General features: G+C 35.4%; 63 protein-coding genes, 1 tRNA gene and 1 other annotated feature (1 of these 65 running past the window's edge). Of the genes, 22 read left to right on the top strand and 42 right to left on the bottom strand.

The genetic code is table 11. The features are described from left to right. Nucleotides 1-107 (bottom strand) — a binding site (T-box leader) (it extends 127 nt beyond the left edge of the window). Between the two features lie 174 nt (nucleotides 108-281). Further along, nucleotides 282-1,040 (top strand): epoxyqueuosine reductase QueH, encoded by a 759-nt coding sequence (locus ACTQZM_RS04650; RefSeq protein WP_441653043.1) that lies wholly within the window; start codon nucleotides 282-284, stop codon nucleotides 1,038-1,040. 145 nt (nucleotides 1,041-1,185) lie between these two features. Next, nucleotides 1,186-1,362: a hypothetical protein gene (locus tag ACTQZM_RS04645; RefSeq protein WP_248625075.1), complete on the top strand. Its 177-nt coding sequence runs from the start codon at nucleotides 1,186-1,188 to the stop codon at nucleotides 1,360-1,362. Nucleotides 1,363-1,391: 29 nt separating this feature from the next. On the opposite strand, the gene ACTQZM_RS04640 is transcribed toward ACTQZM_RS04645, so the two are convergent. The 12 genes from ACTQZM_RS04640 to ACTQZM_RS04585 form a co-directional block, all read right to left on the bottom strand. Next, on the bottom strand, nucleotides 1,392-1,577 hold the full coding sequence (locus tag ACTQZM_RS04640) for a hypothetical protein (protein WP_087663142.1): 186 nt from the start codon (nucleotides 1,575-1,577) through the stop codon (nucleotides 1,392-1,394). Between the two features lie 13 nt (nucleotides 1,578-1,590). Continuing rightward, nucleotides 1,591-2,469 carry a DMT family transporter gene (locus tag ACTQZM_RS04635; RefSeq protein WP_441653042.1) on the bottom strand — a complete coding sequence of 293 codons (879 nt, stop codon included), beginning with the start codon at nucleotides 2,467-2,469 and terminating at the stop codon, nucleotides 1,591-1,593. Between the two features lie 156 nt (nucleotides 2,470-2,625). After that, entirely contained in the window at nucleotides 2,626-2,937 is a 312-nt protein-coding gene (locus ACTQZM_RS04630) for a DUF1292 domain-containing protein (protein ID WP_047241803.1), read from the bottom strand. 26 nt (nucleotides 2,938-2,963) lie between these two features. After that, nucleotides 2,964-3,392 (bottom strand): Holliday junction resolvase RuvX, encoded by a 429-nt coding sequence (gene ruvX / locus ACTQZM_RS04625; RefSeq protein ID WP_441653041.1) that lies wholly within the window; start codon nucleotides 3,390-3,392, stop codon nucleotides 2,964-2,966. After that, a complete protein-coding gene (locus ACTQZM_RS04620) occupies nucleotides 3,389-3,658 on the bottom strand; it encodes an IreB family regulatory phosphoprotein (RefSeq protein ID WP_016251779.1) in 270 nt (89 codons plus the stop codon). The genes ruvX and ACTQZM_RS04620 overlap by 4 nt, the downstream gene beginning before the upstream one ends. A 103-nt stretch (nucleotides 3,659-3,761) precedes the next feature. Next, complete coding sequence (locus tag ACTQZM_RS04615) at nucleotides 3,762-4,595, bottom strand: TIGR03943 family putative permease subunit (protein ID WP_441653040.1); 834 nt, start codon at nucleotides 4,593-4,595, stop codon at nucleotides 3,762-3,764. Nucleotides 4,596-4,597: 2 nt separating this feature from the next. After that, a complete protein-coding gene (locus ACTQZM_RS04610; protein ID WP_441653039.1) occupies nucleotides 4,598-5,506 on the bottom strand; it encodes a permease in 909 nt (302 codons plus the stop codon). 97 nt (nucleotides 5,507-5,603) lie between these two features. Further along, complete coding sequence (locus ACTQZM_RS04605; protein WP_016251776.1) at nucleotides 5,604-6,005, bottom strand: NusG domain II-containing protein; 402 nt, start codon at nucleotides 6,003-6,005, stop codon at nucleotides 5,604-5,606. A 126-nt stretch (nucleotides 6,006-6,131) separates the two neighbouring features. Further along, entirely contained in the window at nucleotides 6,132-6,254 is a 123-nt protein-coding gene (locus ACTQZM_RS04600; RefSeq protein ID WP_087214932.1) for a putative metal homeostasis protein, read from the bottom strand. 50 nt (nucleotides 6,255-6,304) lie between these two features. Further along, nucleotides 6,305-6,454 carry a 50S ribosomal protein L33 gene (rpmG, locus tag ACTQZM_RS04595; protein ID WP_016251775.1) on the bottom strand — a complete coding sequence of 50 codons (150 nt, stop codon included), beginning with the start codon at nucleotides 6,452-6,454 and terminating at the stop codon, nucleotides 6,305-6,307. A 115-nt stretch (nucleotides 6,455-6,569) separates the two neighbouring features. Continuing rightward, a complete protein-coding gene (gene rpsN, locus ACTQZM_RS04590) occupies nucleotides 6,570-6,839 on the bottom strand; it encodes a 30S ribosomal protein S14 (RefSeq protein ID WP_441653038.1) in 270 nt (89 codons plus the stop codon). A gap of 141 nt (nucleotides 6,840-6,980) precedes the next feature. Then, on the bottom strand, nucleotides 6,981-7,637 hold the full coding sequence (locus ACTQZM_RS04585) for a redox-sensing transcriptional repressor Rex (RefSeq protein WP_113827633.1): 657 nt from the start codon (nucleotides 7,635-7,637) through the stop codon (nucleotides 6,981-6,983). A 255-nt stretch (nucleotides 7,638-7,892) separates the two neighbouring features. Here ACTQZM_RS04585 and ACTQZM_RS04580 point away from each other — a divergent pair, with 255 nt between their 5' ends. The 3 genes from ACTQZM_RS04580 to ACTQZM_RS04570 all read left to right on the top strand — a co-directional run bounded on the left by ACTQZM_RS04580 (nucleotide 7,893) and on the right by ACTQZM_RS04570 (nucleotide 11,211). Further along, on the top strand, nucleotides 7,893-9,830 hold the full coding sequence (locus ACTQZM_RS04580) for an ABC-F family ATP-binding cassette domain-containing protein (RefSeq protein ID WP_441653037.1): 1,938 nt from the start codon (nucleotides 7,893-7,895) through the stop codon (nucleotides 9,828-9,830). Further along, entirely contained in the window at nucleotides 9,831-10,334 is a 504-nt protein-coding gene (locus tag ACTQZM_RS04575; RefSeq protein WP_441653036.1) for a methylated-DNA--[protein]-cysteine S-methyltransferase, read from the top strand. A 76-nt stretch (nucleotides 10,335-10,410) separates the two neighbouring features. After that, on the top strand, nucleotides 10,411-11,211 hold the full coding sequence (locus ACTQZM_RS04570; protein WP_441653035.1) for an alpha/beta hydrolase: 801 nt from the start codon (nucleotides 10,411-10,413) through the stop codon (nucleotides 11,209-11,211). An 806-nt stretch (nucleotides 11,212-12,017) separates the two neighbouring features. Here ACTQZM_RS04570 and ACTQZM_RS04565 read toward each other — a convergent pair. The 4 genes from ACTQZM_RS04565 to ACTQZM_RS04550 are packed head-to-tail and all read right to left on the bottom strand — an operon-like array spanning nucleotide 12,018 to nucleotide 15,849. Then, nucleotides 12,018-13,091, bottom strand: coding sequence for an ABC transporter substrate-binding protein (locus tag ACTQZM_RS04565; RefSeq protein ID WP_441653034.1), 1,074 nt, complete (start codon nucleotides 13,089-13,091; stop codon nucleotides 12,018-12,020). Beyond that, complete coding sequence (locus ACTQZM_RS04560) at nucleotides 13,088-13,927, bottom strand: ABC transporter permease (RefSeq protein WP_243198349.1); 840 nt, start codon at nucleotides 13,925-13,927, stop codon at nucleotides 13,088-13,090. The genes ACTQZM_RS04565 and ACTQZM_RS04560 overlap by 4 nt, the downstream gene beginning before the upstream one ends. Further along, entirely contained in the window at nucleotides 13,924-14,733 is an 810-nt protein-coding gene (locus ACTQZM_RS04555; RefSeq protein ID WP_441589814.1) for an ABC transporter permease, read from the bottom strand. The genes ACTQZM_RS04560 and ACTQZM_RS04555 overlap by 4 nt, the downstream gene beginning before the upstream one ends. 12 nt (nucleotides 14,734-14,745) lie before the next feature. Continuing rightward, the gene (locus tag ACTQZM_RS04550; RefSeq protein WP_420896868.1) at nucleotides 14,746-15,849 is read right to left on the bottom strand and encodes an ABC transporter ATP-binding protein; all 1,104 of its coding nucleotides are present in this window, start codon (nucleotides 15,847-15,849) and stop codon (nucleotides 14,746-14,748) included. Nucleotides 15,850-16,090: 241 nt separating this feature from the next. On the opposite strand from ACTQZM_RS04550, the gene ACTQZM_RS04545 reads away from it, so the two are divergent. From ACTQZM_RS04545 to ACTQZM_RS04525, 5 genes are all read left to right on the top strand, one after another. Beyond that, the gene (locus ACTQZM_RS04545; RefSeq protein ID WP_441653033.1) at nucleotides 16,091-17,080 is read left to right on the top strand and encodes an acrylyl-CoA reductase family protein; all 990 of its coding nucleotides are present in this window, start codon (nucleotides 16,091-16,093) and stop codon (nucleotides 17,078-17,080) included. Further along, nucleotides 17,081-17,839, top strand: a complete 759-nt coding sequence (gene coaB / locus ACTQZM_RS04540) for a phosphopantothenate--cysteine ligase (protein WP_441653032.1) — start codon at nucleotides 17,081-17,083, stop codon at nucleotides 17,837-17,839. A 3-nt stretch (nucleotides 17,840-17,842) separates the two neighbouring features. Continuing rightward, nucleotides 17,843-18,388: a phosphopantothenoylcysteine decarboxylase gene (gene coaC, locus ACTQZM_RS04535; protein WP_441653031.1), complete on the top strand. Its 546-nt coding sequence runs from the start codon at nucleotides 17,843-17,845 to the stop codon at nucleotides 18,386-18,388. 23 nt (nucleotides 18,389-18,411) lie between these two features. Continuing rightward, on the top strand, nucleotides 18,412-19,044 hold the full coding sequence (locus tag ACTQZM_RS04530) for an ECF transporter S component (protein WP_248625099.1): 633 nt from the start codon (nucleotides 18,412-18,414) through the stop codon (nucleotides 19,042-19,044). A gap of 206 nt (nucleotides 19,045-19,250) precedes the next feature. After that, on the top strand, nucleotides 19,251-19,895 hold the full coding sequence (locus ACTQZM_RS04525) for a FusB/FusC family EF-G-binding protein (RefSeq protein ID WP_243191006.1): 645 nt from the start codon (nucleotides 19,251-19,253) through the stop codon (nucleotides 19,893-19,895). 53 nt (nucleotides 19,896-19,948) lie between these two features. On the opposite strand, the gene murB is transcribed toward ACTQZM_RS04525, so the two are convergent. Together murB and ACTQZM_RS04515 are read right to left on the bottom strand one after the other, a co-directional pair. Further along, nucleotides 19,949-20,848 (bottom strand): UDP-N-acetylmuramate dehydrogenase, encoded by a 900-nt coding sequence (gene murB, locus ACTQZM_RS04520; RefSeq protein WP_179205578.1) that lies wholly within the window; start codon nucleotides 20,846-20,848, stop codon nucleotides 19,949-19,951. 74 nt (nucleotides 20,849-20,922) lie between these two features. Further along, nucleotides 20,923-21,831, bottom strand: coding sequence for a Gfo/Idh/MocA family protein (locus ACTQZM_RS04515; protein ID WP_441653051.1), 909 nt, complete (start codon nucleotides 21,829-21,831; stop codon nucleotides 20,923-20,925). Nucleotides 21,832-21,915: 84 nt separating this feature from the next. Between ACTQZM_RS04515 and ACTQZM_RS04510 the strand changes: the two genes are divergently transcribed. Further along, nucleotides 21,916-22,668, top strand: a complete 753-nt coding sequence (locus ACTQZM_RS04510; protein WP_047241813.1) for an exodeoxyribonuclease III — start codon at nucleotides 21,916-21,918, stop codon at nucleotides 22,666-22,668. A 46-nt stretch (nucleotides 22,669-22,714) separates the two neighbouring features. On the opposite strand, the gene ACTQZM_RS04505 is transcribed toward ACTQZM_RS04510, so the two are convergent. From ACTQZM_RS04505 to ACTQZM_RS04465, 9 genes are all read right to left on the bottom strand, one after another. Then, a complete protein-coding gene (locus ACTQZM_RS04505; protein WP_441653030.1) occupies nucleotides 22,715-24,745 on the bottom strand; it encodes an FtsX-like permease family protein in 2,031 nt (676 codons plus the stop codon). Beyond that, a complete protein-coding gene (locus ACTQZM_RS04500) occupies nucleotides 24,735-25,502 on the bottom strand; it encodes an ABC transporter ATP-binding protein (RefSeq protein WP_047341382.1) in 768 nt (255 codons plus the stop codon). The genes ACTQZM_RS04505 and ACTQZM_RS04500 overlap by 11 nt, the downstream gene beginning before the upstream one ends. Before the next feature lie 137 nt (nucleotides 25,503-25,639). After that, complete coding sequence (locus ACTQZM_RS04495) at nucleotides 25,640-26,677, bottom strand: sensor histidine kinase (protein ID WP_441653029.1); 1,038 nt, start codon at nucleotides 26,675-26,677, stop codon at nucleotides 25,640-25,642. Nucleotides 26,678-26,680: 3 nt separating this feature from the next. Next, entirely contained in the window at nucleotides 26,681-27,349 is a 669-nt protein-coding gene (locus ACTQZM_RS04490) for a response regulator transcription factor (RefSeq protein WP_441653028.1), read from the bottom strand. Further along, on the bottom strand, nucleotides 27,350-27,883 hold the full coding sequence (locus tag ACTQZM_RS04485) for a GNAT family N-acetyltransferase (RefSeq protein ID WP_441653027.1): 534 nt from the start codon (nucleotides 27,881-27,883) through the stop codon (nucleotides 27,350-27,352). Then, entirely contained in the window at nucleotides 27,876-28,343 is a 468-nt protein-coding gene (gene tsaE / locus ACTQZM_RS04480) for a tRNA (adenosine(37)-N6)-threonylcarbamoyltransferase complex ATPase subunit type 1 TsaE (protein ID WP_441653026.1), read from the bottom strand. Before tsaE ends, ACTQZM_RS04485 begins: the two co-directional genes overlap by 8 nt. Before the next feature lie 162 nt (nucleotides 28,344-28,505). Beyond that, nucleotides 28,506-29,369, bottom strand: coding sequence for a DMT family transporter (locus tag ACTQZM_RS04475; protein WP_441653025.1), 864 nt, complete (start codon nucleotides 29,367-29,369; stop codon nucleotides 28,506-28,508). A gap of 7 nt (nucleotides 29,370-29,376) precedes the next feature. Continuing rightward, on the bottom strand, nucleotides 29,377-30,357 hold the full coding sequence (gene pta / locus ACTQZM_RS04470; RefSeq protein ID WP_248625113.1) for a phosphate acetyltransferase: 981 nt from the start codon (nucleotides 30,355-30,357) through the stop codon (nucleotides 29,377-29,379). Between the two features lie 146 nt (nucleotides 30,358-30,503). Then, nucleotides 30,504-31,199 carry a uracil-DNA glycosylase gene (locus ACTQZM_RS04465; protein WP_441653024.1) on the bottom strand — a complete coding sequence of 232 codons (696 nt, stop codon included), beginning with the start codon at nucleotides 31,197-31,199 and terminating at the stop codon, nucleotides 30,504-30,506. A gap of 154 nt (nucleotides 31,200-31,353) precedes the next feature. On the opposite strand from ACTQZM_RS04465, the gene ACTQZM_RS04460 reads away from it, so the two are divergent. The 4 genes from ACTQZM_RS04460 (at nucleotide 31,354) to ACTQZM_RS04445 (ending at nucleotide 34,162) form a co-directional block, all read left to right on the top strand. Continuing rightward, a complete protein-coding gene (locus tag ACTQZM_RS04460; RefSeq protein ID WP_113783821.1) occupies nucleotides 31,354-32,226 on the top strand; it encodes a Cof-type HAD-IIB family hydrolase in 873 nt (290 codons plus the stop codon). A 12-nt stretch (nucleotides 32,227-32,238) separates the two neighbouring features. Next, nucleotides 32,239-32,766 (top strand): LURP-one-related/scramblase family protein, encoded by a 528-nt coding sequence (locus tag ACTQZM_RS04455; protein WP_441653023.1) that lies wholly within the window; start codon nucleotides 32,239-32,241, stop codon nucleotides 32,764-32,766. Nucleotides 32,767-32,860: 94 nt separating this feature from the next. Further along, nucleotides 32,861-33,313, top strand: coding sequence for a class Ib ribonucleoside-diphosphate reductase assembly flavoprotein NrdI (nrdI, locus tag ACTQZM_RS04450; protein WP_248625117.1), 453 nt, complete (start codon nucleotides 32,861-32,863; stop codon nucleotides 33,311-33,313). Nucleotides 33,314-33,340: 27 nt separating this feature from the next. Further along, nucleotides 33,341-34,162 carry a LysR family transcriptional regulator gene (locus ACTQZM_RS04445; protein ID WP_208922519.1) on the top strand — a complete coding sequence of 274 codons (822 nt, stop codon included), beginning with the start codon at nucleotides 33,341-33,343 and terminating at the stop codon, nucleotides 34,160-34,162. A 59-nt stretch (nucleotides 34,163-34,221) separates the two neighbouring features. Here the strand turns inward: ACTQZM_RS04445 and nadE are convergent, their stop codons facing one another. From nadE to ACTQZM_RS04430, 3 genes are all read right to left on the bottom strand, one after another. Beyond that, nucleotides 34,222-35,046, bottom strand: coding sequence for an ammonia-dependent NAD(+) synthetase (nadE, locus tag ACTQZM_RS04440; RefSeq protein ID WP_243198378.1), 825 nt, complete (start codon nucleotides 35,044-35,046; stop codon nucleotides 34,222-34,224). A gap of 13 nt (nucleotides 35,047-35,059) precedes the next feature. Further along, on the bottom strand, nucleotides 35,060-36,535 hold the full coding sequence (locus ACTQZM_RS04435; RefSeq protein ID WP_441653022.1) for a nicotinate phosphoribosyltransferase: 1,476 nt from the start codon (nucleotides 36,533-36,535) through the stop codon (nucleotides 35,060-35,062). Between the two features lie 132 nt (nucleotides 36,536-36,667). Then, nucleotides 36,668-37,540: a CPBP family intramembrane glutamic endopeptidase gene (locus ACTQZM_RS04430; protein ID WP_441653021.1), complete on the bottom strand. Its 873-nt coding sequence runs from the start codon at nucleotides 37,538-37,540 to the stop codon at nucleotides 36,668-36,670. Nucleotides 37,541-37,739: 199 nt separating this feature from the next. On the opposite strand from ACTQZM_RS04430, the gene ACTQZM_RS04425 reads away from it, so the two are divergent. Beyond that, a complete protein-coding gene (locus ACTQZM_RS04425; RefSeq protein WP_441653050.1) occupies nucleotides 37,740-38,504 on the top strand; it encodes a MerR family transcriptional regulator in 765 nt (254 codons plus the stop codon). Nucleotides 38,505-38,646: 142 nt separating this feature from the next. On the opposite strand, the gene mgtE is transcribed toward ACTQZM_RS04425, so the two are convergent. The 9 genes from mgtE to ACTQZM_RS04380 form a co-directional block, all read right to left on the bottom strand. Then, nucleotides 38,647-39,966, bottom strand: coding sequence for a magnesium transporter (mgtE, locus tag ACTQZM_RS04420; RefSeq protein ID WP_171309883.1), 1,320 nt, complete (start codon nucleotides 39,964-39,966; stop codon nucleotides 38,647-38,649). A gap of 446 nt (nucleotides 39,967-40,412) precedes the next feature. Further along, the gene (gene groL / locus ACTQZM_RS04415; RefSeq protein ID WP_016251740.1) at nucleotides 40,413-42,044 is read right to left on the bottom strand and encodes a chaperonin GroEL; all 1,632 of its coding nucleotides are present in this window, start codon (nucleotides 42,042-42,044) and stop codon (nucleotides 40,413-40,415) included. A gap of 17 nt (nucleotides 42,045-42,061) precedes the next feature. Next, nucleotides 42,062-42,346 (bottom strand): co-chaperone GroES, encoded by a 285-nt coding sequence (groES, locus tag ACTQZM_RS04410; protein ID WP_016251739.1) that lies wholly within the window; start codon nucleotides 42,344-42,346, stop codon nucleotides 42,062-42,064. A gap of 177 nt (nucleotides 42,347-42,523) precedes the next feature. Further along, nucleotides 42,524-43,330: an MBL fold metallo-hydrolase gene (locus ACTQZM_RS04405; RefSeq protein WP_441653020.1), complete on the bottom strand. Its 807-nt coding sequence runs from the start codon at nucleotides 43,328-43,330 to the stop codon at nucleotides 42,524-42,526. Between the two features lie 42 nt (nucleotides 43,331-43,372). Next, nucleotides 43,373-44,233 (bottom strand): two-component system regulatory protein YycI, encoded by an 861-nt coding sequence (locus ACTQZM_RS04400; RefSeq protein WP_113783804.1) that lies wholly within the window; start codon nucleotides 44,231-44,233, stop codon nucleotides 43,373-43,375. Between the two features lie 3 nt (nucleotides 44,234-44,236). After that, on the bottom strand, nucleotides 44,237-45,544 hold the full coding sequence (locus tag ACTQZM_RS04395) for a YycH family regulatory protein (RefSeq protein ID WP_441653019.1): 1,308 nt from the start codon (nucleotides 45,542-45,544) through the stop codon (nucleotides 44,237-44,239). After that, the gene (gene walK, locus ACTQZM_RS04390) at nucleotides 45,535-47,367 is read right to left on the bottom strand and encodes a cell wall metabolism sensor histidine kinase WalK (RefSeq protein WP_441653018.1); all 1,833 of its coding nucleotides are present in this window, start codon (nucleotides 47,365-47,367) and stop codon (nucleotides 45,535-45,537) included. The genes ACTQZM_RS04395 and walK overlap by 10 nt, the downstream gene beginning before the upstream one ends. Before the next feature lie 3 nt (nucleotides 47,368-47,370). Then, entirely contained in the window at nucleotides 47,371-48,075 is a 705-nt protein-coding gene (yycF, locus tag ACTQZM_RS04385) for a response regulator YycF (RefSeq protein WP_016251734.1), read from the bottom strand. Between the two features lie 208 nt (nucleotides 48,076-48,283). Further along, a tRNA-Lys gene (locus ACTQZM_RS04380) sits at nucleotides 48,284-48,356 on the bottom strand. A gap of 194 nt (nucleotides 48,357-48,550) precedes the next feature. On the opposite strand from ACTQZM_RS04380, the gene ACTQZM_RS04375 reads away from it, so the two are divergent. Continuing rightward, nucleotides 48,551-49,114 carry a DUF1836 domain-containing protein gene (locus ACTQZM_RS04375; RefSeq protein WP_171301734.1) on the top strand — a complete coding sequence of 188 codons (564 nt, stop codon included), beginning with the start codon at nucleotides 48,551-48,553 and terminating at the stop codon, nucleotides 49,112-49,114. Then, on the top strand, nucleotides 49,104-49,964 hold the full coding sequence (locus tag ACTQZM_RS04370; protein WP_441653017.1) for a DegV family protein: 861 nt from the start codon (nucleotides 49,104-49,106) through the stop codon (nucleotides 49,962-49,964). The genes ACTQZM_RS04375 and ACTQZM_RS04370 overlap by 11 nt, the downstream gene beginning before the upstream one ends. Nucleotides 49,965-50,033: 69 nt before the next feature. Here ACTQZM_RS04370 and ACTQZM_RS04365 read toward each other — a convergent pair whose 3' ends face one another. Genes ACTQZM_RS04365 through ACTQZM_RS04355 form a run of 3 tightly spaced genes read right to left on the bottom strand, consistent with a single transcriptional unit; the run spans nucleotide 50,034 to nucleotide 52,799 of the window. After that, complete coding sequence (locus ACTQZM_RS04365) at nucleotides 50,034-50,189, bottom strand: FeoB-associated Cys-rich membrane protein (RefSeq protein ID WP_441653016.1); 156 nt, start codon at nucleotides 50,187-50,189, stop codon at nucleotides 50,034-50,036. Then, nucleotides 50,186-52,333 carry a ferrous iron transport protein B gene (feoB, locus tag ACTQZM_RS04360; protein WP_441653015.1) on the bottom strand — a complete coding sequence of 716 codons (2,148 nt, stop codon included), beginning with the start codon at nucleotides 52,331-52,333 and terminating at the stop codon, nucleotides 50,186-50,188. The genes ACTQZM_RS04365 and feoB overlap by 4 nt, the downstream gene beginning before the upstream one ends. Then, nucleotides 52,326-52,799 (bottom strand): FeoA family protein, encoded by a 474-nt coding sequence (locus tag ACTQZM_RS04355; protein ID WP_441653014.1) that lies wholly within the window; start codon nucleotides 52,797-52,799, stop codon nucleotides 52,326-52,328. Before ACTQZM_RS04355 ends, feoB begins: the two co-directional genes overlap by 8 nt. Before the next feature lie 217 nt (nucleotides 52,800-53,016). Here ACTQZM_RS04355 and ACTQZM_RS04350 point away from each other — a divergent pair, with 217 nt between their 5' ends. The 4 genes from ACTQZM_RS04350 (at nucleotide 53,017) to nrdF (ending at nucleotide 57,543) form a co-directional block, all read left to right on the top strand. Further along, nucleotides 53,017-53,589, top strand: coding sequence for a TMEM175 family protein (locus ACTQZM_RS04350; RefSeq protein ID WP_441653013.1), 573 nt, complete (start codon nucleotides 53,017-53,019; stop codon nucleotides 53,587-53,589). A 479-nt stretch (nucleotides 53,590-54,068) separates the two neighbouring features. Further along, nucleotides 54,069-54,290, top strand: a complete 222-nt coding sequence (nrdH, locus tag ACTQZM_RS04345) for a glutaredoxin-like protein NrdH (RefSeq protein WP_016251727.1) — start codon at nucleotides 54,069-54,071, stop codon at nucleotides 54,288-54,290. A gap of 115 nt (nucleotides 54,291-54,405) precedes the next feature. Next, a complete protein-coding gene (nrdE, locus tag ACTQZM_RS04340; RefSeq protein WP_441653012.1) occupies nucleotides 54,406-56,565 on the top strand; it encodes a class 1b ribonucleoside-diphosphate reductase subunit alpha in 2,160 nt (719 codons plus the stop codon). Nucleotides 56,566-56,580: 15 nt separating this feature from the next. Continuing rightward, entirely contained in the window at nucleotides 56,581-57,543 is a 963-nt protein-coding gene (gene nrdF / locus ACTQZM_RS04335) for a class 1b ribonucleoside-diphosphate reductase subunit beta (protein ID WP_441653011.1), read from the top strand. Nucleotides 57,544-57,671 lie beyond the last annotated feature (128 nt).

Below are 57,671 nucleotides of genomic sequence, written 5' to 3'. Positions count from 1 at the left end.
TAGAAACTCCGAGCTCATCTTCACTTACTCAATTAGCATCCTTTCTCACCAACCGGATTCTCTTTAACTAATTTCACATAAGCTACTCTTCTCTTCAATGTCAAAACTATGAATATGAGGTAAGTATACAAGTAGTCTTTCAATGTGTCAACTACAAATATTTATTTTTATGAATATTTTTTAACTGACTCTCATCACGATTTAAGATAAAGAAATTGAATACGGTTCTTTTTTCTATCTATCTTTTTTAGTATAATAAGAGTTCAAGGAGGAATTTTTTGATGTTAAATGCAGATATGATTGTTGAAAAAATGAAAAATCAAAAAATCAATTATGATCGTGTGTTACGAAAAATGATTATTGAATGGGAGAAAAATGAAGAACGTCCACGAATTTTGCTACATTCTTGTTGTGCCCCTTGTTCGACTTATACGTTAGAATTTTTATGCCAATATGCTGATGTGACAATCTTCTTCTCTAATTCTAACATTCATCCTGAAAGTGAATACTTACGTCGGATGATTGTGCAAAAGAAATTTATTGAAGATTTCAATGCAAATACAGGGAACAATGTGCAACTGATTGTCGATGAATATAACCCCAATGATTTTATTCAAATGATGGTGAAACAAAACTTACATAATGAAAAAGAAGGCGGTAAACGTTGTGATGCGTGCTTTAATCTACGCCTTGACTTAGTTGCCCAAAAAGCCCAAGAGTTAGGATATGATTATTTTGGAAGTGCCTTAACCATCTCTCCTAAGAAAAATAGCCAATTGATTAACCAGATTGGCATGGATATTCAAAAAATTTACAATACCAATTATCTACCAAGTGATTTCAAGAAAAACCAAGGCTACCAACGCTCAATCGAAATGTGTAAAGAATATGATGTGTTTCGTCAATGTTATTGTGGCTGTGTCTTTGCTGCTAAACAACAAGGGATAGATTTTAAAGCAATCAAAAAAGAAGCCCAAGAATATGTAGATAATTATGAAAAAGAAAATGGTAAGTTGGTGTTTACTTTCAATGCTGATTAGTATACTTAACCTGGCTTTCACTTTTTTAGTTAGTATTTATCTATGTATCTTTTTAAGTACTGGACTATTGGTCTTAACCCTAATGTTGCGTGCCAAAAAATTGGTTCAAAAGATGCCAACTCCCCAAAAGGAGGTTCAAAGAAAAATGTTTATGACGCAAATGCTATATTTCTTTATCCTTTTAATTGTTGTTGCTTGTATCAACACGCTATTTATTTGGCAAGGCAATTTCTACTTTGGTATTGGACTCATCGCATTTGGCATCTTTCATATTCTCTTTAAATTCATAACCAAAAAAGAGCAATTGAAAAAAATTCTTTAAAAAAACTAGGCAGTTAAATTTTGAACTGCCTAGCTTTTTTTATTTTTTAAAATTGTAAGTATGGTCAAAGGAATGGTTAAAATCATATAGCCTAAAATGGCAAAAACAGCAATTCTCCCACTTGTAGAAAGATGTAATCCATTACTTACACCCTCACAAATCAGAATTGCAACTAAATAAATAATAAATAATTGAAAAAAACGTTTAAAGCTCATACCAAAATCCTTTCTATAATTGCTTTTGGATGAGTAGAATCGAACAAAAGACCATTAAAAATCCTACCCACTCAATCCAACCAAATGCCATTTGGAAGATGATAATTGAAAATACTAAAGATAAGAGTGGCTCTACCGCAGTTAATATTCCTGCAAGCGACGGTGAAATATAGCGTAAACTTTGAGAATAACAAAAAAAGGATAGAGCCGTCCCCACTAAAGCGACAATTAAAAACTGACTCACTGAAAATAGCGTAAAAGTTCCTGTTGGATGCCAAAATGGATGAATAAGATTAGCAAAAGTCCCACCGATTAACATCCCCCAACCAACAACACTTAAACTGCCATAATCACTAATCAGTTGTCTTGGCAAGATGCTATAAATGGCAATGGCAAGTGCTGCAATCAATCCCATTATAATGGCCATCTTCGGAACAATTAATTGATGTAAATTTCCATGAGTTGCTAGTAATAATATACCAATAAATGTCAATAATAACAAAAATATTGTTTGAATACTCGGCCAACGTTTTTGCCTAAATGCTTCATAAAAGATGATGAATACTGGACCTGTAAATTGGATAATCGTCGCAAAAGAAGCATTGCTAAAAGCGATGGTCTGAAAAAAACCAGCCTGGACCGCATACATCCCAAAAATTCCAAATAAAATTAAGGACAGGGCATCTTTAGGATTTTTAAAAATGGCCAACAGCTTTCCTTTATGACTCCCTTGACTAATTAATATTAAGACGAAACCTGAAACAAGCATGCGCGCAGAGACTAACCAATTGGCAGTAAAGGAAAATTGTTGTAACAAAATTTGTCCGGAAATTCCTGAAATTGCCCAAAAAGCCGCTGCACTAGCTGCATAAATCATTCCCTTAGTTTTCACTTTTTATCCTCCGCAAAAATTTCATAATACTTATACTATACATGAAAATGCTAAAAATAAAAGGGTTTATCTTACATTTACCCCAAATTGCCCCTCCCAGCTGTTTTTAGCGTAAAAAAAGTGTTGGCATTCTTGAAATACCAACACTTTGATTGATTATTCTTCCTCTTCAGCCATAAAGGTATTGAATACTTCTTCAATCATATCCCATTCAGCTTCCGTTTCGATTTGTTGTAATTCGCCTTCTGTGCCGTCTTCATTTTCTAAGTAGGCATAGGCTTGTAATTCAACATCTTCATCCTCTGGCACACCAGCAGGATATAACAAGACGTAATTACGGCCAAATTCTTCTTGTCCATCAATGGTTAAAAGAATTTCGTATAATGTTTCATTTCCTTGGTCATCTACCAAAGTAATGTGTTCATGTCCTTCATGATCGTGATCATGGTCATGATGATGATGTGTCATGTTGCATTCCTCTTTTCTATTTATGTTCATAATGATTTACTAGAAATATCTAAATAATTTTGTAAAATCATTACGGCTGCTAATTTATCAATGACTTTCTTGCGTTTTGCTCGCGAAGTATTAGCTTCCTGTATTAGCATACGCTCTGCCTGCACAGTTGTCAAACGTTCATCTTGATAGTCAACTGGTAACTGAAATTTTTCAGCAATCATTTTCCCATAAGCTTGTGAAGCCAATGCGCGTGGACCAATTGTATTATTCATATTTTTAGGTAAACCCACAACAAACTTTTCGACTTCATATTCTTTCACTAATTCAGCTAAACGTTCTAAACCAAACTCTTCTTTTTCCTCATCGATTCGAATTATTTCTACACCTTGAGCCGTCCAGCCCATTAAATCACTGACTGCTACGCCCACTGTTTTCGAACCGACATCTAATCCCATAATTCTCATTGGACATTAATCCCGTGGTTCGTTAAGTAATAGCGAATTAACACTTCTAATACTTCATCACGTTCATGACGACGAATGAGATTACGAGCATCGCGATAACGAGGAATATAAGCTGGATCGCCGGATAATAAGTAACCCACGATTTGATTGATTGGGTTATATCCTTTTTCTTCAAGTGCGCGATAAACAATTTCTAAAGTTTCACTTACTTCTTTTTTACGGTTATCATCAAAACTAAAACGGACTGTTTCATCTGTAAAGCCCATAGTAAACACCTCTTTTTCTAAAATAGAATCATACTACTTCTAAGTTCTATTATAACTGATATTTTTATTTTTAGATATGATTTTAGCTTTTTTCTTAAAAATTTTAAAAAGTCCGATAAACATACTCATTTTTTGGTGCTTGAATTTGTTTGACCTGGGATACTTTTACAACTGGTAATTCTCGTTTAAATGGTGCATAGTATTCCGAAACTAATTCACCTTCCACTGATAACCAATCATTATTCTTATATGAGGTTGGTTTATTAAAATCAATTCTTAAACCAAAGACCCCAGAATCAGCAATACAGTGAATGACGCCAAATCTAAATAAGAAAATATCTTGCTGGTTGGCAGTTGTTGAATGATACACAAAACCTTTAAATTGAATTTTTTTACCAATAAACTCACTTGGATAATTATAGATAATTTCCATCAACTCCAAGTAATTCGTATCAGTAATAACAATTTTTTGATCTTTAGTGTATTTATCTAAGAGTCGATTCATTTGTTTTTGATAATCCGTGGTATTAAAATAAATGCTCGTATCTGGACGTAAATACTGCGTTTGAAAGTACGGATCACCCGTAGATTCTTTACTTAGCGGAAACTGAAAACCTTTAGCCTCAACAATGGTCGTATCCAAACTAACTTTAGGAAAAGCTAAACCAACCACAATCGGCATCATTAATAAAGCATAACCAATCACTTTTTGATAGCCCTTTTGCATGCCATGATGATGATCGTCTTCGTGGTGTGTGTTATGCTTATCATTTTTCACCCATTTAAAAAGTTGCACAATCGCTAATAAAAAAGCGAGCCCCATAGATAAAAAGGCTAAATAACGATAATGGACGTTAATATATTGATTGAGCTTACCACTGATTTGCAAAAACATCATCAACCAAACATAACCGATCAAAATTAAAAACCTTATCATCCTTACACCACCCATGCATAGATAATGACTACAAGTGCAACTAAGCCAACCATCGAGGCAATAAAGCGCGTATTAAAGTAGCGTTTCATCATTAACAAATTCTTGATATCCACCATCGGACCAAAGACTAAAAAGGCAATCACCGGTGCTTGTCCAAATAAGCTTAATAAACTTGAACCGATAAACGCATCTGCTTCGGAACATAGCGATAAGATAACAGCTAAAATTATCATCACAAAAATAGCGAGTAATTTCGTAGAGCCCAAAGTGAGTATCCATTTTGTCGGTAAGTAAGTTTGCATACTTGCTGATAAAAGTGCACCAATCATTAAGTAGCGTCCGGTATCAAAGAATTCATCCAAACTATGATCTAACACATGACCAATGGCGTGGATGCGACTTGTTTTTTCATGATGATCGTGTTGATGTACAGGCACTTCTTGCATCGCGCGTAGACCTTCTTCATTTAAAATAGGTTGCTTATAAAAATAGGCCAACCAACTCCCCACAACTACTGCAACTAGTAAACTCCCCACTGCTCTAAGCAAGGCAAATTTCCATGAATTTCCAAAAGCAATAAAGGTTGAAAATAAGACAATCGGATTAATAATAGGTGCGGTCAACATAAAAGCAAATGCTGTATAGGTAGGTACTTTTTTACGTACAAATTGATTCACAATCGGCACAATCCCACACTCACAAGACGGAAAAAAGATTCCCATGGTAGAACCAACTAAAATCGATAAAAATTTATTAGTTGGTAAAAATTTCTTCACGCGCTCGGGAGTTAGGTATACATGAAGCGCACCAGAAATAATACATCCCAATAAGACAAATGGTAAAGCTTCTATGACAATGGATAAAAAAATCATACTCATTTGTAAAAACGAATGAGGTAGCTGTTGAAACATAAATTTCCTCCTAACGACTTATCTTTCAACTAATTAGAGTATTACGAAACGAAAGAAAGTACAACCATTCAAGCTTAATCTTAAGAAAAAAGCATACTCAATAAATATGATAATTATCTATACCCTCTTGTTCGATAGTAATGATTAATTGATGTGGTAGACAGATACTTGTTTGACCAACTGTATCAATCCAACCCGTTCTTACAGCAATTTGGTCAGGGCTATTATCTTCTTTCACACGTATTCGTCCATGATAAATTTCAATAATATTATATTGCTTTTTATTAGGATAATATGTTTTTAAAATATGTTGTTTCTTTGTTAAATCAAATCTTTCTACTTCTTTTCCTTTAATTTTTACAATAGCATATTTTGTGGTTACTACATTATTTTCATTTGATTGTTGAACATGAAAAAAAACTAATGGTAAAAATGAAGCAAAAAGAAATAATACAATCAAAATAAGATCGCCAAACTTCATTCTCATTAAGTGGTACATCTAACTACAAACTACTTGAAAATAGGTTTACCAATAATAAATTTAAGTAGTCTCTCCTTTCATAGAATTTAAAAATAGGCTTATTTATGAACAATGGTATCATAAATAAACCTAATGAAACTTTTACTATATAGAATTTTTTAATTTATTTTTTTTATGCAATTTTATTATCTTTAATGCTCGTTTTCTTGTTTTGATATTTGGACTTTTCAATCGTCTGTAAGCACTAGACAAATCATTCTTTTCCAATATTTCTTCCCTCTTTCCGTATATCTGATATCTTCACTTATTTGGATTATTTATTTTACTTCTTTAAAAACTACTTTTTTACGTAATTTGGGTGAATATTTCTTTAATTCTAGCCTTTCAGGCGTATTACGTGTATTTTTGGTCGTTAAATAAATTCTTTCCTTTGTTATCGTACATTCTAAAATAATATTTTTTCGCATAGTTCTTTCCCTCCCAGTAGATTTTTTTCTAAATTATCGTCTAATTCTCAACTTGAAAACCTATGAATCATAAAATTTATCACACTACAATTCCCTATTCATTGATTTCCTGTTATTACCAACTTGCTTTTCTCACCCCAGGAAGTAACCCTTGATGAGCCAATTCCCTAAATTTAATGCGAGACATTCCAAATTTACGCATATACCCACGAGGACGACCATCAAGCTGGTCTCTTAATTTTAAACGATTTGGATTAGCATCTTTAGGTAATTTTGCTAAGGCTGCGTAATTTTTTTCTTGCTTTAGCTGTCTTCTCAAAGCTGCGTATTGTTCAATTAACGCTGCTTGTTTTTTTACTTTTTCGATCTTTGCTTTTTTTGCCATAATACACCTCTACTCTTTTAAATCGTAATTGTTTCGATTTGTAAATTATATTAACATCTCTTTAAATCATTGTCAATAAAAAAAGTGAAGAGTACTATTTTACTAGCCTCTCCACTCATTTATTGATAACCAAGGATAAATTTAATTATGTACAAAAATATCCATTGGTGGATTATCAGAATTTAAAAAGTAAATCAAAGTCTGTAACTCATTCGTTAAGTCTACGTTTTGGATAATCACATCTTGTGGTGCATTCAAACGAACTGGCGTAAAATTAAGAATGCCCTTCACTCCTGATTCAACCAATTCATTAACGACATCTTGTGATTTATCAGCAGGTACAGTTAAGATGGCAATGTCAATCGCTTGAATCTTAATTTGTTCCTTCATGTCGCTCATTGGATAAACAGGAATTCCATCAATAATCCGTCCAACTAGGTTTTCATCCACATCAAATGCCGCACTAATGCGAATAGAGTTACTATGATGGAACTTGTACTTCAGCAAAGCACTTCCTAGATTTCCGACCCCAATCAAGGCAACATTCGTCATCTTGTCTTCATTTAAAGTCACCGCAAAGAACAGCATCACTTCTTCAACGTCGTAACCATAGCCACGTTTCCCTAATTCCCCAAAATAAGAGAAATCACGACGAATCGTTGCGCTGTCAACTTGTACCGCTTCACTTAATTCAGTAGAAGATACTTTCTTTTTACCTGCTTGATGGAGCATTTTTAAGTATCTATAGTAAATCGGTAAACGTTTGGCAGTAGCTTTTGGAATTTGTTTTTCTTTCACATTTTTCCCCTCCAATTTGTGAACTATTCACTATTTCCATGGTTATCTTAACAGACTTCACACAAAAAAAGCAATTTATCTGCTCACAAATTAGCAACTATTTTTCAAATTCATTTATCATTTTAAAAGCGATTACAGACATCCACAAAATCCATGAGAAAGAAGCAAAATTTTTCTAAACTATCTTTTGCTTTTTTAGATTGAATTTCTATGATAGACTGAGAATGCAGTAAATTTTAAAGGATGAAAATAATTATGATTATCTTACAAGTCAATCAAGTGGCCCGCCTTTTTGGTGCTGAGGTCCTCTTTGAAAATATCCAAATGGAAATTGACAGCCAATCACGTATTGCCTTAGTTGGCCGCAATGGTGCTGGCAAATCAACCTTAATCAAAATTATCGCAGGAATTGAACAACCTGATCAAGGACAAATTGTCCGCAATAAAAATATTCAACTCGGCTATCTTGCACAAAATACCGGATTGGAAAGTGAAAATACCGTTTGGGAGGAAATGCTTTTATCTTTTTCACAAGTCCGGGAAATGGAAAGTCGGATGCGCCAGTTAGAAATTCAAATGGGTGAAAGCGACTTTACTTCTGCTGAGTATGAACGCTTATTAAAAGAATACGATGAATTACAACATCAATTTAAAGAAAAAAATGGCTATGGCTATGAAAATGAAATTCGTACCGTCCTTCATGGATTCCAATTTGGTCCAGAATATTATGAACAAGCCATTGATACTTTATCGGGTGGTCAAAAAACGCGGCTAGCCTTAGCAAAACTGCTTTTACAAAAACCTGACCTACTGATTTTAGACGAACCCACCAACCATTTAGATATCGAAACACTTTCTTGGTTAGAAGGCTATCTCCAAGGCTATCAAGGTGCGTTACTCATTGTCTCTCATGACCGCTATTTTCTTGATAAAGTCGCTACCGAAGTTTATGAATTAAGTCGTCGGAAAATGCGCTATTATAAAGGCAATTATAGTCAATATCTTGATTTAAAAGCCCAGCAACTCGCAAGCGAATGGAAAGCTTATGAAAAACAACAAGAAGAAATTCAAAAATTAGAAGATTTCGTGGCGCGTAATCTCGTGCGGGCATCTACTACTAAACGTGCCCAAAGTCGACGCAAACAGTTAGAAAAAATGGAACGACTAGATAAACCTAAAGGGGATGAAAAGTCAGCACACTTCCTCTTTAACATCCAAAAAGAATCTGGAAATGTCGTCTTGCAGCTGACAGATGGTGCTATTGGGTATGAAAATGTCATTTTGAGCGAACCGATTGAACTCGATATTCGTAAGCAAGAAGCGATTGCCTTAGTAGGTCCTAACGGGATTGGCAAGTCCACCCTTTTAAAATCGATTATTGGTCAAATTCCGCTGATTAAAGGTGATATCCACTTGGGAAGCAATGTTTCGATTGGTTATTACGATCAAGGACAAGCCGATTTACATTCTAATAAGACGATTATACATGAACTTTGGGATGAACACACGACTACCCCTGAAGGAGAAATTCGCACCATTTTGGGTAGTTTTCTTTTCTCAGGCGAAGATGTGGAAAAACCAATTTCACTATTAAGTGGTGGCGAAAAAGCGCGCGTTGCCTTGGCCAAACTATCCATGGATCAAGATAACTTTTTAATACTTGATGAACCGACCAACCATTTAGATATTGATAATAAAGAAGTATTGGAAAATGCATTGATTGATTATCCTGGAACACTTCTTTTTGTCTCTCATGACCGCTATTTTATTAATCGCATTGCTACTAAAGTCATTGAACTTTCAGAACATGGCAGCAAACTCTATCTTGGGGACTATGATTATTATTTGGAGAAAAAACGCGAAGAAGAAGAACTTAAAGCACTCCAAGCACAAACAGAAGAAAAAATACCGGAAATCTCTTCTGGCAAACAATCATTTATGCAAAGTAAAGAGCAGCAAAAAGCACTGCGGAGTCTCACCCGTCAAATCGAACAATTAGAAAAAGAAATGGAACAAATCGAAGCGCAAATTGCACAATTAGAAACAGCGATGACCTTACCAGAAAATCTTGCGGACCACCAAGCATTATTAGACTTAAATCATGAATTAGAACAAGCGAGAAGCCAACAAGATCGCATTTTAGAAGAATGGGAAACAGCCACTTTAGCATTAGAAGAAATGGAAAATGAATAGATGAAAGAAACACTTTATACCCATACCTTTGAAGTATCCGATATGCAGATTTCACTGGGGGTATCTGACAAAGGTCTAGTCTTTGCAGCGCCTAGTAGTGATTGTGAAAAAGAACGTGCAACTTATCAGTGGTTAGAAGATACACAAGTCACTACGCCATTTGTCCAATATTACCAACAATACTTTAACGGTCAGTTGCCAACTGTCTCCTTTGCTCTTGACCTGAGAGGCACACCGTTTCAAAAACAAGTCTGGGAAACGCTATTGACGATTGATTATGGTCAGGTCGTTACTTACAAAGACGTCGCTCAAAAAATGAAGCGACCAAGTGCAGTTAGAGCTGTTGCCAATGCGATTGGAAAAAATCCAATTTTAATTATCGTCCCTTGTCATCGTGTCATTGGATCAAATGGGCAATTAACCGGATTTGGTTGGGGAATCCCGCTAAAGAAAAGACTCTTAACACTTGAAAAAAATATCCTCTCAACTCGTGCAAAAGGTTGAACGTTCAATCTTTTGCACTTTACTTTTGGCTGAAAAAGGTAGACAATAAATCTATCATTACGAGAGGATGAAACAAATGCAATTACTACACTATGATTTAACAAGCAAAAATCAGCGCCAAGCAAGTGTGGATGTTTACTTAAGAGAAATCGTCCAAGAAAACCCACAGCCTTTACCAATTGTGGTCATCTGTCCTGGTGGAGGCTATCGTTTTGTTTCTAATCGTGAATCAGAGCCACTTGCCTTATCCTTTATGAACCAAGGCTATCACGCATTAGTTTTAAACTATACGACACGTGATACGTTTGCTAAAGGCACATTTTTAGAGGATTGCCTAGAACAAGTCGCCCTCACTTTTGAGTTGATTCATCAAAATGCTAAAAAATGGCAAGCCAATACAGACGAAATCTTCTTATTAGGTTGTTCTGCTGGTGGCCATTTAGCTGCCTCTTATAGTAGTCAGTGGCATCAATTCCATCAAGAAGCTTCTTATCAACCAAAAGGCACAATTCTTTGCTACCCAGTCACTAGCTTTGATTTGGGATGGCCAAAAACAGTGGATCATTTAGGCATCACTAAAGAAGATTGTCTGCGATATGATACGATTGCCCAGATTAATCCAAAGACGGCACCAACTTATATTTGGCACACTTTTTCCGATGGTTCCGTACCTGTAGTCAATTCGCTAAAATATTGTGAAGCGCTCTATCAACAACACATTCCTTTTGAAGCACATATTTTTGAAAATGGCAAACACGGCTTAGCACTTGCAAATGAATCAAGCGCGAAGTCATTTGATGCAGAATATTTACTCCCGGAAGTTGCACAATGGTTTGAAGAATGTAGTGCCTGGATGAAACGACAACGCCAAAAATAAACAAAAAAATACATGAGAAAATTGTTTCAACGACAACTTCTCATGTATTTTATTTTACCTACAAGACAAATCTACGCTGCAACTAATCCCTTATTTAAAAAAATTCCGAAAGACAACAATCAAAAATTTAACAATCAAGTAACATAATACATAAACAGGAATAACGATACATGGAGAATAAAGGAAGATATTTTCCTTGAGATAGTATTCTTTAAAAACATAAGCAACAACATAAATACTAAGCACTATGGAATATCCAGCTAAATCCTTTATTAATGATTGAGTCCATTCATCCCTTAAAGCGTAATACCTTTCTACTCTATGTTGGTCTTTTTTAAACCACCAAATAAATATTTTTATTATCGCAAAAAATAGTAATAAAATTAAGCAAAATAGTAAATCAAGAATATTCGGACTATTGATAAATAAAAGAAACGTAACGAATAAAACAGTTACAAGAAAAATCAAGCTATTAGAAGTGTTAAATAATATTTCAAAAAATATATATCTAAAATTATATTTCAAGGAGATCACCCCGTTATGGATAACTTGAAGTACTAAATTGTAAATAATGGATGGAAAGCTAATATCATTTCGAAAATCACTTCATTTTTTCCGTTATCTATTTTCCTTTCTAAGTGTACTTCCGATATCTCTAGTCGCAAATTCCATGCTAAATTTAAGCAAAAGCATTAACCGCTTACAATATTATTGTATCTTGATTTTGATGATAATGCAATAATTAATAAATAAACAAAAAAATACATGAGAAAATTGTTACAACGACAACTTCTCATGTATTTTTATTAATTACGATACATCTTCAACTCAAGGAATAAATCATTGTAGATGCCCAAATATTTCGAACCTAAATTATCATAGACTTCCAAATGCTTTATTAATTCATCGGAAGGATAGAATTGCTTATCGCTAGTTATTTCTTTAGGTAAAAGCTTCATGGCCTTTTTATTTGGTGTCGAATAACCGATATATTCAGCATTTTGTGCTGCATTTTTTGGTTCGAGCATGAAATTCATAAAGTCATAGGCTCCCTGGATATTTTTCGCCGTTTTCGGAATGACCATATTATCAAACCAGAGATTCGATCCTTCTTTTGGAATCACATAATGCAGATGCTCATTTTCATACATCATATCAGCCGCTTCTCCTGAGAATGTGACTGCTACTGCACTTTCTTCGTTGGCCATATACATTTTAATTTCATCGGCGACAATCGCTTTGACGTTAGGCGTGATTTTACGTAATTTATTGACCGCTTCTTGGAGTTGCTTATCATTTTTACTATTTAAAGAATAACCTAAACTATTTAACCCTAAACCAATGACTTCACGTGCCCCATCAATCAACATCACATTATTTCTTAGCTCTGGACGCCATAAATCATCCCAAGACTGGATATCTTTGCCATCAACGAATTTGTCATTATAGACAATTCCTAATGTTCCCCAAAAGTATGGAATGGAATATTTATTATTCTTATCAAAACTTAAATTCAAAAAACGCGAATCAATATTGTTTAAACCCTTAATTTTACTATGATCAATTGGGATTAAAAGGTTTTCTTCTTTCATTTTTTGAATCATATATTCACTAGGAATGGTAATGTCATAAGCCGTACCACCTTGTTGAATCTTGGTAAACATCGCTTCGTTGGAGTCAAAAGTTTCATAATTGACTTTATAGCCATATTCTTTTTCAAACTTTTTAATCAAATCAGGATCGATATAATCTCCCCAGTTATAGACATTCAAAACTTTAGCTCCCGACATCCCACTTGATTTTTGTAAATGATGGACGCCTAAAGCTAATACACCGATAATGACTAAAATACCAATAAATAGAGATTGCAATTTTTTCATCGGATATTTGCCACCCCCGTTTGGATTGATCGACCTTTTTTACGACGTGGGCGATTATCTTTGCTAATGAAGTAATAACCGACAACTAAAAGCATCGAGAAGATAAAGACTAAGGTACTTAAAGCATTAATTTCTAAGCTAATCCCTTGACGTGCCCGTGAATAGATTTCTACGGACAATGTTGAAAATCCATTACCAGTCACAAAGAAAGTAACCGCAAAGTCATCTAAGGAATACGTAAAGGCCATAAAATAACCAGCAATAATCCCTGGTGATAGAAATGGCAGAATAATACGCATTAAGACTTGACGATAATTCGCACCCAAATCAAGGGCTGCCCGAATCATACTATCATTCATTTCTTGTAGCTTTGGCAAAACCATTAGCACCACGATTGGAATACTGAAAGCTACGTGTGAAAGTAAGACACTGATAAAGCCAAGACTAAAGTTACTGAACAAATTGCCAATCATCGTAAAGAAAATTAAGAAACTTGCACCAATAATAACGTCAGGAGAAACTAACAAGATATTATTTAAACTCAATAATGTCGTGCGGCTTTGACGTCTCTTCGTATAATAAATCGCCATTGCACCAAAAGTTCCAATCATGGTCGCAATCAAGGCAGATAAAAAGGCTAGTAAAAATGTGTTTAACACAATGATAATCAAACGCGTATCTGACCACAATGTTTGATAGTGTTCCCAGGTAAAGCCGGTGAACTTATTCATAGTACCGCCTTTATTAAAAGAATAAAAAATCAAGTAAAAAATGGGCGCATACAAAATGATAAACACTAAAGTTAAATAAATTTTCGAAAAGAGGTTTTTCTTCATTTTTTAGCCCCTCCTTTACGTTTTTCTGCGGTTAACATCATGACAATGAACATCGCTACAATCAAGACCACGCCAATGGTTGAACCCATTCCCCAGTTTTGCGTCACTAAGAAATGCTCTTCAATGGCTGTCCCTAGCGTAATCACTCGGTTTCCGCCAATCAAACGCGTTAACATAAAGAGTGAGAGTGATGGAATAAAGACCGCTTGAATCCCACTTTTTACCCCATTTAAGGATAGAGGAAAAATCACGCGTCTAAAAGTTTCAAAGTTATTCGCGCCTAAATCCCGACTCGCATTTAACAACGAAGGATTGATTTCTTCTAATGCATTAAAAATTGGCAAAATCATAAATGGCAATTCAATATAAGTTGCGACCGTCATAAAACTAAAATCGGTAAACATGATTTGGACCGGAGCAATGCCAAAGAATGAAAGGAATTGATTAATACTACCATGAATCCCAAAAATACCAATAAATGCATAGGCTTTAAGCAATAAATTAATCCATGTAGGTAAAATAATCAAAAGTAGCAACAAATCTTTGTGCCGTAATTTCGTTAAAAAATACGCCGTTGGATAACTAATCAAAAGAGTGGTTAAGGTAATTAAAAAGGCATACCAAATCGAATTCAGCGTCATCATCAAATACTTGCCTGATGTAAAGTAAGTCGCATAATTAGCGAGGGTGAAATGCCCACTAATATCAAAAAAGGACTGATAAATAATTAGTAATACTGGGGCAATGACAAATAAAAGCAACCAAGCAACATACGGAATCGCATAAATTTGTTTTAATTTGCTCAACTTATCTCCCCCCTACTCTTCATAGCTTTCTAAACGAGCGTCAAAGTCTTCTTCTGATTCGTTAAAACGCATGACATGGATATCTTCTGGCTCAAAGTACAACCCAATCTGGCTGCCGACTTTTGCCTTACGAGTAGAGTGAACCATCCATTCATTGCCATCTTCATCATAACAAATGATCTCATAGTGAACGCCTCTAAATAGCTGCGTATCTACTTTGACGACTAATTTTCCTTTGTCCGCTGTGGTCAAGGTCAAATCTTCCGGACGAATCACAATTTCAACAGGTTCATTTGGTCGCATCCCACCGTCAACACATTCAAATTCTTTACCGACAAATTCAACCTTGTAATCTTCAATCATCGTACCATTGACAATATTACTTTCCCCAACAAAATCAGCCACAAAATGATTGATTGGTTCATCGTAAATGTCTACTGGCGTCCCACTTTGAACGATTTCTCCTTTATTCATGACAAAAATTTCATCACTCATCGCCAAAGCTTCTTCTTGGTCGTGGGTAACAAAGATAAAGGTAATCCCTAGACGTTGTTGCAATTCACGTAACTCATACTGCATATCTGTGCGCAACTTCAAATCCAGTGCCGAGAGTGGTTCATCCAGTAATAAGACTTTTGGTTCATTGACAATCGCTCGGGCAATCGCTACTCGTTGTCTTTGTCCACCAGACATTTCGCTAATTTCACGTTGTTCATAGCCAGCTAATTGTACTAAGCGTAAAGCCTCAGTTACTTTTTTGGCGATTTCATCTTTCGGTAATTTTTTAATTTTAAGTCCGAAAGCAACATTTTCAAATACATTCATATGTGGAAAAAGCGCATAATCTTGAAAGACGGTATTCACTTGACGTTGGTTCGCTGGAATATCATTGATGCGTTTACCTTCAAAGTAGACATCGCCTTCAGATGCTTCGGTAAACCCTGCAATAATGCGTAGGATAGTAGTTTTTCCACATCCAGAAGGACCAAGTAAGGTATAAAATTTACCCGCCTCAATTTCAAAGCTTATGTCTTTTAAAATCATTTCATCATCATAGCGTTTCACAATATTTTTAAACGTAATAATGCTATTAGACAATCTCAAATCCCCCTTCATCTTCCTTGGCAAATTATTTTTCTTGCCCAGACATTCTTTTTCATCTCGCTGCTTGCATCAAACAGCATACTCATTAAGTTTAGGGCTTTAGGTCAAAAAATACAAGCAAAAAACGTAGATTCTAGCTATTTTTTTCAGAGAATCAAAAATCATTTTCTACAATATATTGACCAAAGATGGTTGCACGTTTTTTAAGCTGTGTTATGATAAAAAGAAAACGCATTACTTTGAGGTGAATGTCATGAATCCAAACTATTCATTTTTACAAGTCAAACAAATCGATGAACAAGTCGTACCTTCTATTGAGCAAGCCTGCTTACGTGATTTAAACGAAGGCGAAGTAGCAGTAAAGGTCGCCTATTCAGATATCAATTATAAAGATGCTTTAGCGCTCAAAACCAATGGCGGTGTGATTCGTCAATATCCGATGACACCAGGTATTGATTTAGCAGGGACAGTCCTTGCTTCCAATGATTCCCAATGGCAAGTTGGACAAAAAGTACTTCAAACCGGCTATAGTCTCGGAGTTAGCGCACCAGGCGGCTTTAGTCAAATCCAAATTGTCAAAGGGGATGAACTGGTTGCTTTACCTGAGGATTTAGAGTTAAAACAAGCCATGCAATTTGGGACAGCTGGCTTTACCGCTGCCCTAGCCGTTTTAGCTATCAAGGAACAAGTGACTGATTTAAACGCACCGATTGTGATTACTGGTGCAAGCGGCGGTGTGGGGAGTATCGCTGTGGGTTTACTTGCTCGTCTAGGGTTCAAGAATCTGATCGCCCTTTCTAGAAAAGAAGCTCCTTGGTTACTCAACTTAGGCGCTACAACCATCGAAAATCCCAATCTTTGGGTACCGGAAAAAATCAAGCCTTTAGCCAAACAAAAAATAGCCGGTGTCATTGATACAGTTGGTGGCGACTTATTAAGTGCATTAATTCCTCAAGTGCAATATGCCGGGGCTTTAGCTTTATGTGGAAATGCCGGTGGAATCAAGCTCCAAACAACTGTCTTGCCTTTTATTTTAAGGGGGATTAAAATAATAGGGATTGATTCGGTCAATACAAAAATGCCTCAACGACTACAAGTCTGGGCGTTCTTATCAAGTCACCGTCAGCTTTTAGACAAGTTACCAATCAATGAAATAACTCTTGAACAAATTCCTGAAGTAGCTCAGCAATTATTAGCGGGTCAACATCAAGGAAGAACGATTATTCGTATAGGGGAAGCATAAATGAAAGTTTTAATCACAGCCGGTGGGACAAGTGAACCCATCGATCAAGTCCGTTCCATAACCAATCATGCCAGTGGCACCTTAGGAATTGAAATCGCTAAAGTGTTTTTACAAAATGGTGTAACGATTGACTATGTCGTAACTAAAAGTGCCAAAAAGCCAGCAGCAGATGAACACTTGAAGATGCATTTAGTCAATAGCACACAAGAAGTCTATGATTGTCTAGAGCAACTCTTAACAACCCAAAAATATAGTGCAGTGATTCATACCATGGCCATTAGTGATTTCACAACGCAGGCCAGCCTTTCAATTGAAGCCTTAACCACTGCTTTAAACCAAGCTTATAAGGCTAAAGATCAGTTACAAGAGGAAGATTTATTCGCACTTTTTGCATCCGTGGCAAATCCTACAGCTAGTAAAATCTCTTCTAAAACAAAAGGCTTGGTTTTAAGTTTACAACCTACGCCAAAAATAATTCAGTCCATTAAGCATTGGCAGCACACAACCGTACTTTTTGGTTTTAAACTATTAGCCAATGTCACACAGGAAAAATTACTACAAGTCGCCCGCACTAGTCTTGAGAAAAATCAGGCAGACTTTGTCATTGCGAATGATTTAAGCGAAATCGATACACAACAACATCACGCTTATCTATTAGATTCAACCGGTAAAGTCATTGCTCAAGGATATCAAAAGTCCGAAATCGCCCAAATGATTTTTAAGCAATGGCAACAAATTTATCAACAGAAAGAAGAATAAGTATTGAAAAATAAAAGAATCATATTAGGCGTTTCAGGTAGTATCTCTGCTTATAAAGCTGCCGATATTACCAACGAACTAACCAAATTAAATATCGCAGTCGATGTTATTATGACGCAAAGTGCGACTCAATTTATTACCCCACTGACCCTCCAATCACTTGCTAAACGTCAAGTGCATACGGATGTTTTAGAAGAAGCTGATCCAAGTGTGATTAATCATATTGAATTAGCCAAACAAGCAGATTTATTTTTAGTCGCGCCAGCAAGTGCCAATATTATCGGGAAGTTTGCGAATGGGTTAGCCGATGATTTGCTCTCAACGGTTCAATTAGCTATCCCCCAAAAAACGCCTAAACTGATTGCTCCTGCGATGAATACGCAAATGTATCAACATCCAGCAGTCCAAAAAAATCTTGCCTATTTAAAAGAAATTGGCTATCATGAAATCACCCCTCGCGAAAGTTTACTTGCTTGTGGTGACTATGGTAAAGGCGCTTTAGCTACAGTTGAAACGATTGTAGATGCTGTGATTGAAACGCTCAAATAAAAAGGAAGAAAGGAAAAATAAAGTTGAAAAAAAGCAAAACTTTTCAATTTGTTTTAACTGCATTGTTTTTAGGAATTATGATTTTACTTGCATCGGTACCCTTTTTAGGATTTATTCCAATCGGCCCGTTAAATGCAACGACTATGCATATTCCGGTTATTATTGGTTCAATCGTCTTAGGTCCGAAAATTGGGGCCTTACTTGGAGGAAGCTTTGGGGTAATCAGCTTGATTCGTGCAACAACTATGCCTACTGCCCTTTCCTTTGTCTTCTCACCTTTTATTCCAGTTATTGGGACCACTCATGGAAGTTGGAAAGCCTTACTGGTTGTCTTTATTCCACGTATTTTGATTGGCATTGTTCCTTATTATGTGTATCGACTCTGTCAAAAAGGATTAAAGCAAAAAGCCAATACGGTTGCCTTGTTTATTGCAGGTATATCTGGTGGTTTAGTCAATACGATTTTGGTGATGAATTTCATCTATTTTCTTTTCCAAAAAGAATATGCCCAACTCATCGGCAAAGGTGGCAAAGCGGTCTATGCTGCCATTAATGCGGTGATTCTAACCCAGGGCATTCCTGAAGCGATTGTCGCCGGTCTTTTTACAGCTGCGGTTGCGACGATTTTATTAAAATTAATGAAGCGCCAATCTTAAATTGAAACAATCTAGTCCTTGTGCTAGGTTGTTTTTTTATTGCTTGACAAGTGTTGAATTATCAGCTATCTTTGAAATGTTTCAAAATATAGGGGGTGGTCAGATGGTACGAAATGTATCTTCTACAAAATTTTTTCTTTTCAATTAATTCCCTTTTAGGATGTGCGTCTTAAAAGGGCCTAACACATTCACAAGGAGAGAATCAAATGAATCAGAAAATTTATCCACATCAATATCATGCACTACACCAACAAATAAACGACTTAATCAATGCTTACCAATCCGTCAATGACTTACAAACGATTCAAGTCTATCAAGCACTCATCTTTGAAAAAATCGATGAATTATTTTTTGATCGACCAACTGAAATTGAACAACTAAAAAGCGAATTGCTAGATAAAAGTTTAACCAAAGCAAGGGCACAACGGATTTTGGAACCCATTAAAGAATTAGTTATTCCCTTTGAAAAACCTAGTGCCAAACAAGTCCAGAAAGCTTTTCGTAAAGTAAAAAAATTAAAAGCACCTGATTTTGACGCGTTGGATTTACGTGATTATTCCTATATTGGTTTTGACGATGCGGGTAGTCAGAAAAAATATTTACTCTACTATGACCGTCAAAATAAGCTACAAGGGATTGTCGGACAGATGTCACCCAATACAATCAAAAATGTTTGTAGTATTTGTAATCATATTGGGAATGTCGCCTTGTTTTTATCCACCACTAAAGCCACGGCTGAAGGAACCTATACTAAAAAAGGTAACTACATTTGTACCGATAGTCATCAATGCAATTGCCAATTACATGAATTAGAAAATATGCACCAGTTCATGGAAAAAACCAAAGCCTAAAAAATAAAAATCAGCTTTTCTACATCGCAATAAGTGTAGGAAAGCTGATTTTTTTATTGCACTTCTTCACCGATAATTCGGACTTCTGTTTCAAGGGTGACATCAAATTTTTCTTTGATGACCTTTTGAATATACTGGATTAAATTCACATAATCAGTAGCCGTGGCATGGTTGATATTCACAATAAAGCCCGCATGTTTTTCTGAGACTTGCGCGCCACCGATTGTCATCCCTTTAAGGCCCGCCTGCTCAATTAATGGACCGGTATAATGCCCCACTGGACGTTTAAAGACGCTCCCACAAGAAGGATATTCCAATGGTTGCTTGCTTGCTCTAAGATGGGTTAGTTCATCCATTTTTGCTTTGATTTCAGCATAGTTACCTGCTTGTAAGGCAAATGTAGCACTCAATACAATACAATGTTGCGCTTGAATGGCACTATGGCGATAACTAAAGTCCATCTCTTTGGCACTTAAGGTTTTGATTTGGCCATCTGGATATAAGACTTCACACGAAACAAAAACATCTTTAATCTCGCCACCATAAGCCCCTGCATTCATAAATACGGCGCCACCAATGCTTCCAGGAATGCCACATGCAAATTCAAAACCTGTCAGATGATGTTCCAACGCAACATAGGTGGTATCGATTAATTTCGCCCCAGCTTGTGAAGTGATTTGGTTGCCATTAACTTCGATGTGGTTTAGTTTTTCTAGCATAATCACTAAACCACGAATGCCGCCATCACGTACAATTAGATTACTGGCATTCCCTAATACCATCCATGGAAGATTATTTTGACGACATTCCTCTAGTAAGGCTTTTACTTCCGTTACACTCTTTGGAAAGGCCAAAAAGTCAGCGGGTCCGCCAGTCTTCGTAAATGTATATTTATTTAAGGGTTCATTTTTTAAAATCGTAATCTCTTTTAAAGATGCAAACACCCTCAACATCCTCTCTAATCTATTTTTGTGTAACTATTCACCAAAACATTCTATCATTAATTGACTGAAAATACTATCGCTTCTTATGATTCTTGATAATTCTTAAGCATTTGGGCACAGAGTTCATGACTAAGCAAACTCTTCTGTTGTACATATTGAAAATTGCCTTGTTCTAACAAATCAATAAATTGGTTCACCGCTTGTTCAAAGCCACGTTTTTCAAGTGTCGTTTGCCAATCATTAAAGCCTGTCACTGTTATTCCAGACTGATTGTATTGCGTCATTTCCGTTAAATTTTTCAAATGATAGGTCCCATTTTTCGTGGTGATTTGGTAATTTTCCTGATTAGCCCCAGCAAACATATCCATCGTTAAATGTGCCAATGAATGGGCCGTTTCTAACGTCATTGAAGCAAATTCTAAATGCTGCTCGCTAGCTTTGATGTGACTAGTCATCGCAATAATTTCTTCATCTAATAAATAATTGGCCGTATCCACTATATGTAAGAATAAATCATAAATCTCAAATTGAACGGATTGCGCTTTGCCAATTCGATTCTTACTCAAAGTCAACACACGCTTTTCAGGTAATTGTTTTAACTGTTGTACAAATGGGGCTAAACGACGATTAAACCCTACGATAAGCAAACAATTTTTACGCTTTGCAAGCTCATACATGCGTCTGACCTCTGTAATGTCTTCACTGATTGGTTTATCCACATAGACATGAATGCCGTGTGAGAGACATTTTTCAATCATTTCAATATGGGTATGCGTCGCCGTGTGAATCATACACGCATCAATTTTTTGTTCAATTAAATCATCTAAAGTATCATAAATCTGGGGTAAACGATACTTTTCCGTTAATTGTGCCTGTACTTCTTGATTTCTTGTAGCATAGACAAAAGTTGCCCGTTGATTACTTTTTACATAGACTGGTAAATAGGCTTTTTGCGCAATCGAACCTAAGCCTAATACACCGATTTTTAGCATTTTTCTCACCTAACCCTTTTTCTTCCATTCTACGACATCTTGCGTTAAAATAAAAGAACATAACAAAAGAAATGAGGAAGTGCTATGAAATTCATCTCATGGAATGTCAATGGACTAAGAGCCATCGTTAAGAAAAACTTTTTAGAAGACTTCAAGCAACTCGATGCGGACTTTTTCTGCCTACAAGAAACCAAATTACAAGAAGGTCAAATTGAGTTAGATTTGCCAGGATATTATCAATATTGGAATTATGCCGAAAAGAAAGGTTATTCAGGCACTGCGATTTTTACCAAGCATGAGCCTTTATCGGTGCAATTAGGAATCGGTGTGGAAGAACACGATCATGAAGGCCGCGTCATCACACTTGAATATCCAGATTACTATTTGGTCACTTGCTATACACCAAATTCTCAAAATGAACTAAAACGCTTGGACTATCGCATGACTTGGGAAGAGGCGTTTTTAGCGTATTTAAATGGACTTAAGGAGCAAAAAGGAGTTATCTTGTGTGGAGATTTAAATGTCGCCCACGAAAATATTGACTTAAAAAATTGGAAAACCAACCAACGCAATGCTGGTTTTACCATTGAAGAACGTGAAAAATTCAGTCAACTATTGAATAATGGCTATATCGATACTTTCCGTCATTTTTATCCTGATCAAGAAGGTATTTATTCTTGGTGGAGTTATCGTTTTAATGCTCGGAAAAATAATGCAGGATGGCGGATTGACTATTTTGTGGTTTCCGATGATCTAAAGAACCGCTTAGTGGATGCCAAAATTCATACCGATATTTTGGGAAGCGACCATTGCCCAGTTGAACTAGATTTAAAATAAAGACAAAGAACCACCCCAACTTTCTGGCGTGGTTCTTTATTCGTTATTAAATTTCTTTGACTGCCATGCGATTCATCAAATAAGTAATCATTAAATAAATCGCATTAATCATAATCACAAAACCAATAACCCAGCCTGTTTGTTGCAGACTTAACTCAAATCCGCCACCAATCATCATATAATCTTTCGTAAATTTCAAGCCAAAAATCATATGGAATAGTGCCCCAACTAGCGGCAAAATAAAGAAGATAGCCACTTGATTGAATAACGATTTTTGAATCATTTGTTCACTAGCACCTAGTTGGCGTAAGATACGATAATTTTGTTGATGCTTTTCAAAGTCTACTAAACTCTTCAAAGCTAAAATACCAATTGCAGCAATCAGGAAGAAAATACCTAGATACATACCAACAACGGTTACCATTAACGAATCAGAAGCTAGTGAAGTTTTTGTTGAATATTGAGATTGTGCCGAATAATTTAAGTGTAGCTCTTTTTTCGACAACATTTTCTCCCAGTTTTTAGCCAACTCTTTTTCATGACGCTTACCTTCTTCATTATATAAGGTACTAATCACTTTACCAGCGAGTTGTAAAGGTAGGCGCTTGAGGTCTGCATCATTTAAAATCACAAAAGTATGATACCCACTTGTCTGAATGGTCCCATCGATATATTTTGCTTGGCTTGGTGTAAAGGTTTGATTGGCTACCTTAATTTTAGGTAAATTCATTAATTTATCTTCAATCGTCTTATCAGAAAAACCATTAAACTGGATTAGAAAAGCATATTCCCCTGGTTTCACATCTGCTTTTGACAAATGGTAATAAGGTGCCATTTGATTATATTGCGTTTGATTGACAATAATCGGAGGGGCAATTAAGCCTTTTTCTACAGATATGCCTAATAATTCGATTGTATTATCGATTTTTGGATCAATATAATACTCATATTCGACTTCTTTTTTCTTCATGCCTTTGAAATAATCTTGATTCCGTGCAATCGCCTCATCTGCATTTTTCTCAATTAGAGCTGGTTGCCCTTCGACATTTTCATCAGGTTCCTGAGTCACACTAAACTGGAAATCAAACGGCACATTGGCTAGACCTCTTTCTTCAATACCATTTTTTAAATTAAAGGAGGCCACTAAGATACCAATCGCGAAAAATTGCAATAAACAAATCGTCGCTAAAGAAAAAACACTTTTAGCTAATTGCGTACTAAATTGGCGAATCCCAAAGCTATGCAGTTTGCGATAATAAAATCCTTTAAACTTCGGTAAAATAACTGGAATAAAAGCAGCAATTCCCATAAAGGTGAAATACGTACCGCTAATCCCACCGAAAATCGAATATAAAATAAACTTTGGTCCCCATTGCAAATCAATAATAACATCCATTAAGTGAGTTGCAATATAATAACTCCAAGTCAAGATGGCTAATCCCAAAATAAATAACAAGGTCCCAATCCAAGGTTTTTGCCACCAACTTTTTTCATTTTGTTGACTTGCTTTGAGTAAATCGATTAATTTGGCACGATTCATTAAAATGACACTAAAAACCATCGCCACCAGATAAATGATGCCAAAATTAATCAACGTTTGGACAATCGCATGCATGGAAATACTTAATGTTAAACGTGAAATGTCCGCAACAAATAAATGACCTAAAAAGATATTAATTAATTGTGACAAACCAATCCCTAAGACAAGGCCTACTGCTAATGAAAACAGACCGATAAAGAACGTTTCTAAAACTAGAATGGTCGAGATTTTTAGTTTATCCATTCCTAATATCATATACAGACCAAATTCTTTTTTACGTTTTCGCAATAAATAACTGGTTGCATATAAAATAATCAAACCAAAAATAAATGCGATAAATTTATTTAAACCGCCTAAAGTATCAAATAAAATACTTAATCTTTGCGCATAAGATTCTTCAAAATATTTAAATAAGCTTTGATCTTGAAGCGCATTAAATGCATAGAACATCGCCACACCTAATGCCAGTGTCACAAAATATACCAAGAAACTTCCTATGCTTTTCTTTACATTTCCAAAGGCTAACTTAACGGACATCATTAACATCACCACCTAATAAGGCTACCACTTCAATAATTTGATCAAAGAATTCTTTACGACTAGATTCCCCACGATAAATTTCATTAAAGATTTGGCCATCTTTCACAAACAATACCCGATTCGTATAACTCGCCGTGAAAGCATCGTGTGTCACCATCAAAATGGTCGAATTTAAGCGTTCATTTAATAATTCAAATTGCTCCAACATTTGACGGGCTGATTTTGAGTCAAGAGCGCCAGTCGGTTCATCAGCTAATACGATTGCCGGATCAGCTACAATCGCACGAGCTGCTGCAATTCGTTGTTTTTGACCTCCAGAAACTTCATAAGGAAATTTATATAATATATCGGTAATTCCTAAATAACTCGCAACTTTTAATACCTTTTCTTCGACTTGTTTAGCAGGTACATTACGAATCGTTAAGGCAAGTGCAATATTTTCAAAAGCATTCATCGTATCTAATAGATTAAAGTCTTGGAAGATAAACCCTATTTGCTTTTGTCGGAACTGATTTAACTTATTGCCTTTTAATTTGGTAATATCTTGATTTGCTACAATAATTTGACCGCTAGACACTTGATCAATCGTTGCGATACAATTGAGCAAAGTCGTTTTCCCACTACCAGATGCTCCCATAATAGCCACAAATTCTCCTGGTTGGACTTCAAAACTAATCTGATTTAAAGCACGTGTTAAATTATTTGCACGTCCGAAATATTTTTCAACTTGTTTTACTTGTAATACTGGATTCATTTTCTTTTCCTCCTTCAATTCATTTGACATCTTAAGTATAAAATAGCCTTGTTTACTTGTCGTTGGTTTTATCTTACCGTACCTTACAATTTTGTAAGATTAGCAAAAAAGAGTCCTCTCTATTGAAAGAACTCCTTCTATTCTTTGTTCTCACTTGTTTGAACGACTTCATAAAAGCTAGGCTTAGCAAAAATCAACGTAACTGTGGTGCCAACTTGAACATTGGAAGTAATCGTAATCCCATGTCCCAGTTTTGAAATCAGTTGTTTCACTAGATAAAGACCTAACCCCGTGGCCTTAGGATAAAGCCGACCATTTTCTCCAGTAAAAGATTTATCAAAAACACGTGGCAAATCACTGGCCGAAATCCCACAACCATTATCGCGAATATGCAATAAAATTTCCTTTTCTTGCTCTTCCACTGCGATTTCAATCGTCGCATTTTCAATCATTTGTACATATTTTATGGCATTATCCATGATTTGATTCAAAATATAGCCTAACCATTTTTGGTCCGTCGTCACAATTACATCTGTACTTGGCGCAATAAACTGAATATTTCCATTCAATAAACGCGCTTGATTGCGAATGGCTACTTGGCGAATAATTTGCTGTAAAGGAACTTGGCGAATAAGATAATCTTTTTGCGCATTTTCAGCACGAGTAAAATATAATACTTGCTCGAGATAATCTTCTAACTGTTGCAACGCTTGTTTGATTTCTGCAGGTAAATGATGTTGATTGTACAAGATTAACTGTAAGGTCGCAAGTGGAATTTTAGCTTCATGAATCCACAGCTCGATAAATTCCTTAAAGTCCTCCGTTTGTTTTTGACTGGCTCTTAATTGGGTCATAAAACCTTGATAAACCAATCTTAATTCTTCATCCACGAGTTGTCCTTCATAAAATTTAGGGTGTGGCAGAATCGAATGAACCAATAAAGCTTGCTCTTCTAATTGATTGAGTTGCTGAAATAATTCTTGATAATAGCTTTTCTTTTGATGAAATTCAACCAGTTCAACAACCAAAAAACTTGTCCCCATCATCATGACAATCATCACTAAAAGCGTTGATGGTATTTGAAATACCCATAAAAGTGCTAAACATAATAAACTGACTGAGATCTTAAGTATATATTGCCATAAGCGGCTTTTGATATATTCACTTAACTTCATTTGCTACTCCATTAATAAATACCCTTGTTTTTTCTTTGTTTCAATCACATCAGCCAAATCAAAATCCGCAAACTTTTGCCGCAAGCGACTAATATTCACACTTAACGCATTGTCATTAATAAACTCATCATTATTCCAAAGCTCGGTCATCAACATCTCCCGGGTGACAATTTTTCCGCGATGTTGCCATAACATTTGAAAAATCAACTGTTCATTTTTTGTTAAGTGAGTCGTTTGGTCTTCTTTGGTAATGGTCCATTTATTTAAGTCTATCTGCAACCCATGATATTGAATCAAATTAGTACTTTGTGGTTGCATACGCTTAAACATCGCGGCGATATGAAGTAACAAGGCCGTTGGATTATAAGGCTTGGTAATGTAATTATCTGCCCCATAACTCATCGCCAACACCTCATCCATCTCATTGGCCCGACTTGTGACCATAATAATCGGAAACTGATATTTTTTCCGAATTTCTTGCAATAACTGATGACCATTTACACCAGGAAGTTGAATATCTAATAATAATAAATCTGGGAGTTGACTTTCGATTTCAAGTAAAGGATGAGCAAAATCTTGGACAATATAAGCTTGATAGCCGGCCTGTGTTAAGAGAAGGGCTAGCTCTTGGGCCAAGGCTGCTTCATCTTCAATAATCATAATTTTTTGCATTTACTCACCTACTTCAAAATATCTTGCCATTAAATCAACATCCACAAATTCACCATTATCCAAGCGAGCCCCATATTTTAAGGTCGCTTCTTTGCTAAAGCCAAACTTCTGATATAAGGCAATGGCTTTTTGATTACGCGTTTGCACCGTTAACTCCAAACGTTTAAAAATTTGAACTTGTTTGACATATTCGATTAATTCTTCCATCAATAGCGAGCCAATCCCTAAAGACCAGTACTCCTTTAAGATAAAAATTCCTACTTCACCAATATGATGAATTCGATATTCGTCGTTTCCTTTAATCGAAGCCACACCAATACATTGCGTCCCATCAAAAGCCAACAGTAATACTTGATTATCTGCCTGAGATAACAAATCTAATTGTTCAGCAAGCAACTCTTCGCTTAGGCCCATGCCATATTCATCCATAATTAAATAATCGGTTTCTTTTGCTACTTGTTGACTTAAGGCTAATAATTGGGCACTATCTTCACTGCTTGCTTGGCGAATCACCAACCTTATCTCTTCACTCATGAAACTTCCCCGTTGCTTTCACTTTTGCTAACCAATCTGTTGCGAGTTTGCCGTGCGCCTTGAATGCCATTTCTCGCTTATCTTCCTCATCTGCTACTTTATGAATAGTAAGATGAAGGTAATCTTCTGGAAGTTCTGTGAGTAATTCGCCCCACTCAACTACACATAAACCATCCCCTTCAAAATACTCTTCTAAGCCCATGCCTTCCACATCACCATCAATGCGGTAAACATCCATATGATAAAAAGGTAATCTTCCTTCATCATATTCACGAATCAAAGTATACGTGGGACTTTTTATCATTTGTTGAATGCCCAAACCTTTAGCAATACTTTTAGAGAGTGTTGTTTTTCCTGCACCTAAATCACCAGATAGAATCAAGACATTTCCCCCTTGAGCAGTTTGACCAAGCAGCATGCCTAATTGTTCCATCTCGTGCAGTCCATTGATTTGAATCAAGACGATTTCCTCACTTTCAAAAAATCTATTTGACCTTATATTAACACAAATCTCATCCATCCGTCATGCTATCCTGATGGAATCCTACACAAAAAAAGCTAGGAGGCTCAGCAAGCTACTGAACCACCCTAGCCTTGGTTATGAATGTCAAACACCCTAGTCTCATATTTTCCTTTTACCGTACACATACATCATATAGGCGGTAACAAAAATAATAAGATAACCAATGAAGGAATAGGTGTCTGGAATTTCACCGTATAATACAAATCCAAAAAATCCTACAAAGAGTACTTGTGAATAGTCAAAAATCGAGATTTCTTTTGCTGGTGCGTAACTATAAGCACTAGTTACCGAGAATTGTCCCCCGCTTGCCATCACGCCAGCCATTAACAAATAAATGATTTGCTGGGTAGACATTGGATGAAAATCGACAATCATCGATGGAATCATGGCCAAACAAGAAAACAATGAAAAATAAAAAACAATTGCGGGCCCCTTTATTGGTGTGAACGATAATTTACGTACCAATGTATAGGCTGTCGAAGCACAAAAAGAACCAAGCAAGGCAATCGTATACCCTAATAATTGTGGGTTGGCAAAGCTAGGTTTGACAATAAATAGCATCCCAACCATCGCAATCCCCATAGCAATATATTGAAAGCGGGCAGGTTTTTCTTTTAAAATGACCAATGATAGTAAAACGGTGAAAAAAGGCGTTAATTTTTGAATCATTGACGCATCAGTGAGTACCAAATGATCAACGGCATAAAAATTACATAAGAGCCCCACTGTTCCAAAAAAAGCTCTAAAAAAGAGTAAAGTCCGTGATTCCTTTGGCACATGAAACGCTATCCGCTGCTTTTTAAGTACATAAAAAGCAACGAATAGCGCGACTAAATTTCTGAAAAAACTCTTCTGCATCACTGGTAAATCCCCAGCTAATTTTACAAAGACATTCATCCCTGCAAAACAAAAAGCAGAAAGAATAATCATCAAAATCCCTAATTGTTTTTGATTTTGCTTCATTTATTCCTTAGTCCAATAAAGTTTGAACAGCAGTGATAATTGATAATTTATAAACATCTTCTTCGTTACATCCACGAGAAAGGTCAGAAACTGGTTGGTTTAATCCTTGTAAGATAGGTCCAATGGCTTCAAATCCACCAAAACGTTGGGCAATCTTATAGCCAATATTTCCGGCTTGTAAATCTGGGAATACGAAAACAGTAGCCTTACCAGCAACCTCAGAGTTTGGCGCTTTTTGAGCAGCTACACTTGGGACATAAGCAGCATCAAATTGTAATTCCCCATCAATCGTGTAATCTGGTGCTAATTCTTGGGCAATTTTAGTAGCTTCAACGACTTTATCGACCATTTCAGCTTTAGCAGATCCTTTGGTTGAGAAGCTTAGCATAGCCACTTTAGGATCAATATCAAATAATTCAGCTGTTTTAGCAGAAGCAACAGCAATTTCAGCTAATTCTTGAGCATTTGGATTCACATTAATTGCACAATCGCTAAATAGATATTTTTCTTGGTCGCGACCACGAACCATTAAGAAAGCCCCACTTGTACGGCTAACTCCTGGTTTTGTCTTAATGATTTGCAAGGCTGGACGAACCGTATCTCCTGTAGAGTGAACAGCTCCTGATACCATTCCTTGAGTAACACCCATATAAGTTAACATTGTACCAAAGTAGTTGACATCTTTTAAGATTTGTTCTGCTTGTTCTTTAGTTGCTTTGCCTTTACGACGTTCAACAAAAGCAGCAACCATTTCATCCCAAGCAGGATAATTATCTGGATCTAAAATTTCAAAACCTTCTAGAGAAATCCCACGACTTTGGGCAGCTTTCTTCACTTCTTCAGTATTACCGATTAAGACTGGTTCTACAAGTTCTTCAGATTTTAGACGAGCCGCCGCACCTAAAATACGTGGGTCTGTTGCTTCCGGAAAAGCGATTTTAATATGTTTTCTTACAATTTTGAATTTTAAACTATCAAATAGTTCCATTGATAAACAACCTCCAGTTTTTTAATACCCTTACATTGTACACCAAATCATTAAAAATGAACAGTTCTTTTTCCTGTCTAACTTTGAAAATACGCATGAAAATAATATTGTTAACATTTTCAAAACGATTGCATTAATACAGTCTTTTAAAATTTTTCCAACTGTTCTACTGGTGGGAGTTGCCAGTTGATTGGTTGATACCCCATTTGGACTAACGCTTGATTACATCTTGAAAATGGCCTTGACCCAAAGAAGCCTCGATTAGCTGAAAATGGACTAGGATGGGGAGATTGGATGACCACATGACGCGAAGTATCAATAAATTCGATTTTCTTTTGCGCATGTCTTCCCCAGAGAATAAATACCATCGGCTCTGGTCTGTCATTTAATTTCTTTATGATTTCATCAGTTAAGATTTCCCAACCTTGTGAAGCATGTGAATTGGCTTGACCTGCTCGCACAGTCAGAACTGTATTTAACAATAGTACTCCCTGTTTAGCCCACGAAGTTAAGCATCCATGGTTAGCCGGTTGAATGCCTAAATCATTTTGCAATTCTTGATAGATATTACGTAATGAAGGAGGGATTCGGACACCTGGTTGCACAGAAAAAGAAAGACCATGTGCCTGATTGGGGCCATGATAAGGGTCTTGACCTAAAATGACCACTTTCACAGTCTCATAGGGCGTTAATTGTAAAGCCTCGAAAATATGATACATATCAGGATAAATCGTTTGAGTAGCATATTCATTTTTGAGATATTGTCTTAAATGTTGATAATAATCTTTTTGAAACTCTTCTTGCAAAACGTCTTGCCAACTATTTTTGATAATCGTCTTCAACGCATCTCACCTATCTTTCTATTTACACTTATTGTAACTGAAATTTATAAAGATAAAAGAGTTTTTTGTTATCATTCCAGACATTTTTCGTTTTGTAAGCCCTCTTTTTGTGTTAAACTAGAGATAAAGATTGAAGTAGTAAAGGATGAAGATTATGATTCAATTAATTGCCTCTGATATGGATGGCACACTTTTAGACGAACACATGCATATTAGTGAAGAAAATATTGCCGCCATTCGTTATGCACAAGAAAAAGGCATTCATTTTATGGTATGCACTGGACGCAATATTACTGAAGCGCTCCCTGCCTTAAATGATGCTAATATTAAATGTCCAATGATCACTTTAAATGGGGCCCAAGCGTTTGATAAAGATCATCACGTCTTATTCACAATTGAAATTGCCAAAGAAAATGCCCTTGAAGTCATGCGGATACTTGAAAAATACAATGTTTACTATGAAGTATCGACCAATCAAGGAACTTTTTCAGAGAATTTAGCACGCAGAATTGAAACATTTGCCGCTTTTCTTTCTCAAAAATTGCCACACTTGACTTACCAAATGGCCATTGCAATGACTTCAGCTCGCTTTGAATCATTGCCAATTAAAATCGTGGACAATATGAAAGAATATATTTTAAGAGACGATATTAAAGTATTAAAAATTATTGGATTTAATACTACAGATCCCGATATTTTAGAGAAGGTTTCTGCGGAATTAATCGATAAACCTACGCTAAATGTTACCTCTTCTGGGACAAATAATATTGAAATCAACCACATCGATGCGCAAAAGGGAATTGCTGTGAAAAAAATTGCAGAGATGTTAAATATTCCATTATCACAAGCCATGACCATTGGTGATAACTTTAATGACTTGAGTATGATTCAAGAAGCTGGCGTAAGTTTTGCCATGGAAAATGCTGTGGATGAATTAAAACAGGCTGCCAAATATATAGCCGATACCAATATTAATAGTGGTGTGGGAAAAGCGATTCGTCGAGCCATTGATGAAAACTTATCATAAGAAGGGATTGCAATGCCTGAATTCTACATTCAACAGCATCAACTTTCAAAACGAACAAGAACCATTGTTAAAGATGAAAAAAATCATGATATATATTTGATGGTGGGTAATTGGGGCAGAAAGCGAGATGCCTTACTTCTTTATAAAATGAACGGACAATTAGTCGCCAGCATTAAACAAGCAAGCATCATCTTTGGTAGCAAATTTATCATTTACGAAAACTATCAAAAAGTCGGTGAAATGCGCAAAATATTTAACTGGCCGGGAGATTTTTATTACATCAAACAACTTCATTGGGCTGCGCATGGGGATATTTACCAACATAAATATCAAATTCACCATTTTAACGAGCGCATTATGACGATGGATAAAGCCAATTTTTTAACAGGTAATTATTATAGTTTAGACATACCTAACGAAAAAAATGCTCCGAAATGTATCTGTATCGCTGCAGTTATGGATTATTGGTTATATAATCGTTCTAAAAGAGAGGCTAAAAATGCTGAATTAAATTATCAAGCCTCACTAATTACTGATTAATCAAGCAAACTTTGAAGATATTTTTTCAATTCTTCAAGGTTTTTTTGTGCGTTGATTTGACATTGATGTTATAATATAGGTTGGAGGTATGAAAATGACAATAGATGTACGTTTTATCTCAATTTCAGGCAATACGCGTGCCTTTATCCAAAAATTAGTTGAATTTGCAAAAGCGCAACACGAGTTAGACGAAAACTATCCTTTAATTCAAGCCAAAGAAGTGCATTTACAAACGATTCCTGAAAATGAAACAAGTGACTTTTTCGCCTTTGTGCCAACCTATTTAGAGGGAGGTAATGGCGTAGATAATGGCGATGTGGAAATTCTGACAGAACCTTTTAGAGAATATATCCGTTTTGGTGAAAATGCGAAAAAATGTTTAGGCGTCATTGGCAGTGGAAATCGCAACTTTAATCATCAATATTGCTTAACGGCTAAACAATATGCTGAAGAATTCAAAGTTCCATTTATCGCTGATTTTGAACTTCGTGGAACAACTCAAGATGTCCAAAATATCTATGAAAAATTAGTTCATTTCAAAGATTAATTGAAATAAATAAAGGGAGGCCAAATTTTGTTTCAACTACTTCGAACGTTTATCTCTGTTTACGAAACACATAATTTTACACGCTCGGCAGATTCATTGTTCTTATCCCAACCTACTGTATCTGCACAAATCAAGAAATTGGAAGAAATGTTGACCGTTCCATTATTTATCCGCAATGGCAAACAAGAAATTCTTCCCACGGCTGAGGCTGATTATATGTATCCTAAAATTTTGAAAATCTTAAACGAGTGGGATCATGCCGTAAAAAAAGTCAGTCAACAAAAAAATCTACGTGAAACCTGTGTCATTGCCAGTTCACATTTTTGTGCCGTTTATTATTTGCCTAAGCTAGTGAGCCACTTACTGACTGCTTTTCCAAGAGTGGATTTTGTCTTTAAGGTTTCAACCAGTGATGAAATTGCAGAATGGCTTGAAAATAGCAAAATCGATATTGGCTTAATCGAGCAAGTAGACCACCACAAAGAATTTAACAAAACAACTTTGGCAATGGATGAACTCGTTTTAGCCGGAGATTTAAGTAGTGAATATTGGCTATTAGGTAATGATGATTTATCTTTACGTCAATTAAATCAACATTATCTACAAAATCATCCAATCGAGCCTAAAATTATTGAAATTGATACCGATGAAATGATTGGTTCCATGCTAAAAAATGGGGTTGGGCAATCCATCGTCCCTCGTTGTACTTTAGATCCGTCAATTCATTTTAGCCAGCTACCTAAAGATAATAAACGACATTTTTATTCCATCGTTCGTAAAGATAATTTGCGCGAAAATATCGTTGCCATTAATCAAAAATTACAACTATTAGCTGAAAAACTATTCTAAAAAAAAACCACAACTTTGACAGTCGAAAGTTGTGGTTTTTTTGCATTTCTATTAACCGCCTATTTCCAAAAATCATCAAAAATGGTAATTGGTAAATGACGTTTATGTTCAGTCTTATGCCACCAATTTTCAATAGTGGTACGAGCTTTTTCACTGACAGATTTACCTTCAAGATAATCGTCAATTTCATCATAAGTCACGCCTAAAGCTACTTCATCTGCAATTAATGGTTTATCATCTTCTAAATCAGCAGTTGGCACTTTTTCATAGATGGCCGGTTCAGCACCTAAATAAGCGAGTAGTTGCTTCCCTTGACGTTTATTTAATCTAAAAATCGGTAAAATATCAGCGCCCCCATCGCCAAATTTTGTAAAGAAGCCTGTAATATTTTCTGCCGCATGGTCGGTACCAATGACTGCACCTTTATTTTCTCCAGCAATCGCATATTGCGTAATCATCCGTTGACGCGCCTTCATATTCCCTTTATTGAAGTCACTAACTGTCACACCAGCTTCTTCTAAGGCCGCTACTTGCCCATCAACTGGCGCTTTAATATTTACAGTATATACACGGTCCGCCTGAATAAATTTTAATGCCCGATTTGCATCCTCTTCATCCGCTTGATTGCCATAGGGTAAACGAACAGCAATAAATTGATAAGCGTCATCATTCAATTCCACTCTAAGTTCTTCCATGGCTAATTGTGCCAAACGTCCAGCTAGTGACGAATCTTGTCCCCCACTAATTCCTAAGACATAGGTTTTTAAAAATGGGTGTTTCTTCATATAATCTTTCAGAAATTCCACACTTTTTCTTACTTCTTCTTCTGGATGAATGGTTGGTTTTACACCTAAAGCTTGAATAATTTTTTCTTGTAAACTCATCGAATCATTCCTTTTATTTCATCAAATTATGTTGCTCAAAAGTTGCTTTTCTAACCTTATCTAATAAATTCATCTTATGGTTCCAACAATCCGTAGAAAGGTCTACAGGATATTTTTGCGGATTTAAATCACGTTTATATTCTTCCCATAATGAATCTAAGTTTTGTTGGGCATAATGTTTAATTTCTTCTAAGTTTGGTTTTTGATAAACGAGCTTGCCATCAACAAAAATATCTTGTAATAAAGGTCGCGCAGTAAAATCAGTCACCGTCTTATTAATGAAAGTATGCACTGGGTGGAACATAAAGATTTCGTCTTCTTTGCGTGGATCTTCATCCCAAAGTGTAATATAATCCCCTTGTGACTTACCATCAGAATTACGAGTGATACGCCAAACTTGTTTCTTACCTGGCGTAGTTACTTTTTCCGCATTGCTTGAAAGCTTAATCGTATCTACCATTTCTCCCTCTTCATTTTCAATTGAAACCATCTTATAGACAGCCCCTAATGAAGGTTGGTTATACGCAGTGATTAATTTCGTACCGACTCCCCAAACATCAATTTTTGCTTTTTGCATCTTCAAGCTTAAAATCGTACTTTCATCTAAATCATTTGAAGCATAAATTTTGGCATTAGGAAAACCGGCTTCATCTAATTGTTCGCGGACACGTTTTGAAATATAAGCCATGTCACCACTATCAATCCGTACACCTAAGAAATTAATCTTATCTCCTAATTCTTTCGCAACACGAATGGCACTAGGAACACCTAAACGCAAAGTATCATACGTATCAACCAAAAAGACACAATCTTTATGTGTTTTTGCATATGCCATAAATGCATCATAATCATTACCATAAGATTGCACTAACGCATGCGCATGAGTCCCACTAGCTGGGATTCCAAAAATTTTACCAGCGCGGACATTACTTGTGGCATCTGCACCCCCAATATAGGCTGCACGTGTCCCCCAAATCGCTGCATCCAAATCTTGCGCGCGACGTGTTCCAAATTCTAATAATGGATCTTGACCGATAACCGATTTAATGCGAGCCGCTTTAGTTGCAATTAATGTTTGGAAGTTAACAATATTTAACAAAGCTGTTTCGACGAGTTGAGCCTGTGCTAATGGACCTTCAATTTGTAAAATCGGCTCATTATTAAAGACCAAATCGCCCTCTAAAGCTGAACGCACCGTACAAGTAAACTTGAAATTTGCTAAATAATCTAAAAATTCTTCTGAGTAATTGTATTCATTACGTAAATATTCGATATCAGAATCGCTAAAAGTCAAATTGCTCAAATAATCAATAATTCTTTCAAGACCAGCAAAAATAGCATAGCCGTGCTTAAATGGCATGTCTCTGAAATAACATTCAAAAACAACATTTAAATTATGGCGACCAAGTTCAAAGTAAGTTTGCATCATATTAATTTGATACATGTCGGTATGTAAGGTTAGACTATCATCCGGATATAACTTCTGCATATTTAACATTCCTTTCAATATCGGAATCATCAACCAATGATTTCATAAAAATATATTTGCAAACATTATAACACATCTGTCAATACAATAAAAAGCCAACGCCTCAAATTTGAGTATCATTGGCTTAAAAACTTATTTTCTTTTCTTTAATATGAGTTGAGATAATAATACACAGCAAAAAATGCCAAATACTGTTGTTAATATGCTACCTTCGATTCCAAAAGAACCACCATTAATGAAGTTTGCTTGCGGAATACTTGCTTTTAATACTGAAGTTATGGATTCCGTCCCACTTACTTGTACCCCGAAAAATGGACCTTGGAAAAAATTCCAAGCACTATGAGCAGCACCTACAAATAAAATATTTTCGCTATACGCATATAATAAGCTAAAGACCAAGCCGAAAATAAATAAATTGATCAATGGTAATACTTGAATGCCAGGATTTGCGCCATGTAATACTGCAAAAAAGACCGCACTAATGATAATTGCCCACTTTTCATCCATCAATGCACTTAAACTACCTTGTAAATAACCACGGCATAATACTTCCTCGGTTAAACCTTGAATGATAAACCCAAGTAACAATAATAGAATTAAGCCAAAGTTCATATACGGATTTAACTTAAAGTGAATACTACCTAAAAGCATCGTAACTACTGCTAAAAGAGCTAGAGAAAAGGCACCAATTAGAAACCCTAAAAAATATTGACTTGAAAAATTCTCTTTTTTGAAGCCTAATGATGCGATTGGACGATGATTCATCCGTTTATTCCAATAGATTATTCCAATTAGTGCAAAACCAAAGCCAAATAAAGAACCTAACTCCCCACTGATACTGTTTTCGGTAACTTGCGATAAGGATTCCTTCGTAAAAATAGAAATCAAGATGGATATTGGAATAGATCCTACACCACCACAAAGGGCAAAAACCAAGAATGTCGCTACAATCGGACGCCACCATGATTTTGGCGGATTCTCTTTAAAATAATGAATATTTTGCATACATGCACCTCCATATATTGATATATTGACTGTAACATAAATTATAAAATATTAAATAGGTCTATGGTCGGAAAACCTATCAGGTAAATTCTCAAAAGAACGAAAAAAAATAAAGTTAAATTGATAAAAAACACTTGACTCTACCGTAACGTCATTGCTTATGATAGAACTGTAATTAAGAGGAGAAAGGATGAGCACAATGGAGTACACAATCCAACAACTCGCTAAATTAAGCGGTGTGAGTAAACGAACCTTACACTATTATGATGAAATTGACTTACTCAAACCAAAAGCCATTCGCTCCAATGGTTATCGTATCTATGGCTCAGAGGAAGTTACCCGTCTTCAACAAATACTATTCTTTAAATCGTTTGGACTTAGCTTAATTGAAATTCAAGCAATTATGGCACAAGATAAGGTTACTATTTACCAAACATTACAATCACAACAAATGAAATTAATCCAACAAAAAATTTCATTAGAGCAACAAATCCAAGCATTAGCAAAAACTTTACAAGAATACCAAGGAGAAATAACTATGACTGATCAAGAAAAATTCAACTACTTTAAAAAACAAAAATTAGCTGAAAATGAAGAGAAATACGGCCAAGAAATACGGGAAAAATATGGTGAAGAAGCCGTTCAAAAAAGTAATCAAAAATGGTTAGACTTAACCCCAGAGCAATTTGAAACCATGCAAGATGCAGAAAAGACTTTAATCCAAGCTTTAAATTCCTTACTTTCACATCCTCAAGAGCTACCAAATGATACAGCGCAAAAGGCTTTTGAGGCTCATAAAACCTGGTTGACAACAGTTTCTCCCTATTATAATGCTACTTATCATCGGAATTTAGCTGAAATGTATCAAGCTGATGAGCGTTTTCGTGCGTATTATGATGAAAAAACCATTGCTCCCTCCACCGATTTACTAGCAGAAATCATTAAGTTTTATACTGAAAATTAAAAAAGCCTTTCCTTCCGTGATTATAATGTGGAAGGAAAGGTTTGACTTTATCATTCATAAAAATAGAAATCTTTCATTTAATGCTAAAAAAACTTGCTTTTTGCCATCTGAATTTTTTATATTTTAAAACAAGCGCTAAACATTATTTAAGAAAAGGTAAAAAGATTTTAGCTAACATCAAAAAGATAAAAAATCCACCCACATCTGTCAAAGTTGTTAAAAAAATTGATGAAGCAATCGCAGGATCAATGTTAACTTTTTTCAATAAAATTGGAATGACATAACCAAAGACACCAGCAATAATAAGATTACCAATCATCGCAATAAAAATAATCAAGCCTAAATAGAAATTATGATAATAAAAATACAATGTCACACCTGTAACCAATCCCGTTACGGCACCGTTAATAAGACTTAAACAAAATTCTTTTGATAAAAATTGCCATTCTTTTCTCACTTGAATTTTTCCTAATGCGATACTACGAATCATTAATGATAAAGTCTGTGTTCCTGCATTACCTCCCATACCAGCTACAATCGACATGACAGATGCCAAAACAACGACTTTTTGGATAGTAGATTGGAACAACCCTACTGTAAAAGAAGCTAAAAAAGCTGTTAATAGATTCACTAATAACCAAGGTAAACGTTTAGAAACCGAAGCAAGTAAAGGCATGTCTAAACGTTCTTCTTTATCCACCCCACCAAGTCCAAGTAAGTCCTCAGTTTGCTCATCGATAATTACATCGATAATATCATCCACCGTGATAATACCTAATAATTGCTGCCGATGATTAATAACAGGTATTGCAATTAAATCATATTTTGAAACAATTTGTGATACTTCTTCTTGGTCCATATCTGGATAAACAGTAAGAAATACTTTGTCCTGAAACGTTTTAAGCAAATCATTATCCTTATGAATCAAAATTTGACGTAAATTTATCGTCCCAACTAATTGTTTTTCATTATTTAAGAGATAGATTACAGAAATAATTTCAGATTCAGGAGCGATTTCTTTTATTTTTGCCAAAGCCTGAGCCATTGTTAAATTTTCATTCAACGCGATATACTCAGTAGTCATAATCCCTCCAGCACTATCTGAAGGAAATTTTTGCAACGACTCAATTATTTTTCGATCTTGCTCCTTCATTTTTTTCAAAACTGCCTTACGCGTTGAAAAGGGGAGCTCACCTAGTAAATCAACAACATCATCTTTAGACATCTGTTCAAAAATCGCTATAACCTGTTCCAATGACATTTTGACTAAAATTTTTTGTTGAATTGTACTGTTTAATTGTTCAATAATTTGCGCCCAAATATTTTTGTCTAATAATGGAATTAAAGTAGTCAATTGCTCATCAGAATAGTTTGAAATAATCGCTGCTACATCAATAGGATAAAAGTTTTCCAACTGTTGGCTCAAAATTAATGGGCTGATATTTGATTGTAGTGTTTGCATCTTCGCATCCTCCATAAATTAGATTACTTTGGGAAGCAATTAACATTCGTTGCTCTAAAATTAGGAAAATGTTCATCGCTTCTTGACTCAAATGACTCGGATCTTCACTCATATCAACACCCCCATTAATCTTTAAAATTAGAATTCCACTGGAAGTATAGGCCGCCCTTTAGCTTTTGTCAATCGTCGTTTGATTCGTTTGCTAAATTTTAACTAACTTTTTAATTCTGCAAATATATTCCATATCCTTCCTAGAAATCACTAACTAATGATATATTAAGCTAAAACATCTAACACCGCATTAAAAATCTATAATCACGTAACCAAAAGAATGAGCGAACAGATAATAGAAAAATTGAATAGTTTATAATTTTTGCCCCTATTTGCTAAAAATATCCGTATAAGCAAAAAAAGAACCTTGATAAATCAAGGTTCTTCGTCTATTTTTACATCATACCGCCCATCATAGAAGGATCCATCGCAGGTGCTTGAGGTGCAGCTGGTTCTGGTTTATCAGCAACTACTGCTTCTGTTGTTAATAATAAAGCGGCCACACTAGCAGCATTTTGTAAAGCTGAACGAGTCACTTTTGTTGGATCCACAATACCAGCTTCAAGCATATTTACCCATTCACCAGTAGCAGCATTGAAACCAACACCTAGTTTTTCTTTCTTCAAACGATCAACGATAACTGAGCCTTCATAGCCAGCATTTTCAGCAATTTGACGAACTGGTTCTTCTAAAGCACGTAATACAATACGGACACCAGTTGCAACATCGCCTGTTTCTTTACTTTCAGCTTCAGCAACCTTATTGATTACATTCACTAAGGCAGTACCCCCACCAGAGACCATACCTTCTTCAACTGCCGCACGAGTCGCATTCAATGCATCTTCAATACGTAATTTCATTTCTTTTAATTCTGTTTCAGTAGGCGCACCAACTTTAATCACAGCAACTCCGCCAGCTAATTTTGCTAAACGTTCTTGTAATTTTTCACGATCAAAATCAGAAGTTGTTTCAGCAATTTGACCTTTAATAATTTGAACACGAGCGGCAATGTTTTCTGAATCGCCAGCACCTTCAACAATCGTCGTAGTATCTTTGTTTACTACCACTTTGCTTGCTTGACCTAAGCTTTGTAATGTAGCATCTTTTAATTCTAAGCCTAAATCTTCAGTAATCACTGTACCACCAGTTAAAATAGCAATATCTTCTAACATTGCTTTACGACGATCACCAAATCCAGGTGCTTTGACAGCAACTACATTGAAAGTACCACGGATTTTATTTAACACTAATGTAGGAAGGGCTTCACCATCTACATCATCCGCAATAATTAATAATGGTTTAGATTGTTGTAGGATTTGTTCTAATAATGGTAAGATTTCTTGAATGTTTGAAATCTTCTTATCAGTAATTAAGATATATGGATTTTCTAAAACAGCTTCCATTTTATCATTATCAGTAACCATGTATTGTGATAGATAGCCACGATCAAATTGCATTCCTTCAACTACTTCAAGTTCAGTTTCGATACCTTTTGATTCTTCAATAGTAATCACACCATCATTACCAACTTTTTCCATCGCATCGGCAATATAGTTACCTACTTGTTCACTACCTGAAGATACTGCACCTACTTGGGCAATTGCTTCTTTAGAGTCAACAATAGCTGAAATATTGTGTAATTCTTCAACCGCTGCTTTAGTTGCTAATTCAATCCCACGACGAATACCTAATGGGTTGGCACCCGCAGTCACATTTTTCAAACCTTCACGTACGATAGCTTGGGTTAAAACAGTAGCTGTAGTTGTACCGTCACCAGCGATATCATTTGTTTTTGATGCCACTTCAGAAACTAATTTAGCTCCCATGTTTTCAAAATGGTCTTCTAATTCAATTTCTTTAGCAATGGTCACACCATCATTGGTAATTAATGGTGAACCAAATGATTTTTCTAAAACGACATTACGTCCTTTTGGTCCTAATGTTACCTTAACTGTATCCGCTAATTTATCTACCCCACGTAGCATGGCTGCACGTGCGTCTTCTGCAAATTTAATTTCTTTTGCCATTATTTTTCACCTCAATCTTATTCTACAACGGCCATAATATCTTTAGCCGCAACGATTAAATATTCTTTTCCTTCATATTTCACTTCAGAACCAGCATATTTTTCAAACATCACCGTTTCGCCAACTTTTACTGGAACTTCAACTTTTGTACCATCTTTTAATACTTCACCACTACCAACAGCAATGACTGTACCGGTTTGTGGTTTTTCTTTGGCAGCAGAGGCTAATACAATCCCGCCAATTGTTTTTTCTTCTTCTTGTGCAACTTCAATAATTACACGATTTCCTAAAGGTCTTAACACAATGAATCCCTCCAAAAAAGATAAATATCTGGATATTAGCACTCTAAACAGTTGAGTGCTAACTACAAATAATATATTACTCATTTTACGCTCTATTTGCAAGTATTTTGTCCAAAAAACTAAAAAAAGAAGATGCTTGACTATCTAATAATTGAGATAATCAAACATCTTTTATCACTATAGTGTAAAGGGTTCACACGCTGTATCTGGACTTGTGTCATAAATATCAAAAGTCTCGCCAACACCAAAATCATAACGTTTTAAGGTATCTTCCATTGTCATATGGGCTAATTCAACAAGATTATTTTCACGACTTAAATGACCAAGATAGACGCGTTTGGTTTTATCAGTTAAAACATCAGTCATCACTAAAGCACCATCTTCATTAGACAAATGGCCCTTATCTCCTAAGATTCTTTGCTTTAAAGTCCAAGGATAACCGCCCATTCGTAACATTTCTAAATCATGATTACTTTCAATTAAATAAGCATCGGCCCCTTTAATGACTCCTCGGATATGATCGCTGCAATAACCAGTATCTGTCAACATGACAAAAGACTTATTATCCTTATAAAAACGATAAAATTGTGGCGCGGCGGCATCATGTGATACACCAAAGCTTTCAATATCCATATCACCAAAAGTAATCTTTGTACCCATTTCAAAGATTTTTTTCTTTTCAACGGGAATTTTACCCAAGTGTTTATCCATGGCTTTCCAAGTTAGTTCATTCGCGTAGACTTCTAAATCATAACGCCGTGCTAAGACTCCTACCCCTTGAATATGGTCGGAATGTTCATGCGTCACCAAAATAGCATCTAAGTCTGCTGGATTTTTACCGACTTGCTGCATTAAGGATTCGATTTTTTTACCACTTAAACCAGCATCGACTAAAATCTTTTTTTCAGCCGTCTCTAAATATAAGCTATTCCCTGTCGAACCACTAGCTAAAATACTAATTTCAAAAGCTTGTCCTGTTTCCAAAAGTTCACACCTCTTTTATCTAAGGTCATTATACTGTAAAATTTATTTATTTTCTACTTTACGAACTGCAGCATTCGTAATGATACGATTACGAAAAGCATTGACTATTTCGACTTGCTCTTTTTTGTCTTCATGCCGTATTGACACAAACCAAGCAGGTACATAAACATTTTTTCCTCTCACTTGTAGTACCAATGTGTAAGCTAATTTCGACCATAAAATTTCATCATTTTTACTCAATTTATTATTAATATAAAGCGTCGTTAAAGCATCTTCCTCAGAGACTAGCGGCATTTTTTCGCGTAAAGCCGTTAAATTGCTCAAATGCATTTGCTGAATCTTTTCAAGGCGATAATTCTCATCATTTTTCTTTAACGTGAATTTGATTTGAGCAGTAATATCATTTATTGGAATGCCTTCATATTTCTGACAAGCATAAACATCCAAATAGCCATCACTTTGTTGATGAATTTCGTCTTGATAGCGATAATCTTTTCCGAGGATAATCTCTTTCTGATTTGTTAATGTTTCACGAACCAATGTCGGAATCTGTCCTTTTTTATTGACGGATAAATCTTTTTCTGGGGTTAAAGAAAGTAAATTATCTTTCACACTACTTCGCAAAACATCGATATTTTCTAATTTCTTTGTCTTTTTCATATTTTGCAATTCCGTATTTAAATTTGTCTGGGTAGCACTAAGATAATAACCATCCGTATGCTCAGATGAAATTTTGCCCTCATACTTGATTTTATCTTCTTTTAAACGCTGCGTAATTTTGATGGTAGAGGAATTATTGATTGGTGTCTGCTCATTTTGTGATTGTCGATAAATCGAAAACAAGAAAATATCTAAACAAAGGAAAGCGACCAGAAAAATTGCTTCTATTCGTTTGAAATCCATTTTTTAAGCCCCTTTCCCGTTTGATAAAATTTGTACCAATTCATCGTATGGTAGCCATTGATTTTGATAATAAGCAAACCAAGTCGGTGTTAAATCCACCACTCCAGTATCTTGTATTTCCTCCCACAAATAACCAATCGTCATTTCTGGTAATGCTTTGATACCTAAGGATTGCAAATTTTCACAAATGGTTAAAGCACCTGGCAGTGTTTTTGTCTTATCAGAAGGAATTGGAACTTGTAATGTAGTTAAATTCCCACTAATCTCCATATTTCTAGTATTTTCTTGACCTAAATCACTAAAGGAAACTACAATTTTTCCGTTATCATCTTTTCTAAATAATGGATATCCTTCGACAAACGCACGATAAATAATCTTCTTATCTTCACGTTGAAAGAAACGCAATTGTCCTAGGTTCGTTCCTAAGCGAGAGACATAATCCGCACTTACACGATACATATTCTGATTATGAAAATCCACTTGATTCGCACGAAAATGCACCATTTGATCATTCAATGAAATAGACAGCATATCGCCTTGATGATTACTTAAGACCAAAGCATCATTTGTATCATCATTCACTTTGATATCACGTGTATTTAAAAAGAATGCATCACGAAAAAGTGTATAAGGTTGATCCGTTGAGATATAAGAGTATAACTGTAATTTGATAGGATCTTTACTATAAACTTGTCCGGAAACCATCTTAAATTCACCTTCATGCAATTGAAATTGTTTTTGATGCTTTTTAAGATAGTTTTCAATCTGGGTTAAATCCATTTGTACATGAAATTTGAACACTTGCTGGTCTTCGTGATTAATAAAGACTAGTTGCTTTTGCTTTAAATTCAATCTCATTTCATCAAAATAAATACTTTTTAGTTTCTGTTTATCGTTATTTGACAATCGTAATTGATAAACAGATAAATATTCATTTAAATTCATTTTTGACAAATAATCAAAAGAAACATAATTTTCCTTTGATAAATTTTTTAATAAAGATTCTTCATTTTCATAGGCATAGATTTGTAGACGACGAATTTCTTGATCTTTAAAAAAATGATGTAAAGATAATAAGATACTTGGTGAATTACTTATGTTAATTTGTTTATCATCGTGATATGAAACACTTGTAGGTAAAAATAATTCCTCTTTAGAACGAATATCTGTAATTTTTTGACTCATCTCTTGCTCTTGGCTTTCATCATTTCGTTCAGGAGATAACCAAATGAGATATGAAAGATAGAAACTCAAAGCAATCAATGCAACCAAACATAAACGAATCCCACGACTCAAATATTTCAATCCCACCAATCCTCCTCAAACGGTTCATAAGGTAAACTGATATAAAAAGTTGAACCATAATTTTCAACACTCGTAGCCCAGATAGTCCCGCCTAATGCTTTGACCACTTCTTTTGAAATCGCCAATCCCAAACCAGTTCCACCTTGTTTGCGTGCACGAGCTTTATCCACACGATAAAAGCGTTCAAAAATACGTGAAATATCTTTTTTAGGAATTCCTAGCCCTTGGTCGGTAATCGATAATATCACGTTATTATGTGTTTCCATTAAGCGCACAGTTATTTTTCCACCATCTGGAGAATACTTAATCGCATTATTCATAATATTATCAATGACTTGAATCATCCGGTCAGTATCCACTTCAACAAAAAGCGGTCTTTGCGTAAACTCTCGAACAATACGATACTTTTTCTCACTATTTGCAATAATTACGTCAAAACGATCTAAGACAAAGTTCACTAATTCGTTAAAATTAACCATTTCAATATTCAGTTTTAAATTACCATTGTCCATACGAGATAAATCAAGTAAATCATTAATCATCCGAATCATACGGTCGGTTTCATCCAAAGTAATTTTTAAAAAACGTGGCGCCATTTCTTGATCTTGCCAAGCCCCTTCACTTAAAGTCTCAATATAACTTCGCATGCTTGTTAGAGGGGTGCGCAATTCATGAGAAACGTTAGAAACAAATTCACGACGATCACGTTCATTTTGCTCTTGTTCGGTAACATCGTGCATAACGGCAACTAAACCTGAGATAAAACCAGACTCACGCCGAATCATTGAAAACTCAACACGAATAATCTTGTTATCCCCATAATTAGATTCATTTCGCTCAATTAATAACTCTTCTGTACTTTCTAAAATTTTCCGAAGAGTATAATCTTTTTCAATATCTAATAGATTCAATATATTTTGTCCTACTGCTGCCTCTTTAGAAATACCTAATAACGATAATGCCATGTCGTTAATAGTAATGACTTTTCCTCGGCGATCAGTAGCAACGACTCCATCTGACATATGTGATAAGACGCTATTCAAACGGTTTCTTTCAGATTCCATCGCATCTTGCGTTTCTTCTATTTGTTCAGCCAGTTGATTAAAAGTTAAAGCTAATTGACCTAATTCATCTTTTCCATGAACGGTAACTTTCCGACTGTAATCTCCTCTAGCAATTCGTAAAGCTTGTTCTCGCATTTCACCAATTGGTTGGGTAATCGAATGGGCAATTAAAAGCGCAACGACCATCGAAATACCTACTGCTAAAAGTGAGGCAGTGACAAAAATAACCGCAATATTTTTAATTTGCTGATACTGGTCTTCAATATCACTCTTTACATACAGGGCACCTAAAACCGTATCTCCTGTCATTGACTGAATCGGATGGACATTAATAAGTACGCGACTGTGGGTATCTTTATCTGCTACTTTCATACTTTTAATTGTAAAATCATCTAGCTCTTGGTAATCATTCTTCTTACCAATCGCAGACTTACCTGAAACATCGGTCGTAGCTAAAACAATGCCTTTTTCATCCACCACACGCATCTCAATCATTTCACTCGTACTACTATTATCTAATAGCCGCTGAATATTTGCTTGAATCGTTTCATCATCCGCTTGATCTCGATCTAGCTCCGAAGATAGTGTGTTTGCCAAGGCAGCCACTTGGGTATCCATCCCTTTGGTAAAATTATCGACAATTGATTTTTCTAATCCGCGAATAAAATATGCCCCGATTATCTCGATTGAAATAAGTAAAATCAAGATAAATGTCAGGGCAATCTTAAAGTTCACCGATTGAAAAAAGCGAACTCTTTCTCTCATAAACTACTCCTGTTCTGGATTACGTAAAAAATAGCCAACCCCGCGACGAGTCACTAAGTAATTTGGATGACTAGGTTTATCTTCAATCTTTTCACGTAAACGACGGACAGTCACATCCACGGTCCGCACATCTCCAAAATAGTCATAACCCCAAACCGTTTGAAGTAAATGTTCACGTGTCATCACTTGTCCTAAATGTTTTGCAAGGTAGTGTAGTAATTCAAATTCACGATGCGTTAAAATGATTTCTTCTTCTTTTTTGGTAACCATATAAGCATTTGGGTGTATCGTTAATTCACCCACCACTAAGTCTGCGTTTTGGTTTTCTTCTGTTTCTTTAGCAACTTGACCACCACGACGCAAATTGGCTTTCACCCGGGCTACCAGTTCACGATTAGAAAATGGCTTGGTCACATAATCATCCGCTCCAATTTCAAGTCCTAACACTTTATCAATTTCAGAGTCCTTCGCAGTAACCATAATAATTGGCATATCATAATTTTTACGGACCTCTTTTGCAACTTCTAAGCCATCAATTTTTGGTAACATTAAATCTAGCAAAATTAAATCAGGATGAATTTCTTCTACTTTTTGTAAAGCTTCTTCACCATCATAAGCACTAAACACTTCATAGCCTTCTTTTGCTAAATTAAATTTAACGATATCAGAAATTGGCTTCTCATCATCAACGACTAAAATCTTTTTCATCTAGTTTCACCTCTATATTTAAACAGTTATTATTTTATCTTGTTGAATATATAAACCTATTGAACATCTCAAAGATTATTATAGCCTATTTTGCAAAGAGTTTCATTAAAAGCAATGGGTTTATTTCTATTTTTAACATATTTTTTCACTAATTAGTAATAAAAAAAATCTATCTAGTAAAATACCAGATAGATTTATCGTAATATAATGGGTTGTGAGGGGCTCGAACCCGCGACCCGCTGATTAAGAGTCAGCTGCTCTACCAACTGAGCTAACAACCCGTATCGATTACTTTTACATATTAGCACTCCATTAAATAAAAATCAAGAGTTATATAAAACTTTTTTTCTATTTTTTTGTATTTTTTTCTTCGTGACAAGATTATTTAGATATGCTAAAATATATCTAGTCTTAGAAACTAGATAAAGTGATTAATATAATTAATTTTTGTATTATAGATATTGGAGTGATATTGATGGATGAATTAAAAAATGAACTTGCCTTATGGGGAGAGTCTTTGAGAGATTTCCACCTACCAAGATGGCAAGAATTACCCGATTTAGATCTTTATATGGACCAAGTCATCCAACTGGTAGATCAATACCTGATGCCCGTCATTCAAACAGAAAAGCACCCATTGCTAACACCTGCAATGGTCAATAATTATGTTAAAAAAGGATTGATTCCAGCACCTATCAAAAAAAGATATCAACGAAAACACTTAGCTTTTTTAATCGCAATTACCTTATTGAAACAAGTCATTACGATTCCAGAAGTAAAAAGTGGCATCTTATTTCAAGGAAAAGTTAGTGGAATCAGGGAAGCTTATGATTTATTTTGCGATGAACAGGAAAAATCCATTCAATTTATTATTAATCAAGCGCAATTAAGTACAATGAATTTGGCTATTCCGATTGAACTAGATAGAATCGCAGTACAGGCGGCTACTAGAGCTTTTGCAAATAAATTACTCGCTGAAAAAATGATTATCCTTCAAGAAAAATATATATTAACAGGAGAAGAAAAATATGAACAATAAAAAGATTGCCTTAGTGATTGATTCTGGCTGCGATGTGCCAATGGATATTGTAACTGACAAATCAATGTATATGTTACCTTTACAAATTATTTATTCGAATCAAACCTATATTGATAAAATAGATATCACTCCTCAAGAAGTTTATGACCGCTTTAAAGAAGAAATTCCAAAAACTTCTTTACCAAGTATGCAAACGATTCATGAAGTCTTTGAGCAAGTAAAGCAAGACGGTTATCAACAAGTGATTGCTGTTACGATTTCTAGTGGTTTAAGTGGTACTTTTAATGCCGTTCGTTTAGTGAGTGAAGAATATCCGGAGTTAGACACCTTTGTACTTGATACGAAAAATATTGGAATTGCTGCCGGACTTCAAGCGATTCGGGCTGCAGAATATATCGAACTTGGTCTAGATTTTCAAACTATTCAACAAAAACTTGCAGAAGAAGTCTATAAAAACCGAATCTACTTTAATGTAGCTACACTCGAATATTTACAAAAAGGTGGCCGGATTGGCTTAGTTGCTTCAATCGTCGGTAATATGCTGAAGTTAAATCCTACCATTTCTTGTAATGAAGATGGAATCTATTACACAGTAGCCAAGTCTCGTGGACGCAAAAAAAGCTTAGAAACAACCTTAAAATTAACAGCAGAATTTTTAAAGGATGCAAAAAGTTATCGTCTCGCTGTGGCACATGGCGATGCTTATGAAGAAGGACAATGGTTAAAAGAGGAATTAGCAAAGAGATTACCTCATGCAACAGAAATTCTATTTGGAGATATTTCGCCTGCATTAGTTGTTCACACAGGACCGGGGCTGCTTGGATTAGGCAGTCAAATTTTAGATAATTAATCTCAAAAAAGCAGCCTTCCAAACTATTTTGGGAGACTGCTTTTTTTAAAATGTTTAAATATTTAACAATTATTTAGTCGATTGGTCAGTTGATTTTAGCGAATGTTTGACGGCACATTCACTCTCACAATGATCACAATGCCCTTTTGTTTGAAATTGCCGATAAAAAATACGCACAACAGCAACCAAAATCAAGACAGATAAAATGAAAGTCGGTAAATTCATCCTTTATGCACCACCATTTCTTTTGCAAAGTTGAGTTTGTTTTGATGATTTGGTTTAATCAGTAAATAGACAAAATAAGCTGCAGCCATTAATGAAAGACAAGTCCAAACGTTTAAACTTCCGCCTTCAAAGAACAAATGACCAAACTGATAAATCATCATACTGATCACATAAGCAAACCCACATTGATAGAAAATGGCTAGCCACGTCCACTTTACACTCGCCATTTCCCGATGAATCGCCCCAATTGCCGCAAAACAGGGTGCACAAAGTAAATTAAAAGTTAAGAACGCATAGGCAGAAACAGCCGTAAAATCTAAATGCATGGCTTGCCAAAATTCTTTACCGGTTTCAGAGACTTCACTCGCATTTTTATATAAAATACCAAATGTGTTAATGACATTTTCTTTGGCAATTAAACCTGTCATTGAAGCCACGGCCCCTTGCCAATTGCCCCACCCAAGTGGAATAAATAAAGGAGCAAGTAGATGACCAAAACTAGCCAAAATACTTTGATTGGCAGCCACCATTTGTAAGCGGAAATTAAAATTCATTGTAAACCAGATAAGCACACTGGTCGCAAAAATAATCGTTCCTGCTTTTTTCACAAAAGAATGTCCACGTTGCATCATTTGTAAAAAGACATTCTCCATTTGTGGAAAATGATAAGGTGGCAATTCCATAATAAATGGTGTCGCTTCTCCACTAAATAGTTTTGTCTTTTTCAAACTTATTGCCGATAAGATAATCGAAATGATGCTAACAAAATACGCTGATGGCGCGACCCAACTATGATGAGGGAAAAAAGCACCGGCTACTAACCCAATAATTGGCAACTTAGCAGAACATGGCATAAAAGTGGTTACCATAATTGTTAAGCGGCGGTCTTTTTCACTTTCAATGGTTCGTGTCGCCATTACTCCCGGAACCCCACAACCAGTTGATACCAAGATTGGGATAAATGATTTCCCTGAAAGGCCAAAACGACGCAACATTCGGTCCATAACAAAAGCAATTCGAGCCATGTAACCACAATCTTCCAAAATCGCTAAACAGAAAAATAGCACTAATAATTGGGGTAAAAAGCCTAACACCGCTCCGACACCTGCGATAATCCCATCAACAATCAAGCCCTGCATCCAAGGCGCCACTTGCCAACTTTCCAAAATTTTGGTCGTCCAATCAGGAACCCACTGACCAAAAAGTACCTCATTAATCCAATCAGTCCCCATTGTTCCGACAGTTTGAATAGACAAATAGTAAACCGCCCACATCACAAAGGCAAAAATTGGTAATGCTAGGAAGCGATTCGTTACTACTCGATCAATCTTGTCACTAAAACTTAACTCAAAACTCGTATGCTTAACTAGACACAGTGCAGTAATTCGACTAATCGCTTCATAACGCTCATTTATCACAATCGCTTCAGCTGTATCATCAAAAATCTTTTCGGTGATTTCAATGATTTCTGCAATTTCTTTTTGCTCTGCTGGTGTTAACGTTAGTCGGGCATTGACTAATTCATCACGTTCAAAAAGTTTAATCGTCATGAAACGCAAATGTTGTTTAGAAACTTTTCCTTCTATAATATTAGCAATTTCATTAAAGGCTGCTTCCAAACGATCATCATAAGTGACCGTATTGCCAATTTGAGGATTAGCAATCATTTTTTCGCATGCTTTTGTCAATTCTTTCATTCCTTGCTTTTTCAATGCGCTCATCGCAACAGCTGGTAGCCCTAAAGCATAACTTAATTTTTCAATATTCAGTTTTTGGCCCGATTTTTTGACAATATCCATCATATTTAAGCCTAAAATCATCGGTAACCCGAATTCCATCAATTGCAAGGTAAGATATAAATTGCGCTCTAAATTGGAAGCATCAATAATATTAATAATGCCACTTGCATCATTCGTATATAGATAATCTCTAGCAACGACTTCTTCAGGTGAATAAGAAGATAAAGAATAAATTCCTGGCAAGTCTTGAATACAGATAGTTTTATTTTGCTTTAACAATCCTGATTTACGTTCGACTGTCACCCCGGGCCAGTTTCCCACAGATTGATTAGAACCAGTTAAAACATTAAAAGTACTCGTCTTACCACTATTCGGATTTCCTACTAAGGCAATCTGTTTATTCATCCGCACTCACCTGTCTTTCCACCAAAATTAATGTTGCTTCAGCTTTTCGCAAACTTAAATTATAGCCACGTAAAACCACTTCTATCGGATCTCCCAAAGGCGCAACTTTGCGTACTAAGATTTCTACATTTTTCGTCACACCCATATCCATCAAGCGGCGTTTTACTGCACCTTCTCCATGGATGCTAATCACTTTCACGCGTTCACCGATTTTCACTTCATCTAAAGGAATCCACTGCACATGTGTCTTTTTTTCGGTAATTTCAATTTGTGATAATATTTCCGTGGCCAATGCTAAGCGCGAATTTTTCAATACAATGACGCCACTTTCTTTTGATAATTGAATCAAGACGACTTCACTTTTAGGAACAATACCTAAATCTTGTAGACGCTTGGTTACTTTTTCATCCGTTTTAATCTTTGAAATTTCATATATCTGATGCATGTTTGCTTGTAATATATTCATTTTGTTACCTAATTTCATTTCTATTTTTGCAATTGAGAATCATTATCAATAGGATACGCCAAAAACATTGAAATGTCAATGATTTGTGCTTTGTTTCACAAAATAAGAATGATTCTAAATTGCTTCATTACAAAAATCTTGCTTTTAGATAAAATATTTTGTAATATAATCAAGGAATTTGGAAAAGATAATTTTAATCATAGGGAAGTGTTTATTCATGCCAAAAAATCGAATGGAAGCTTTTAGCGATGGTGTGTTAGCAATTATCATTACAATTATGGTACTCGAATTACACACGCCAAAAGACTTTACTTTTGACGCAATCAAAGAAGTTTCCCCTACCTTTTTTGCCTATATTTTAAGTTATTTATATGTAGGTATTTATTGGAATAATCATCATCATTTAATCTCAACTCTAGAGAAAGTCTCTGGTAAAATATTATGGTTAAATTTACATTGGCTATTTTGGATGTCCCTTTTACCCGTTACGACAAGTTGGCTAGGTGCGCATTTATTTAAAACTGCCCCAACATTTATGTATGGCTTTGTTTTATTTATGTGTGCTATTTCTTATTACCTATTGCAAAATGCCATCCTCGATACCCATGAAGAACATTCATTAATTAAACAACTATTTGGACGCGATTTGAAAGCAAAGATTTCCATTGCCTCGTATCTCTTATCTGCTTTACTAGCTTTTGTCGCACCGATTGCAAGTTACGTATTATTATTCTGTATCACATTATTATGGATTATTCCGGATACACTAATTGAGAAAATATATAAATAATTATTACTTTGAATTAGATTGCATCATAGAATAACTAATTTGACTAGACAAGTTTTCTCCCTTATAAACACATAGGGATAACTTGTCTTTTTCTTTTGTCAATAGGATAGGCTAGATTTCCGATAAATGTTTCATATCTTTCTTTTGTTTCATATTTCTTGTGCTTGACAAATTGACACTCCACTATATCTTGTGGATGACTCTTACTTATTTTGTGAATCTGACTATACAATTTTTTGAATATCCACAGTTTAAAATCACAACTTAATATTCTGCAAGAAAAATGAAAACTTAGAATAATAGCCATTGAATTGCTTTCATGAAAATATACAAAACATTCATTTGTATACATTTTTATTGTGAAATACTATCTATTGTGTTTATCCACAAAACTAACCACTATATATTGTGTTTTTATAGTTGACATTTCGTCAAAGAGCATTATACTAATGATATAAAGATTAACGGAGGAAGCAGTCATGAGTATTAAACTATTTTCGAAAAATAATTGTATGCAATGTAAAATGGCAAAACGCTTTTTAACACAAAATCAGATCAGCTTTGAAGAAATCAATATTGACATTCAACCAGAAGCAATTGATTGGCTAAAAGAAAATGGATTTCAAACCGTTCCTGTGGTGACTTCTGACGTAGCTACAATTGTTGGTTTCCGTCCAGATCAATTGAAGTTATTAGCCTAGACAAAATGATTAAAATCATTTATATTCATATGTATAATTGAATGATTTGTATGTTACTAAATAACTACAAATCTTTTTTTATGTTTCATTAAAAAAACAAAAAGGTTGTGAGCGGATGAGTTTAAAAGCACTGAAAGATGTCAGTTACTTTAAATTAAATAATGAAATTAATCGACCAGTGAATGGCCAAATTCCTCTTCAAAAAGATCAAGAAGCACTGCAGGCATTTTTTGAAGAGAATGTAAAACCAAATACGATGACTTTTTCTACTATTAAAGAAAAGTTGGATTATTTAACTACACATGATTACCTTGAAACCGAATTTTTAGCAAAATATGATTTAGCATTTATTGAGAAACTATATACCTATTTATTTGAGCAAAATTTCCGTTTCAAATCATTTATGGCAGCTTATAAGTTTTATTCTCAGTACGCCCTTAAAACCAATGATGGGACCACTTATCTAGAAACTTATGAAGATCGCGTCGCCTTTAATGCCCTTTATTTTGCAGATGGTAATGAAGAATTAGCCTTAGATTTAGCCGATGAAATGATTCATCAACGTTATCAACCTGCAACACCTTCCTTTTTAAATGCCGGTCGTAAACGTCGTGGCGAATTAGTGAGTTGCTTTTTAATCCAAATTACCGATGATATGAACTCTATTGGACGTGGGATTAACTCTGCCTTGCAATTATCACGTATCGGTGGTGGTGTCGGAATTACACTGTCAAACCTACGTGAAGCCGGTGCCCCAATTAAGGGTTATGAAAATGCGGCTAGTGGTGTAATGCCAGTAATGAAATTATTTGAAGATAGTTTTAGTTACTCTAACCAACTTGGTCAACGTCAAGGCGCTGGGGTGGTTTATCTAAATGTCTTCCATCCAGATATTATCCAATTTTTATCAGCTAAAAAAGAAAATGCCGATGAAAAAATTCGCGTCAAGACCCTTTCATTAGGTGTATTGGTGCCTGATAAATTCTATGAGCTGACACGCAAAAATGAAGATATGTATCTATTTAGTCCATATAGTATTGAACGAGAATACGGCGTCCCATTCTCTTATATCGATATTACAAAAGAATATGATAATCTAGTGGCTAATCCTAATATTCGTAAAACCAAGATTAAAGCCCGTGATTTAGAAAATGAAATCTCTAAATTACAGCAAGAATCAGGTTATCCATATGTCGTAAACTTAGATACAGCCAATCGTGCCAATCCAATTGACGGTAAAATTATCATGAGTAATCTATGTTCAGAAATTTTACAAGTTCAACAACCTTCTATTTTAAATGGTAAACAAGAATTTGAGGTTTTAGGTACAGACATTAGCTGTAACTTAGGCTCAACCAATATCGTCAACTTAATGGAAAGTCCTGACTTTGGTAAATCTGTTCGTGTGATGACGCGTGCCTTAACCTACGTCACTGATGCCTCAGATATCGATGTCGTTCCTTCAATTCAAAATGGGAATGCTTTAAGTCATACAATCGGTTTAGGTGCCATGGGCTTACACACCTATTTTGCGAAACATCACATGGCATATGGTTCAAAAGAGTCCATTGAATTTACCGATATTTACTTTATGCTTTTAAATTACTGGACCATTTATGAAAGTATGCAAATTGCCAAAGAACGCAAACAAACTTTCCATAACTTTGAAAAATCAAAATATGCCGATGGTAGCTATTTTGAAAAATATGTAACCGGCCAATTCCAACCAAAATCTGAAAAAGTAAAAGCCTTATTTGAAGGTATCTTTATTCCAGATGGACAAGCTTGGGCTGAATTATCACAACTCGTACAAAAATATGGAATGTATCATCAAAATCGCCTAGCAGTTGCGCCAAATGGTTCAATTTCTTATATTAACGATACCAGTGCGAGCTTACATCCAATTACCCGTTTAATTGAAGAACGTCAAGAAAAGAAAATTGGTAAGATTTATTATCCTGCCCCATTACTTTCTAATGACACAATTAAATATTACACTTCTGCTTATGATATGGATATGCGTAAAGTAATTGATGTATATGCCACTGCGCAACAACATATCGACCAAGGCATGAGTTTAACACTATTTATGCGCTCAGAAATTCCAGCTGGTCTATATGAATGGAAAACGACAACCAAACAAACAACACGTGATTTAAATATTTTACGTCATTATGCTTTCCATAAAGGAATTAAATCAATTTATTATATCCGTACTTTCACAGATGACGCAGAAGAAATCGGTAGTAACCAATGTGAAAGTTGTGTCATCTAAAAAGGAGTGAAGAAAATGGCAGAAACTTATTATGCAGCGATTAACTGGAATGAAATTGAAGACATTATCGATAAATCGACTTGGGAAAAATTAACAGAACAATTCTGGCTAGATACACGTATTCCTTTATCCAACGACTTAGATGACTGGCGTGGACTTTCTGAATTAGAAAAGACAACAGTAGGCCATGTATTTGGTGGGTTGACCCTTTTAGATACAGTCCAATCAGAAAGCGGCATGGAGCACTTGCGCAAAGATGCTCGTACCCCACACGAAGAAGCCGTGTTGAATAATATTCAGTTTATGGAATCTGTACACGCGAAAAGCTACTCTTCTATTTTTAGTACTTTGAATACCAAGTCTGAAATTGAAGAAATATTCGAATGGACAAATACGAATCCCTATTTACAAAAAAAAGCCGAACGCATTAATGAAATCTATAAAAATGGCACGGCGCTAGAAAAGAAAGTAGCCAGCGTCTTTTTGGAAACTTTCCTTTTCTATTCAGGTTTTTATACACCACTTTACTACTTAGGAAACAATAAATTAGCAAACGTAGCGGAAATTATTAAATTAATTATCCGTGATGAGTCCGTACATGGCACTTATATCGGCTATAAATTCCAATTAGGTTTTAATGAATTATCTGCTGAAGAACAAGAACGCTTACGTGATTGGATGTATGATTTACTTTATGAATTATACGAAAACGAAGAACGCTATACAGAAGAACTTTATGATGAATTAGGCTGGACAGACGAGGTCAAAACTTTCCTACGTTATAATGCCAATAAAGCATTGATGAACTTAGGACAAGATCCACTCTTCCCAGATACGGCAAATGATGTCAATCCAATCGTTATGAATGGTATCTCAACAGGTACAAGTAATCATGATTTCTTCTCGCAAGTCGGCAATGGTTATCTTTTAGGTACTGTCGAAGCAATGAAAGACGAAGATTATCTCATCGGTATGTAAAAAAAAATAGACAGCTTTGTACCGACCCCCAAAAGTTAGACCATAAAATCTAACAATTGGAGGTCGGTATTTTTATGGCTAAATACAGTTATGAACTAAAAAAGAAAGTTGTTAATGCATACTTAGCT

It is taken from the genome of Enterococcus cecorum (genome assembly GCF_052119425.1).
GTDB lineage: Bacteria > Bacillota > Bacilli > Lactobacillales > Enterococcaceae > Enterococcus_E > Enterococcus_E cecorum_C.
Note: the sequence above shows the minus strand (reverse complement) of the source record. Positions and strands in the feature narration are given on the sequence as shown.

Bases quoted from the DNA above. Each gene is read 5' to 3' on its own strand.
- ACTQZM_RS04650 (WP_441653043.1), top strand. From the start codon at position 282: ATGTTAAATGCAGATATGATTGTTGAAAAAATGAAAAATCAAAAAATC.
- ACTQZM_RS04645 (WP_248625075.1), top strand. From the start codon at position 1,186: ATGTTTATGACGCAAATGCTATATTTCTTTATCCTTTTAATTGTTGTT.
- ACTQZM_RS04640 (WP_087663142.1), bottom strand. From the start codon at position 1,577: ATGAGCTTTAAACGTTTTTTTCAATTATTTATTATTTATTTAGTTGCA.
- ACTQZM_RS04630 (WP_047241803.1), bottom strand. From the start codon at position 2,937: ATGACACATCATCATCATGACCATGATCACGATCATGAAGGACATGAA.
- ruvX (WP_441653041.1), bottom strand. From the start codon at position 3,392: ATGAGAATTATGGGATTAGATGTCGGTTCGAAAACAGTGGGCGTAGCA.
- ACTQZM_RS04620 (WP_016251779.1), bottom strand. From the start codon at position 3,658: ATGGGCTTTACAGATGAAACAGTCCGTTTTAGTTTTGATGATAACCGT.
- ACTQZM_RS04615 (WP_441653040.1), bottom strand. From the start codon at position 4,595: ATGATAAGGTTTTTAATTTTGATCGGTTATGTTTGGTTGATGATGTTT.
- ACTQZM_RS04610 (WP_441653039.1), bottom strand. From the start codon at position 5,506: ATGTTTCAACAGCTACCTCATTCGTTTTTACAAATGAGTATGATTTTT.
- ACTQZM_RS04605 (WP_016251776.1), bottom strand. From the start codon at position 6,005: ATGTACCACTTAATGAGAATGAAGTTTGGCGATCTTATTTTGATTGTA.
- rpmG (WP_016251775.1), bottom strand. From the start codon at position 6,454: ATGCGAAAAAATATTATTTTAGAATGTACGATAACAAAGGAAAGAATT.
- rpsN (WP_441653038.1), bottom strand. From the start codon at position 6,839: ATGGCAAAAAAAGCAAAGATCGAAAAAGTAAAAAAACAAGCAGCGTTA.
- ACTQZM_RS04580 (WP_441653037.1), top strand. From the start codon at position 7,893: ATGATTATCTTACAAGTCAATCAAGTGGCCCGCCTTTTTGGTGCTGAG.
- ACTQZM_RS04575 (WP_441653036.1), top strand. From the start codon at position 9,831: ATGAAAGAAACACTTTATACCCATACCTTTGAAGTATCCGATATGCAG.
- ACTQZM_RS04570 (WP_441653035.1), top strand. From the start codon at position 10,411: ATGCAATTACTACACTATGATTTAACAAGCAAAAATCAGCGCCAAGCA.
- ACTQZM_RS04565 (WP_441653034.1), bottom strand. From the start codon at position 13,091: ATGAAAAAATTGCAATCTCTATTTATTGGTATTTTAGTCATTATCGGT.
- ACTQZM_RS04560 (WP_243198349.1), bottom strand. From the start codon at position 13,927: ATGAAGAAAAACCTCTTTTCGAAAATTTATTTAACTTTAGTGTTTATC.
- ACTQZM_RS04550 (WP_420896868.1), bottom strand. From the start codon at position 15,849: ATGAAGGGGGATTTGAGATTGTCTAATAGCATTATTACGTTTAAAAAT.
- ACTQZM_RS04545 (WP_441653033.1), top strand. From the start codon at position 16,091: ATGAATCCAAACTATTCATTTTTACAAGTCAAACAAATCGATGAACAA.
- coaB (WP_441653032.1), top strand. From the start codon at position 17,081: ATGAAAGTTTTAATCACAGCCGGTGGGACAAGTGAACCCATCGATCAA.
- ACTQZM_RS04525 (WP_243191006.1), top strand. From the start codon at position 19,251: ATGAATCAGAAAATTTATCCACATCAATATCATGCACTACACCAACAA.
- murB (WP_179205578.1), bottom strand. From the start codon at position 20,848: ATGTTGAGGGTGTTTGCATCTTTAAAAGAGATTACGATTTTAAAAAAT.
- ACTQZM_RS04515 (WP_441653051.1), bottom strand. From the start codon at position 21,831: ATGCTAAAAATCGGTGTATTAGGCTTAGGTTCGATTGCGCAAAAAGCC.
- ACTQZM_RS04510 (WP_047241813.1), top strand. From the start codon at position 21,916: ATGAAATTCATCTCATGGAATGTCAATGGACTAAGAGCCATCGTTAAG.
- ACTQZM_RS04505 (WP_441653030.1), bottom strand. From the start codon at position 24,745: ATGTCCGTTAAGTTAGCCTTTGGAAATGTAAAGAAAAGCATAGGAAGT.
- ACTQZM_RS04500 (WP_047341382.1), bottom strand. From the start codon at position 25,502: ATGAATCCAGTATTACAAGTAAAACAAGTTGAAAAATATTTCGGACGT.
- ACTQZM_RS04495 (WP_441653029.1), bottom strand. From the start codon at position 26,677: ATGAAGTTAAGTGAATATATCAAAAGCCGCTTATGGCAATATATACTT.
- ACTQZM_RS04490 (WP_441653028.1), bottom strand. From the start codon at position 27,349: ATGCAAAAAATTATGATTATTGAAGATGAAGCAGCCTTGGCCCAAGAG.
- ACTQZM_RS04485 (WP_441653027.1), bottom strand. From the start codon at position 27,883: ATGAGTGAAGAGATAAGGTTGGTGATTCGCCAAGCAAGCAGTGAAGAT.
- ACTQZM_RS04475 (WP_441653025.1), bottom strand. From the start codon at position 29,369: ATGAAGCAAAATCAAAAACAATTAGGGATTTTGATGATTATTCTTTCT.
- pta (WP_248625113.1), bottom strand. From the start codon at position 30,357: ATGGAACTATTTGATAGTTTAAAATTCAAAATTGTAAGAAAACATATT.
- ACTQZM_RS04460 (WP_113783821.1), top strand. From the start codon at position 31,354: ATGATTCAATTAATTGCCTCTGATATGGATGGCACACTTTTAGACGAA.
- ACTQZM_RS04455 (WP_441653023.1), top strand. From the start codon at position 32,239: ATGCCTGAATTCTACATTCAACAGCATCAACTTTCAAAACGAACAAGA.
- nrdI (WP_248625117.1), top strand. From the start codon at position 32,861: ATGACAATAGATGTACGTTTTATCTCAATTTCAGGCAATACGCGTGCC.
- nadE (WP_243198378.1), bottom strand. From the start codon at position 35,046: ATGAGTTTACAAGAAAAAATTATTCAAGCTTTAGGTGTAAAACCAACC.
- ACTQZM_RS04435 (WP_441653022.1), bottom strand. From the start codon at position 36,535: ATGCAGAAGTTATATCCGGATGATAGTCTAACCTTACATACCGACATG.
- ACTQZM_RS04430 (WP_441653021.1), bottom strand. From the start codon at position 37,540: ATGCAAAATATTCATTATTTTAAAGAGAATCCGCCAAAATCATGGTGG.
- ACTQZM_RS04425 (WP_441653050.1), top strand. From the start codon at position 37,740: ATGGAGTACACAATCCAACAACTCGCTAAATTAAGCGGTGTGAGTAAA.
- mgtE (WP_171309883.1), bottom strand. From the start codon at position 39,966: ATGCAAACACTACAATCAAATATCAGCCCATTAATTTTGAGCCAACAG.
- groL (WP_016251740.1), bottom strand. From the start codon at position 42,044: ATGGCAAAAGAAATTAAATTTGCAGAAGACGCACGTGCAGCCATGCTA.
- ACTQZM_RS04400 (WP_113783804.1), bottom strand. From the start codon at position 44,233: ATGGATTTCAAACGAATAGAAGCAATTTTTCTGGTCGCTTTCCTTTGT.
- walK (WP_441653018.1), bottom strand. From the start codon at position 47,367: ATGAGAGAAAGAGTTCGCTTTTTTCAATCGGTGAACTTTAAGATTGCC.
- yycF (WP_016251734.1), bottom strand. From the start codon at position 48,075: ATGAAAAAGATTTTAGTCGTTGATGATGAGAAGCCAATTTCTGATATC.
- ACTQZM_RS04375 (WP_171301734.1), top strand. From the start codon at position 48,551: ATGGATGAATTAAAAAATGAACTTGCCTTATGGGGAGAGTCTTTGAGA.
- ACTQZM_RS04370 (WP_441653017.1), top strand. From the start codon at position 49,104: ATGAACAATAAAAAGATTGCCTTAGTGATTGATTCTGGCTGCGATGTG.
- ACTQZM_RS04365 (WP_441653016.1), bottom strand. From the start codon at position 50,189: ATGAATTTACCGACTTTCATTTTATCTGTCTTGATTTTGGTTGCTGTT.
- feoB (WP_441653015.1), bottom strand. From the start codon at position 52,333: ATGAATAAACAGATTGCCTTAGTAGGAAATCCGAATAGTGGTAAGACG.
- ACTQZM_RS04355 (WP_441653014.1), bottom strand. From the start codon at position 52,799: ATGAATATATTACAAGCAAACATGCATCAGATATATGAAATTTCAAAG.
- ACTQZM_RS04350 (WP_441653013.1), top strand. From the start codon at position 53,017: ATGCCAAAAAATCGAATGGAAGCTTTTAGCGATGGTGTGTTAGCAATT.
- nrdH (WP_016251727.1), top strand. From the start codon at position 54,069: ATGAGTATTAAACTATTTTCGAAAAATAATTGTATGCAATGTAAAATG.
- nrdE (WP_441653012.1), top strand. From the start codon at position 54,406: ATGAGTTTAAAAGCACTGAAAGATGTCAGTTACTTTAAATTAAATAAT.
- nrdF (WP_441653011.1), top strand. From the start codon at position 56,581: ATGGCAGAAACTTATTATGCAGCGATTAACTGGAATGAAATTGAAGAC.